The organism is Zhihengliuella halotolerans (genome assembly GCF_004217565.1).
Lineage (GTDB): Bacteria > Actinomycetota > Actinomycetes > Actinomycetales > Micrococcaceae > Zhihengliuella > Zhihengliuella halotolerans.
In genome coordinates this window covers 402756-460426 of the sequence record NZ_SHLA01000001.1, presented here as the reverse complement: position 1 = coordinate 460426, position 57671 = coordinate 402756, and the positions used below count along the sequence as shown (strand labels likewise).

The following is a 57671-nucleotide window of genomic DNA, read 5'->3' as shown; positions in this document are numbered from 1 at the left end:
GGAGTCGGTCCACGCCGCGAGCGTGACTGCCGCACCGATGCCGAGGACCAGTCCCCCGGCCAGTACCGCCCGCTTTTTGGCTTTCATCTGCTCTGTCATGTTGTACCCCCTGCGTTGATCGTGCCGGTGCCGCCGGCTCCGCCCCGATGGTGCTGCGAACGCCTCGTGAAACGGCCCTACTCAGGAGTGTATTGACGCGCAGGGTAGGAATCAGCAGTTGCCGGGCCGGTGACGCCTCCGCGTCACATGGGGGCGTGATTCGCGCCACAAAGAGGAACGATACGCGCCCCCTCTATCCCTCGGGCTGTCCCGTCTTGTAGCTCCAGATGGTGCGCGCCTTGAGCCAGCCGTGGGCGCGTCCGTACTTGGGTGAGGTGTACAGCACCGGGTACCAGCCGTTCTTTGGCGCGCCGGTCACGGAGATCTTCGCCCCCTGTTGCAGCAGCCGCACGCGCGGAGCGTCGATGGAGCCCGACTTACGGATCCAGACCTTGTGCACCGTCCGGTGCGTCGGCTGCGTGACCCACGGGCCGAGCGCGCCGGAGTAGTGCTCGAGCGTCGGGATCTGGTTCTTGTAGATCCGAGCGGCGGCGGTCGTACCGACGTAGCGCAGGTGCCACGGCTCGTACTTATACCCGGTCACCGACTCCCAGGCCTTCGGGTAGCGGACGATGAATCCGTACTTGTGCGCGTTCTTCTTGACCCATGTGCCCGTGGCGGTGTTCTCGAAGCAGTCCTGCAGGCCGCAGCGGCCGCTGGAGTCGCCGACGTCGATCGCGAGCCCCAGCTGGTGCTCGCTCGTACCCGGCAGCGCCGAGATCCGCTTCGCGTAGGCCTCGCCGTAGAGCCGCACGTATCGGTCGTAGAGCGCCTTCTGCGTGTCGTAGGAGCGGTAGGCGCTCGTGACTCGCATCCCCACCCCGTCCTGCTTGGCCCACCACGTCATCTTGCGGTAGGCGGCGGCCGCCTCGGGCGTCGCCCGGTAGCTGGTGTTGTGGATGTAGCTCAGTCGCGGCACGTAACGCGCCGGCTGGATCGGGTACTTCCGCGAGGCCAGCACCAGCGGGCTCGTCGGATCGCGGTTGATCGTCGCGCTGCTCACCGCGTACTGCTCCGCGATCGCGGGATCCTCGACAAGGTACGGCGTCTCGGCCCCTTCGGGCACGTCCTCCTCGGCGGGGATCGATGACGAAGACGCCGCGGCCGGCGCGCGGGCGGCCGCCCCGGCCGCGTCGGCGGGGCCGGCGTCGAGCCCGATCGCCGAGACGGCGACGATGCAGGCGACCGCCAAGGATTGCGCCACGCGGGTCAGGATTCGCGATTCACTCATGGCCCTATCCTGTCCTCGCCCGGCGGCGATGCGCCAGAGTTCGCGCGACTATTTCAGGCGCAGCTGCATGATGACGGCCGAAACGCCGCCGGGATAGTAGTTCCGCCGCACGTGGATCTGCTCGAAACCGTGGCGCGCGTAGAGCTGCTGGGCGCGCGGTTTGTCCTCGCGGACCTCGAGCATCACGTTCTCGGCCCCGCACGTGCGGGCTTCGCCGATCATGGCCTCGAGCAGGGCCGTTCCGATGCCGCGACCCTCGTACTCCGGGACGACGGCGATGGTCTGCACGTCCGCGATCGGCAACACGCACATCATGCCGGCATAGCCGACGACGCCCCCGTCGGCCTCGGCGACCCAGTAGCGGCGGGTGTCGGTCTGGGCGATCTCCGCCTCGAACATGTCGCGCGGCCACGCGTCCGCCGGGAAGAGACGCGTCTCGAGCGGGTACACCACCGCGAGATCTGCAGCCGTCATGTCCCGCAGCACGAAGCCGCTCACCGGGCGCCGCCCTTGGGTGCGAGCATCGCCGCGGGCACCTTCGCGTCGGACTCGCGCAGGTAGAGCGGGGTGGTCGCGAGCAGTTCCCCACCCTCGTTCAAGGTGCGGGCGGCAGAGGCGGCGAGGGCTGAAGCGTCCGGGCGGCGGTCGTCCCAGCCGAGCATCGCTTCCGCGCCGACGGCCCCCAGTTGTTCCGGGTAGAGCCCGGCGCCGGCACCGAAGACCGGGTGCGCGGCGACCTCGGCCGCAGCGGTCACGTGCGGGCCGTCGATCAGGCGCGCGGCGTCGTCGTACACGGCCCAGTAGAGCTCGCGTCGACGCGCGTCGATCGCGGTGACGAATCGACTGGTCGCGGCTCCGCCGGCGGCCACTTCCCAGGCGATCGCGTCGAGGCTGCACGCCCCGCCGACGGGAACGCCCCACGCGAAACCGAGCGCCTGCGCGGTGGCGATGCCCACGCGCAGCCCGGTGAACGGGCCGGGGCCGACGCCGACGACGATCCGGTCGATTTCTCCCCCACTCACGCCGGCCTGCTCGAGCATGCCGGCGATGGCCGGGGCCAGCACCTCGGCGTGCGCGTTCACCTGGTCGGTGGAGAAGGTCTCGAGGACCTCGGTGCGGTCCTCGCGCGTGCGCACGAGGGCGGCGGTGGCGCGGGCGGAAGTGTCGATCGCGAGCAGCAGCATGGTCTCTATTCTAGGATGCGTCAGTTGAAGGGAGGGCGTGTTGTTCGAGGTACGCCGCAAGTCCCCGAGGCCGGTTGATGGCTGCCAGGCGATGCTCTCGCAGACGGTCGACCTCGATACCACTCCACTTGATGGGGTGCCCAGCATTGGCGGAGAGTCGATCGATGAATGCGGTCTGCGACCGCGTGTTCCCGTCGCGGAAGGGATGAATCTGCGTCAAGTATCCCCACATGTCCGCGAGTTCGCCGAAGAAGTCCGCTGCATCCAGACCGACCAGATAATTCTTCTGGTCAAGACCGCCGAAAACCTCGTCTAAACCTTGCCGAATAAACGCTTCGTCCGCATATACGATGCCGGTGCCCCCGGCGCCCATGGGGGGCAGCATTGCTGCGGACTTCGCCCGCCCAGTATCCGACGGTTTCGTCGCCGAGGACGCGTCCGAACAATCGGCGATGAATGTATGAAAGGTAGGCGAAGTCGAGGCGTGCCGGAGTCGGCTCCTGTAGCAATCCGGCCCATTCCAGCGTGGCGTGATCGTTGAGGGCCTCGTCCAACTCAACAGCACTTCGCAGGCCGAGTTGATTGCGTAGAACGCCCCGGCTGCCAGGGAGCGTGTAGCGATCGTGGACGCCCGGTGTCACGTCGTGCGCTCGTAGCCCCACTTGGCGGCGAGCTCATCTCTCGCGTCGTCCATGCTGCTTTCCCCATCCAAGACGCGTTTCGAGCGGTCGAGCGCCTCAAGGGAGGGAAAGTGACCGGCCAGTTGCTGGCCCTTCTCGATCAAGGCGAGAGCTTCCGTGGTGTCAAGCAGATTCAGTCCCAGAACATCAAGTACGCTGAGAACTTTTCCGAGCTCGGCCCGTTCGTGCCCGGCTTCGACTTCGCCGATGAAAACGCGGCTGACCCCGGCGCTCTTCGCGAGCTGGGCCTGCGTGAGCTTCCTACTCTTGCGGGCCGCCCGGACTACCGCGCCGACGCGGTTCACGGCGTGCGGAGTGGGGTGTGTCTGCATGGCTCCATTCTAACGCGAATGACAACGTACGCATGCATTTTCTGCCCGCCGAGTCCCGCACTGCCTGATCGCTAGTTCACCATGCGCAGGTGGTGCGACCGGCCCAGCTGCTCGACCGGCGCCATGTCTTCCGACGCCTTCCGGGCAGCGCGTTCGGCGATGTCGGCCGCTGTGACCGCCTCGACCGGTTGCAGCCAGTGGTAGCCGACGCTGCGCACGGTCCGGATCCAGCGCGGCGAGCGCACCTCCTCGCCGAGCTTGCGGCGCAGGTTCCCGACATGGACTTCGAGCGAACGCAACGCGGACCGGTCCGCGCCCGATCCTCCGACGACGCCGACGAGCTCGGATTTGGTCAGCAGGCGCCCGCTGCCGTCGGGTCGTCCGCGCATCATCGCGACGAGGATCCGAAACTCGGTGCGCGTCAGGCTCAGTTCTTCGTCGTTCAGCCAGCAGATGTGCTGGGTCGTATCGACGGCGAGGCCGTCGGACACGAGCACGTGTTGGGCCGGCAGTTCGGTGGGAGCGGCCGTGGCCGTTGCTCGAGAAGCCCCGCTGGGCGTGGTCACGGAGGAAGAAACCCCGGCGGTCCGCCAGCCGCTCGTCCGCGACGCTGGCGCCGTGCCCCGCGCAGCATCTCTGCCGGCGGCATTCGCCGCACCGCTCTGCTCGCCGGCGCGAACAGGGCGGACGCGTCGGAGAAGTGCACGAAGGCGCATCTGATGCTCGCGCGGGCTGTACCGGCCGTCGACGATCTGGTCGGCCCCGGCTTCGAGCAGTTCGATGCGCTGGTCCTCGGTGGCACCGCGTTCGACGACGACGATGTAGGCGCCGGTCAGTCCACGCAGCCGCCGCACCACTTCGGACCCGGAGAGATCCCGGTACGAATTGGCGATGATGATCATCGACGGGCGGCCGCGCGAGGCGATCTCGACGACGTGCCGACCGGCACCGGCGGCCAGCGCGTGCAGCCCTTCGGCGCCGGCGACGCTCTCGAATACCTCCTGCAGAATCTTGTCCGGCAACGCAACCAGTACGGTAGCTGCCGCTCGCTGCGACGGCACCCCGTGAGCGGGGGTCGTCCTGACGCTCTGATTCGGTTCCTTCTGCTTCATGCCCTTGTAGAGCAGGGCACACGCGATTCGTGACGCGAAAATCTAAAGAAAATTCTGAGGCATCCTTTGCGTTTGCCTCCGGACTCTCCGAGACCTCAGGACCGGCCGCGCCCGTTGACCCGCACGGGGGCGCAACGCTGACTCAAACCCACAATGTCGCAGCTCTTGCAAGCCGGCTTCGGTCGCCTTGAGGTGGCCTTGCAGCGATCCTGCGATTCGACTGACGCGGTCTGCGGGTGGATGTCGCTTAGTGATCCGTCACGGCGACGGCGCAAGCACCCCCGATCCGGTTACGAACCGGGTTCGACGGCCGGAGCGGATTCGCGCACCACCAAGTGCGTCGGCAGGATGATCGGGCTGGGATTCTCACCTTCGATCAAGCGCATCAGCATCAGAGCCATCTCTTGACCCAGGGCCCGGATCGGCTGGCTCACCGTGGTGAGAGTCGGCTCCGTCTGCTGCGCTATGGCCAAGTCGTCGAAACCCGCGACCACGACGTCCTCGGGCACGGAGCGTCCGTGTGCCTTCAAGACTCGAATCGCGGCGGCGGCCATGTTGTCCGAACCGACGAATACGCCGTCGAGGTCGGGGTGCTTCTCCAGCAATGCGGTCATGGCGCGGGCACCACCATCAGGCGTGAAGTCAGCCTCTTCCGTCCAATCAGAAGGCAGACCCACCACGGCCATCGCGTCGGCGAAGCCCTTGTACCGGGCAACGGAGGCTTCCGAGTCCATGGGGCCGACGATGGAGGCGATACGCCGGCGGCCGGCACTGAGCAGATGCTCTGTGGCCAGCCGGGCGCCGCCGCGGTTGTCGGCGTCGACGTACCAGCGGGACTCGCGCCCAAGCGTTCGACCGCAGAAGACCAGAGGCAGATCAGTCGATTCGACGACTTCGTGCAAGGGGTCGTCTTTGCGCATCGCCAACACCATCACGCCGTCCGCGCTGCGGGATCCCAGGAGTCGTTTGAGACGACCGGACCCGTCCCCGGGAGACGCCAGCATGAGCGTCAAGACGAGATCGGACTTCTCCAGAGCAGTGGTGATTCCCACGATGATCTGTGAGAAGAACGGGTCGGCGAAGAAGGCAGGCTCCTCGTTGGACACGACCAGAACCACCGATCCGACCTTGTTCGTGGCAAGGGCGCGCGCGGTCGCGTTGGGGACGTAGCCGAGTTCCTGCGCTGCCCGCAGGACCGCCTCGCGTTTCAGCGGACTGACGTGGGGAGCATTGTTCAGCGCCCGCGAAGCGGCCGAGCGGGACACTCCGGCCCGGAGCGCTACCTCCTCAAGCGAGGGCTTGCTCTGCGGATCGTGAGGCGAACGCAGAGATGCGGGCTGGGAGCCGGATGATTGACGACGACCTGTGGGTGAATCCTGCATGGCTGAAGCCTACTGCCACGCCCGGGCAGGGCCGCGAACTGCCGGCCGAATGCTGCGCCCCTGCGACTTTCAGGACGCAGGGGCGCAGCCGGGGATGCGGGAGGTCTCAGGCGGCGCTCATTCCTGAGAAGTCCGCCGAGCGCGCAGGGCCAGCAAGAGGACGCCGGCGAGAAGCGCGAGCGAGGCCAAGATGACGAGCACCATCCAGTACTCCCCCAGACCCGTTTCCGCGAGTTCCGAATCTCCTGCGCTCCCGTCCTCGGGTGCCTGCGTGGAACCGTCGGCGGGTCGGTCTTCAGGTTCCGCGGGAGGCGTGGCGGGCGCAGACGACGGCGGCGGCGTGGCCGGCGTAGAGGGCGTCGGCGTGGCGACATCGGGTTTGCTGCGTACCGTGAGGACCGCTGCGTCCGTGTAGAACCCGCCGAACGGGTTGGCGAAGTACGCCCGGTACGATCGGCCGTCGTCGGCACGAGCGGCAGTCAGCTTCAGGGTCGCACTTTCCTCGCCCGGGACGTCCTGCCAGGTGCCGTCAACCTGCTGCTGCCATTGCACGGAGGGCGCCGGGGCGCCGGTTGCGGAGGCTGCGAACTGGACAGACTCCCCCTCCACGACCGAGGCGTCAGCCGGGTGCTCGTCCACCCGCACGATACGTCCTGCGGACGATTCGTCGCCGGCCGCCTGATCCGCCGCGAAGGACGCAACCCAGGTCAACGCAGAATTCCAGTTGACCGTTATTTCATTGGTTGACCACGACTGAATGTCATCGACGTAGCAGAACTGCGGTGCGCACGGGCGCTCGTCGTCGTAGAGGGACTTGATGACGGGGTCCCACGTCTCCGTCATGGAGTTGGGTCCGCCGGAAACAGATCCCCTGGGCGGATTGGGCAGGCTCGGCTCGAGCGAATTCGCGAACCAACGGCTGTGCTGGTTCTTCGAATAGTGGTGACCGTACCCGGTGATGTAGGAGTTGTTCAGCGCGTTGCGGCCGAGCAGGTAGTCCATCGACTCCAGCACCCCATCAGCGAACCTCTGGTCACCGGTCAGGTCGAATGCCGTCCCCATGACCACCTGGTTGTTGAGGATCGCGCTGTTCGATCCCCAATCGTACTGGCCGTCAGCCCCGGGGTAAGCGGTGCCGAACGGCTGCTTCTCCTGCCAGGCGAGGTATCGTTCCGCGGCGTCAATCACCGACTGGCGAATCTCCGATCGACCCGGGATGTCAGACTCGACAATCGCGAGGCTGATTCGCCCCAGAGCTGCCGTCTCAAACCAGTTGAAGCCGCCGGCGGTCCAGATATCGGAGGTGTTGTACTCGCTGGCGACAACGTAGTCCCGGAACTCAGGGTCACCCGTGGTCAGGAACATCTCCGCGGCCGCCCAGTAGAACTCGTCCTGGACCTTGTCGTCGTCATACGGACCGCTGCCGGCACTGGGGTTGTCGTTCGGTGCCGGCGCGTACAGCTCCGGTGTTTCATGAGCCGCATCCCAGGCGACGTTGCCCGCCGCCAGCAGTTCTGCTGCAAACGTCGGGTCGTACTTCTCCCACAAACGCGCCCCCTGCGCAGCTACGGCCGCGAAGTTCAGCGTTGCGGCCGTCGACGGCCGGTGCAGATACCGCTCTTGCGGATCATCTGCAGGCATCAGCGGCAGTCCCGTCCAGTTGGCATCCGCCACCTTGTGGTGCACCATGCCTGGATACATGTCCGCTTCGGCAGGGACCTGCATCTTCATCATCCATTCCAGCTGCCATCGCGCCTCATCCAGCACGTCCGGAACAGAGTTGCTGCTCTCATCGCGGGGAATGTTGAGGGTTCCGTCGCCCAGGTCGGCGTCTGCACCAGTGGGCGTGTAGAGCGTCCGCTCATAGGTGCTCAGCAGCTGAGCGACGGAGATACCGCCGTTGACAACGTACTTCCCGTGGTCGCCGGCGTCGTACCAGCCTCCCACCACGTCCGCGGTGTAGTTGCATTCCCAGTCCCCGTACATCCAGTACTCGCCCTCTGTGGCGGGCGTAAGGCACGGAACATCCCGGTCCCCCTGATTGGCGGAGCCATCCCCGGGAGCGCCCACATGTCCGGCTTCGCGCGTGTACTGTTCGGCATCCGGCTGAGCCACCATGACCGAACCATCAATCGCGATTCCGCTGCGTGCCGGATAGAAGTAGTTGATCGCGTCATACCGAAGCTGGTCGTAAAGACCCGGGGCGATCGCAAACTCGTAGCTCTGTTCGTCATCGGCCAGCAAGGTGTACTTTCCAGGTTGCTCGAACGTGCCGAAGTCGACTTCGTGAACATTCAGGCCCGCCGTCTCATCGATGCCTGCCGGGCTGGTCTTTCCCGAAGTCACCGTTGCGCCCTCCGCGTTCACCAGTTCCCAGTCGACGGGCGAGGCGGCGTCAGTGACGAGCGTCGCCTGCTTGGGTCCCTCAGGAAGGTACCCGACCTGGTTCACCCGCACGCGCGGGCCGGTTTCCGGCGTGTACACGCCCGGATCCACTCCGCTGATGAATGAGACGTTGTCCAGGCAGAACGTCCAGGACTCACTCGCCCCTCCCACTTGGAAGGACAGCTCACCGCTGCCGAGATCTTCGCCTGCGGACGCCGTAAAGCCTGATTCGGGCGTGAACGTGTAGCTGTAGCTCTCCATCTCGTCCGAGAGCGTCGGACTCTGCTCGAACAGCACGGTGTGCGGCGGAGCGTCATCTCCAACCACCACGCGGACCGGCCGACCGTTGGAGGAACTCGCATCGAACGAGAGCCCGTATGTCACTCCGGGTTCAAGGACGATTCCGTTGAACCCGATGATCTGGTCCCACCTGTTGGTGGTGCCCCCTTCCAGCCGCGCACACATCACACCGTCTTCGACGCCGGCCGATACACCGGCACCCGAGGCGTAGAACGGGGCGAGCTCACCGTCCTCGAAATCACCTCCGACGACCTGCTCTGGGGATGCCTTCTGCTGCAGGGAGAAGTTGTCGAAGCACAGGGTGTAGGGCTCGTCCTGGCCGCCCAGCTGGAAGCTGATGTCGCCTGTGGTCTCCGTCCACGAGTCCTCCAGAGGTGAATCCGGGTTCGCCGTCGCCGTCGCCCACTCCTTGGGCGCAAAGGTGAATTCAACGTGCTGCGGCTCGGGGGTGCCATCCAATGCTACTGATTGAGCGAACACGGCCGGATAGCCGGCGCCGCCCTGTAGCGGGACGGTCACAGGCGCTGAGGCATGGGCGTCGAACGAAACGACGTACGTCGCTTCCCGGTCGAAAGTGACTCCGTCGAGTTGGGCTGCGATGTCCCAGGCGTTCTCTCCGCCTGTCACCGCTGTACAGAACTCCGACGTGTCCGTGGAAGCTGAGACCGTGCCGGCGTTGGCGTACGCGTGCCATCCGGCGGCGTCGCCGTCGCTGAAATCATGGACAACCTCGACGGCGTCGAGGGGTTGGGCGTGAGCTGACGGTACTGACGCCACCGCGCTCAGCAGCAGAGCCGACGTCGTGAGAGCGCCTATTCGAGCAGCACGCACACGTGCTGTGCGGTCATGGGGAAGCAATTGGTCTCCAAGCTATTTAGGAGCGCTTCCACGATGGGCATGTGGCGCGCGTCACTGGTAATGGATGGCATGAAGCTACCACCGGGATCGGCCGCAGACAAGCCGGGAGCGCTTCCAAAAATTTTGTCGCCAGACGGATGATGATCGGATCTGTAGGGCGAAATTAGCCCTTGACTATGGCGCATTTCACAGCAAAACTGTCCGAAATCACCCCGGGAACAAACTGGCATCGCTCCCAAAAATGGGATGTTCGAGCGCCATCGGGGTGACCCCTCAGAGGGGAACCGGCAGGCTATGGCAGCCCCGGGATTCTAGAGAATGGAACTACGAAATGCGCCTCTTTTCGCGACCATGGATCCGGATCGCAGCAACTTCACTGGCCCTCACGCTGGCCGCCGTCGGCATCTCGCCCGCAGCGTCCGCCGCGAATCCACCCGACCTCACGTCCGGGTTCTACACCGATCCGGATTCAGCCCCGGCCCAGTGGGCTGACGCCAACCCTCAGGACGGTAGATCGGACGCCATCCGAGAGTCGATCGCCGAACAACCCATGGCCCGATGGTTCGGCGGCTGGAGCGGAGCTATCGGCACGGCCACCGGCTCCTACGCCGGAGCGGCCGCCCACCACCGCGAACTCCCGATCATGGTCGCCTACAACATTGCCGGCCGCGACTCATGCGGCGGCCACTCGGGAGGCGGCGCCGGATCGGCGAGCGCCTACAACTCCTGGATCGCCGGCTTCGCGGGAGGAATCGCCGCGCGACCCGCGCTGGTCATCCTCGAACCAGACGCCCTGGGGGACTACGACTGCCTGAGTTCAGCGCAGGTGCGGGAACGGGAGGCCATGCTCCGGAATGCAGTCGCCCAGTTCAACGCCCAGGCACCCAACACCTGGACCTACCTGGACGCCGGGAACCCCGGATGGATCGACGCCTCGACCATGGCCCAGCGTCTCCACTCAGCGGGCCTGCGGGACGCCCACGGCTTTTCGCTGAACATCTCGAACTTCATCGGCACAGCGAGCAACACCGCCTACGGGAACGCGATCAACGCTGAGCTCCGCAGCAGGTTCGGCTATTCGAAGCCCTTCGTGATCGATACGAGTCGAAACGGCGTCGGAGCCGCCAACACGCCGTGGTGCAACCCCGCGGGCCAGAAACTTGGCGCGACCAGCCGGTACGGCGGCGGGGCCGAGATGCTCCTCTGGATCAAGACCCCCGGACAGTCCGACGGCGACTGCGGTGTAGGGCTCGGCTCGACTGCGGGACAATTTCTCCCCGAAGCCGCCTACAAGATGATCTTCGGACACTAGAGCCCGCCTCTCGAGCCGGCCGGCTTCCGGCACGAAGCCTCGCCGTCGAGGAATCCCGCTCGGATCCACAGCACGGGTGCGGCTCGCGAGCCGCACCCGTCGGATCAGGATCGCTCGCCGCGCGATCATATCCGGGAGCGCTTCCAGAAGTTGACTCAATTCACCCCTTGACAGCGCTTCCACACCCGTAGCATTATTGGGGCCAGCTTCATGGAAGCGCTCCCGTTTTCAGTCTCAAGCTGGCCCACAGCACCCAACTTTCTTCCAGGCGGTCCGCGCCTCGGGTGGGGCCCAATCCCTCGACGCCGATCGTTCATCGGCTTCCGGACAAAGGAGTCACATTGCGTACACACGCCCGCAGGAACTGGACAGCCCTCTCTTCGCTTGCCGCAGTTGCCCTGCTCGCATCCGGATGTTCAGGCACCACGGAATCCGCAGAAGGCAGCGGTGTCGGCGAAGACATCACCCTCACCGTCGCCACATTCAACAACTTCGGCTACACCGATGAACTCCTCGCGGAGTACACCGAGGCCAACCCGCATGTCACCATCAAGCAGCAGAAGGCTGCGACGGCGCCGGACGCCCGCACGAACTTGACGACGCGACTGGCCGCCGGAGGCGAGGGCCTCGCGGACATCGAAGCAATCGAGATCGACTGGATGCCGGAACTCTCCCAGCTCCCGGATGCGTTCATGGACTTGGCCGCTCCCGACGTCGAAGGGCGCTGGCTCCCCTGGAAGGAGGCCCAGGGACGGACGCCGGACGGCACGTTGATCGGCTATGGAACCGACATCGGGCCCCAGGCCGTCTGCTACCGCGAGGATCTGGTCGAAGCGGCCGGCCTGCCCTCAGACCCCGATGCCTTCGCCGAATTCCTCGGCGGCGAAGACGCCACGTGGGACGACTACTTCGCGGCCGGCCACGAGTTCGTCGCCGAGTCCGAGACCCCGTGGTTCGACTCCGCCAACGCCACGTTCCACAGCATGGTGAATCAGGTGGAAGCCGCCTACGAGGACAGTGAAAGCGGCGAACCGATGAACCTGGCGGAGAACGCGACCATCAAGACCATGTTCGAGACGGTCCTGACCGAGTCAGCGGACCTCTCGGCCGGGCTCTCGCAGTGGGAGGGCGACTGGGATTCTGCCTTCCAGAACGACGGATTCGCCACCATGCTCTGCCCCGCGTGGATGACGGGCCCGATTGAAGAGCGGGCCGGCGGAGTCGACGGCTGGAACATCGCCGATGTCTACCCGGGCGGCGGCGGCAACTGGGGCGGATCCTTCCTGACCGTCCCGGCGACGGGTGAACACACCGAGGAAGCCCGGAAGCTCGCCGCGTGGCTGACGGATCCGGAGCAGCAGATCAAGGCATTTGAGGCTGCGGGCACCTTCCCGAGCCAGACGGAAGCGCAGGGCTCCCAGGTTCTCGCGGATTCGAAGAACGAGTTCTTCAACGATGCGCCCACCGGGAAGATCTTCTCCGCACGGGCAGTTGCGCTGAACGACGCCCCGGTTGCGTTCCGCGGGGAGAACTACTTCACGATTCACTCGGCAGTGCAGGACGGAATCACACGGGTCGACGTGGACGGTTCGCAGAGTATCGACGACTCGTGGAGTGGCGTTCTGACCGCCTTCTCAGAACTCGGCTTCTGACCCGGAGATCCACGGATCGTCACTGCGATCCAGCGGCCCACGTCGGGCGTCCGGATATTCGGGGCGCCCGACGTGAGCTCATTGACACTCCCCAAACCATTCGAAGGAATCTAAATGTCTGTCCAAGCGCCTATCAAGCCTGCGCCGGTTGCAGAGAGGACACCCCGCCGGATCGCGTTCAGGCAGACGCGAGGTAATTGGGATGTCAAGCTCTCCCCGTACTTGTACATCTCGCCTTTCTTCATCCTCTTCGCCATCACGGGACTCATTCCCCTCGTCTACACGGGATACGTCTCGGTACATGATTGGCATCTCCTGCGCGGTCAAGGCGATTTCGTCGGTTTCCAGAACTTCATCGACGTCTGGAACCAGCCCACCTTCTGGCTGGCCCTTCGCAATACCTTCTCGATCTTCTTGCTCTCGTCGGTTCCACAGGTCGTCACCGCCCTGTTGCTCGCCGCGGTACTCAACGCCAACATCCGCGCCAAGACGTTCTGGCGGATGGGTGTCCTTCTGCCGTACGTTGTCGCACCAGTAGCCGTCGGCTTGATCTTCTCCCGGTTGTTCGGAGACCAGTACGGTCTCATCAACGCCATCCTGGAGATTCTGGGCATGGATCAGATCGCCTGGCACTCCGACGTGATCCCCAGCCACATCGCCATCGCGAGCATGGTGAACTTCCGCTGGACCGGATACAACACCCTCATCTTCCTGGCTGCGATGCAGGCCATCCCCAAGGAGCTCTACGAGGCCGCGATCATCGACGGCGCCGGGCGGGTCCGGCAGTTCATCTCCATCACCGTCCCGCAACTGCGCGCCACCCTCATCTTCATCATCGTGACGGCAACCATCGGCGGGCTTCAGATTTTCGACGAACCACGCGTCTTCGATGCGGCCGGAACCGGCGGCGCGAGCAAGCAGTGGATCACCGTGACGATGTACCTCTACGACCTCGGCTGGGGCAATCAGAAAAACTTCGGCCGCGCCTCCGCCGTCGCCCTGATCCTGTTCTTCATCATCATCGTGATCGGCGTGATCAACTACGCGATCACCCGGAGGATTTCGACAGCCGGGCCCAAGAAGCCCGGCAGAATCGGGAACAAAACCACCTTCACCACCACCCGGAGGACCAAGTGACTTCCCTTCCCGTCATCGCCCAGACCTCGGGAGTGGGCGCAGCACGCTCGGCCGCACGCAAGCGGCGGCGCCTGGCAGCCGGTGCCAACCGCAGGCCGGGATGGGTCACCTACGCGATCCTCGGCGCAGTTCTGCTCATCTCCATCTATCCGCTCTACTACACGTTCCTCCTCGCCTCCTCGGATCAGCTCACGATTTCCAAGACAGCGATTCCGAGCCTGATTCCCGGCCAGCACCTGTTGGAGAACCTCGAACGGATTCTCGCGTCGGATATCCCACTGCTGAAGGGGCTCATCAATTCGACGGTGGTGGCCGTGCTTCAGTCGCTTTCGGTGGTCATCTTCTCCACTCTGGCTGGCTTCTCCTTCGCAAAACTGCGCTTCAGGGGCCGTGGACCGCTCCTGGTGTTCGTCATCGCCACCATGGCCGTGCCGACCCAGCTCGGTGTCATCCCCTTGTTCGTGGTGATGTCCAACATCGGATGGTCCGGCAAGCTCGTGGCGGTGATCGTGCCCGGCATGGTGACCGCGTTCGGGGTGTTCTGGATGACGCAGTACCTCGAGAACGCCCTCCCGTATGAGCTGATCGAGGCCGCGCGCGTCGACGGTGCCTCCATGATCCAGACGTTCTGGAACGTCGCGCTGCCGGCGGGACGCCCTGCGGCTGCGATGCTCGCCCTGTTCACCTTCATCGGGAGCTGGACCAATTTCTTCTGGCCGTCGATCATCCTCACGAATCAGAACCCGACCCTTCCCATGGTTGTCCGTCAACTGCAGGCAGGCTATTTCCAGGATTATTCGCTCATCATGTCGGGCGTAATCCTTTCGACGATCCCGTTGGTCGTTTTGTTCATTTTCGCGGGCAAACAGCTCGTTACCGGAATTATGGCAGGAGCAGTTAAAGGATGAATTCCAACACTACAGACCGCGTGCAGTTTCCAGACGGTTTCCTCTGGGGTGCGGCCACCGCGGCGTTCCAAGTGGAGGGCGCGAGCCGGAGCGACGGGCGAAAAGACTCCGTATGGGACACCTTCGCGCGAGTACCGGGCGCGGTCCTGGGCGGCGACACCGGCGAGATCGCCTGCGATCAGTACAACCGCTATCGCGACGACGTGGCGCTGATGAAGTCCCTCAACCTGGACGCCTACCGGTTCTCCATCTCCTGGGCACGGGTACGCCCCGACGCCGCCAAGGGCCCGGCGGGAGTCAACCAGTTGGGTGTCGACTACTACTCTCGCCTCGTCGATGAACTCCTTGCCAACGACATCCTCCCGTGGGTGACGTTGTTCCACTGGGACCACCCCGCGGCCCTGGAGGAGACCGGGGGCTGGGCCAATCGCGACGCCGCCTACCGCTTCACGGAATACGCACTGACCATGCACGAGGCCCTGGCGGACCGTGTCTCCGTCTGGACGACACTCAATGAGCCATGGTGCTCTTCATTCCTCAGCTACGGTGCTGGAGTTCATGCTCCCGGCAAGCTCTCCTACCCGGACGCCCTGGCCGCGGCGCACCATCAAATGCTCGGGCACGGACTGGTCGTCCAGGAGCTCAGGAAGCGCCAGCCGGAGGCAAACCTCGGCATCACCTTGAACTTCACGGTGGCCGACCCGGTGGATCCGAGCGATCCGCAGGATGTCGACGCCGCACGGCGCATCGACTGCCAGATGAACCGGGTCTTCACTGATCCCCTTCTGCTCGGAGAATACCCGCGGGATCTCTTCCCTGATTTGGCTGAGGCCGGGCTCGGCGGCGTTCTCGAGTCAGTCATCGAGGATGGCGACCTCGGGATCATCTCCACCCCGATCGACACTCTCGGGGTGAACTACTACCACGGGGAGGAAGTTTCGTACCGCGAATACCCTGGTGCGGTCGACGGCAGTGCGCCCGTCGCGCGAACCACTCAGGCCCCGTACCCTGCCGCAGAAGGGGTCAAAGTCCGGAACCGCGGCCTCCCCATGACGGATCAGAACTGGGAGATCCAGCCCGAAGGACTGACCCGCCTCCTCACCCGCCTGCACAACGACTACACGGGCCCGCGCAACGTAGCGCTGTACGTCACGGAAAACGGCTGCGCCTTCGACGACGTTCCCGATGCATCAGGCTACGTCGACGACCAGAACAGGCTCAGCTTTTACGACGCGCACCTGCGGGCGATCAAAGATGCACTCGACGCCGGCGTCGACGTTCGCGGATACTTCGCGTGGTCCCTGCTCGACAACTACGAATGGGCCTGGGGGTACAGCAAACGCTTCGGAATTGTGGGGGTTGATTTCGAGACCCAGCAACGCACGGTCAAAGCCAGCGGTCACTGGTACGGTCAGGTGGCCAAGGACAACGCGGTTCCGGCGCTGCGGGGAACCCTCGCCGAGCCGGCGATGGAAATGAATGGTTAGCTTCGTGAAGAGTTCAGACCGGCATCCGCTCGCGGCGGAATCGCCCCCAACGCTCGACGAGGTCGCGGCGGCAGCCGGGGTCTCCCGGTCGACCGCGTCCCGCGCGCTCAACGGCGGTTTGCGGGTCTCCCCCGCCGCCCAGTCGGCGGTCGACGCGGCGGCGAAGGTCCTGGGTTACAGCCCGAACCGCGCTGCCCGTTCCTTGGTCACCCGCCGCACGGATTCCATCGCCCTGGTGATTCCGGAACCCGACGAGCGCGTCCTCTCCGATCCGTTCATCGGGGCCACACTGCGCGGGATCAGTGCTGCACTCGGCCCGTCCAACAAACAACTGGTCCTGCTCATCGCCCGCCCGGACGAGTCCGGAGCACGGATCGGCACCTACCTGCACAGCGGGCAGGTGGACGGCGCAGTCATCGTCTCCCACCACCGCAGGGACAGACTGGAAGATGCCGTCCTCGGGTCTCGCCTCCCGGCGGTCTTCGTGGGGCGACCGTCCCACGATGAAGACAGCCTGCACTACACCGACGTCGACAGTGTGGCCGGAGGGCGCTTGGGGACTGAGCACTTGATCAGCCTCGGGCGCCGCCGGATCGCCCACATCGCCGGCCCGCAGGACATGACGGCGGGAAAGGACCGTGCCAGCGGGTGGCGCGCCGCCCTCCAAGCCGCCGGTCTTCCGTCGGATCTCTACGGCCAGGGGGACTTCACCACAGCGTCGGGGCAGGAGGCCATGGATCGTCTCCTGCGCATCGAGCCGGAAATCGACGCCGTCTTCGCCGCCTCCGACCTCATGGCCGTGGGTGCGCTCGCCGCCCTGAGGGACCACGGAAAGTCTGTCCCCGGGGACGTCGCCGTGATCGGCTTCGATGATCTGGGCGGCGCGGCCAACGCCTCTCCCCCGCTCAGCACGGTGCGCAACCCGGTGGTCGAGATGGCTTCGTCCGCCGTCGAGCGATTGCTGGGGCTTCTCGACGACGAAGCTGCACTCCCGGAGAAGCCAGCTCCCGTGGTGTTCTTCCCCGAGCTCGTCGAACGCGACAGCACCCGAGTCCGCTGACGCCCCGCGCGGGGCGAGCGTTGACCAGGCCTTGAGGTCCGCCCGCCCCCGCCTACCCCTCCGCGACGACGATCTTCCCCACCACGCGTCCGGTCTCGACGAGCCGGTGCGCCTCCCGCAGCGTGTCGGCGTCGATCGGGGTGAGCGTCTTCGTCAGCGTCGTGCGCAGCACGTCGGCGTCGACGAGTTCGGCGACGCGGTCGAGCAGCCGGTGCTGCGCGATCGGATCGTAGCCGTGCAGGGACCGGGCGAACATCATCTCCCAGTGCCAGGTCAGGGCCTTGCCCTTGAGCGCCATCAGATCGAGGTCGCTCGGATCGTCGATCCCGACGATCTCCCCGAAGGGCCGCGTGACCTCGGCGAAGAGGTCCATGCGGCCGGCGCTCTGCGGCGTGAACACGTAGTCCACCCCTTCGGGAGCGAGCGCGAGGATCTGCGCGGCCAGGTCGTCCGCAGAGTGGTCGACGACGGCGTCCGCGCCCATTGCCTCGACCCAGCCCCGCGACTCGGCACGGGACGCGCTCGCGATGACCCGGACGCCGGTGAGCGCCTTGGCCAGCTGGATGAGGATCGATCCGACGCCGCCGGCGGCCCCGAGGACCAGGAGCGTTCCGGTGGAGGACGCGTCCAGGCGGAGCTTGTCGAAAAGCGACTCCCACGCGGTGATGGCGGTCAAGGGCAGGGCCGCGGCCTCCGCGTGGGTCAGCGAGGCCGGCTTGCGGCCGACGATGCGCTCATCCACGAGCTGCTGCTCCGCGTAGGAGCCGGGTCGAGTGAGGGCCCCGGCGTAGTACACCTCGTCGCCCGGCTCGAAGAGCGTCGCGTCCTCGCCGACGGCCACCACCGTGCCCGAGGCGTCCCAGCCGAGCACGCGCTCGGCGTCGCCGCCGCCGGAGGCGCGGACCTTCACGTCCACGGGATTGACCGATACAGCCGAGATCCGCACGAGCAGGTCTCGCCCCGCGGGCCGCCCGGGTGCGGGGATCACGGAGTCGACGAGGCTGCCAGGCCCATCGATGGATCCTCCGGCGCGGGTGACGACGGCGCTCATGGTTTCGGTGGTGGGATTGATTTGCACGGTCATGGTTGGACACGCTCCTCTTCGCAGGTCGCCGGCACGCCTTCGGCGCCGGACCACCACGAAAGTAACCTACGGGTACTGGTTACCCGCAAGGGAGCCTGCTACCCATTGGATAGTATGACTCGACAAGTCAGGATGCGCCGACGTCGACCCGGTCGGCGTGATCGCGGGCAACCGCGTACTGCGACTCGGCCCAGTCGCGCAGGGCGAACATCGGACCGACGGCGCCGTGCCCGATCTCGGTCAACGAGTACTCGACGTGCAGCGGCACGGCGGGATAGACCTCGCGGTGGACCAGGCCGAATCCCTCCAGCCGGCGTAGCGTGGCCGTCAGGACCTTGGGCGAGACGCCTTCGAGCCGGGCCTGCAGCTCGCCGAAGCGCAGTGCCCCGTCGGCGAGCGCGCCGATGGCCATCGCGGCCCACTTGTTGGCGATCACGCCCAGCAGATCGCGGCAGGGGCACTGCGCGGAGTACACGTTCCCGCGCATGACCTCGGCACCCGCCGTCGTGCCCGTCGCATCATTCGCCGCCATGATCCGTCCTCCATCGCCTTCGCCGTCAAATTACTTCCCTAGGGATAGTACAGTGCGGCGACGCGGAGGCTACAGGCCCCAGCGGTTCGCCGCGGCCATCGCCTCGGACCGCGAGGACACCCCCAGCTTCGCGTAGAGCGAGGACGTCTGAGACTTGACGGTGTTGTCGGAGACGAAGAGCTTCTCGGCCGTCTCCTTCCGCGTCAGCCCGCGCTTCAGACAGTCCAGGATGTCGCGTTCGCGCGGGGTCAACCGCGGCCGCTCGTCCAGCCCGGGAAACGGCCGGAACCCCACGCTGTCGAGCCGGTCCAGATCGATCCTGGGCAGGATGCCCAGCTGGCGCACCTCCTCGCGCCGTTCCGGGACCTGCCACAGCGGCGCCAGCCCGATCAGCGAGTGCGGCGGTGCCGGGTAGTCGGCGACGAACGCGGCGACGTCGTCGTCCTCCTCCTTGCCCGTGGCGGCCAGCAGGCCGCCGGCGATCTTGCGTTCGCGCGGGGGCGGGTCGAGCGCGAGCGCGCGCCGGGCCAGCCCGCGGCCGTCGGCGATGCCGCCGAGACTGATCGTCGCCCACGCCCGGTAGACGAGCCCGTCGACCGTGTCGCCGAGGCGCGTCTCGGCGATCCGGAGGGCCTCGCGGGGCCGCTGCCGGGTCAGCTCGGTCTCCGCGCGCAGCACGGCGGTCAGGCGCACGGCGATGGGGCTGCCGGCGGCGACGGACCGGTCGACGACGGCGCGTTCGAGCATGTGGTCGATGTCGCCCGTGCGCCCCTCGAGGAGGGCGAGCCGGCCCAGGGCCAGGAGGTGCAACGGCCACTTGTCGGAGTTGTCGGGGAATTCGGGCAGCGCGGCCAACTCGCGCCGGGCGCCGTCGAGGTCGAACTGCTCGATCGCGGTCAGAGCCGCGGCGACAGTCAGCGCGCCCTCGGCGCGCGTGTGCCGGCCGTGCGCGGCGACGACCTCGCGGCCGCGCTCGATCCACTCGGTCGCGGCCCGCAGGTCCCCGCGGAGCGCGTGCAGGACCGCCAGCCCGCCGCTGGAGACCTTGAGCGCGTCCCAGTGCGGCACGCGCCGGGCGCGGCTCTGCGACAGCTCGTAGCCCGCGAAGGACTGGGGAATGTCGTCGGCCAGCAGCGATGTCAGCCCGATCTCGAACCCCGCGATCGCGTGCACTGAGGGCCCGACGTCGTTAGAGGCGACCGAGCTGATCCGGAGCGTGTCGGTGGCGGTGGCGTAGGCGTCGTCGTACAGGCCCAGCCGGCGCTCGTAGATCATCAGGCCCGTGGCGGTCGTGAGCGCGAGCGGGCGCTGCCGGCTGCGGGAAGAGCGGTGTTCGGCGCGCAGCTCGGCGATGATCTCGGACTCGTCCGGCTCGCTCGTTACGGGCAGCGCGGTGTTGAGCTCGTGCGGGTCCAGCAGCACCTGCCCGGCGCGCACCACGGGGTACCCGCGGGCCACGTGCCGGGGCACGGAGCGGAAGGCGCGGATCAGCAGGGCCTGGTCGTCGTTGAGCAGCCGCGCCCATCCGGCGAGCAGCAGCGGCACGAGGGTCTCCCACTCGCCCGCGTCCAGCGCCGTGCGGACGCCTTCGGCGTATTCGCCAGCGCCGAAGAGGGCCCGTGCCGTCTCCCGGACGGCCGCCCGCGCCGCGTTCGGGTCGCGCTGGTAGAGGGCGGAGCTGCACGCCCGGCGCACGGCCTGCGGAACCCGGTCGCCCTGGACGATCCCCGCCCGCCGGGCCGCGTCGAGTCCGAGCACGAGCGTTCCCGACTCGGTCTGGGCGAGCGCCTCCTCCGTTGCGAGGGGGAACTGCCCGATCCGCGTCAGCACGTCCGCGGCGGGCTGCGCGGAGATCCACGGCAGCCACGCGTCGTCGACGGCGGACTGCAGGTGCTTGGCCGATTCGGCCGGGTCGCCGCCGCGCGCGAGCAGGATGTCGTAACCGCGCAGCCACCCGCCGACCACGGGCCACGCGGCGGAAAACCACGCCTCGAACTCCATTTCGGCGCCGGCGGGATAGGCACGGCGGGTCGTCTCGCGGGCTTCGTCGCGCGTGAGCAGCAGGTCGCGCGGGCCGGAGACCACGCCGCCGAGTTCCCGGATGACGTCGCCGACGGCGGGATGCGGAGACAGTACGACGGCGATGCTGACGCCGGCTTGCGCCGCGCGCGCGGCGGCGATCGCGCGGCGCAGCGCGTCGGACGCTTCCGCGGGATCGCCGAAGAATTCCGCCGGCCCCAGCGTGACGACCGGGCCGCCGGTCTCGCGGGAGCGCTGGGCTGCCCAGGCGGCAGCGACGTCGCGCCGGCCGATCCCGGAGGGGCCGCGGACGCCGATGAGGCAGGAGGACAGGAGCCGCTCCGCAAGGCGTGGCCACACCGGCAGCTCAGGCCGTGCTGGCAGCTCGCTCACCTCAGACTCCCCAATCCGTTTGTTCCGTCGTCCGTTGGCGCCGTCGTCCCCACAGGGGTCTCCCGCCGGCGGGAGACAAACCACCCTCCATATTCACCAGCGCACCACGATACATCGTTCCAATACTAGAGGTCCGGCCTGAGGGTCCGCCGCGTGAACGCAGGGTGGACGCCCGGGTCAGGAACGTCACGAAGCCCCCGTCGCCTTGGCTTTTCTTGAGCTTCCGGCGGCGGCGCGGAGCCCTCTTCCTCGGCCCCTCCGCCGCCGCACTACCCCTTCAGAACACCCGTGTTCATTGGTATTCTGCGAGTGACGGAGGTGTCTCCGGTGGCTGGTTCACGGGCGGGGCAGCACCCCCGGCGATGGATTGTGCGTAATTTTTCAGGTTCTCACGTCATGATGGGCGTTCGCGCGCAGGCACCAGCTGTTGGCGAGCCCATCACCCCCGGAGAGGTAGAGAATGAAGGTTGCGGAGGAGACCCGCTCGGACGCCGAGCTGATCGCTGCCGTGCGCGAAGGCGACCACCAGGCCTTTGCCGACCTCTATTCCCGCCACCGCGAAGCCGCCGTGAAGACCGCCAAGTGGCGCCTCAGCGCTGCCAGCACGGTGGAGGCTGACGACGTCGTCTCCGATGCCTTCTCCTCGATGTTGCAGACCCTGCGCCGCGGCGGCGGCCCCGACGAGGCGTTCCGCCCGTACCTCATGACCGTGGTTTCGCGCACCGCGATCGCGGCGATGAAGAAGTCCGCCCGGGAGCTCAACACGGATTCGATCGAGCTCTTCGAGGCCGGCGGCGACTACGCGGACCCCGTGATGGACGAGTTCGAGTCCGACGTCCTCGGCCGCGCCTTCCGCTCCCTGCCGGAGCAGTGGCAGGCCGTCCTGTGGCACCTGGAGCTCGAGGGCGCCAAGCCCTCCGACGTCGCGCCGATGCTCGGCGCCTCCCCCAACGCGATCTCCGCCCTGGCCGTCCGCGCCCGCGAGGGCCTGCGCGCCGCGTACCTGCAGGCGCACTTGAGTGCCGAGACCCGTCAGGCGTGTTCGAAGGCAGACCAGTTCCCGAAGTACGTGCGGGGCACCCTCTCGACGCGCCGCCGGCAGCAGTTCCAGAAGCACCTCGAGACGTGCAGGCCGTGCTTCAGCGCGCTCGGGCACCTGGAGGACGTCGGCTCGGCCATGCACGGCGTCATCGCTCCCCTGTTCCTCGGCGCGGGCGCCGCGGCGCTATTCGGCTGGGTCGCGCCGACCGGCGCGGCGGCGGTGGGCACTGCCGGGCTCGCCGGCGCGGCATCGGTGCCGAAGCCACTGTGGCAGACGATGGCGACGACGGCCGGCGGCGTCGTGGCCGCGGCCGCCGTCGTGCTGGGCGCCAGCGCCATCGCGAGCACTCTCATGAACGACGAGCCCACCGCCGCGCAGGCACCCGCCCCGGCGGCGTCCAGCGCGCCCGCGCAGGAAGATCCGGTGGGCGCTGCCTCTACCGCCTCCACCGCGTCCACGTCGAAGGCGTCGCCCGCGCCGGTGAAGGAGTCCGCGGCGCCCGAAACCGAGCCCGCGGAGGCCCCGGTGGAGACGCCGGCCGGAGCCGCCCCGGCACCGGCTCCAGCGCCCGCACCGGTCATCGTCCCGCCAGCTCCCGCACCGGCCCCCGCCCCCGCGCCTTCGTCTGCGCCGGCGAGCGCGGCACCGACGCAGACACCCGAACCGGAAGCGGAAGCGACGCCGTCCCTGGAACCGACGCGGGAACCGAGCCCGACGCCGAAACCTACACCGGAGCCCGAGCCGGAGCCCACGGTCGAACCGAGCCCGGAACCCACCGTCGACCCCACCCCCGAACCGACACCGGAACCCACCGTCGACCCGACCCCTGAACCGACACCGGAACCGACCGTCGACCCCACCCCCGAACCGACCGTCGACCCCACCCCCGAACCGACGCCCGAACCCACCGTCGAGCCCACCCCCGAACCGACACCGGAACCCACCGTCGACCCCACCCCCGAACCGACGCCCGAACCCACCGTCGAGCCGACGCCGGAACCCACGGACACGCCGGACCCCGACCCGTGCCACCCGTGGCCGTGGTGGCCCTGGTGCGACGCGTTCGGCGCGGACCGCGCGGCGAGCAGCGAGGCTGAGCCCGTCGCACTCACGGAAACGGTGACCTGGGAAGCCTTCCCCTTCCTCGTCGACGGCCGACATGAAAGAGCGACGCAGCTCACGCATCTGTAGGATTCGAAGTCACGCGTCGACACGTCGAACCCCGCACGGCGCGATTGAACCTGCGCCGAGATGAGAGGGACCTCCGTGACGCCTGCCGAGACCACGGGCTCCGACGCCGAACTCATCGGCCTGGCCCGCTCCGGCGACGACGCGGCGTATTCCGCCCTCGTCGCCCGGCACCGCGATGCCGCGCGGGACACGGCCGCCCTCCGCACCGGCGGGTTTTCCGACCGCGCGGACGACGTCGTCGCGGCGGCTGTGACCCGAATGCGCGACACGCTGCGCGCGGGCTTCGGCCCCGTCGAGGCGTTCCGCCCCTACCTCCTGGCGCTCGTCTGTCGCCTGGCGCACGCGGCCGATCTGGACGCGGCCCTGGCAGCGGACATCGGCCCGATCCCGCTCTTCGCGCCGGGCACCGAGCACGCCGACACAAGCGTGGAGACCGAGGAATCGCAGGTGTTCGCCGGCGCGTTCCTGCAACTGCCCGAACACTGGCAGGCGCTGCTCTGGCACCGCGCGGTCGACGGGGAGGCCCCTGCCGACATCGCCGCGCTGCTGGGCGGCTCGGCCGAATCGGTGGACGCTCTCGCGTTGTGCGCCCGCGAGGATCTGCGGACGTCCGTCCTCGCCGCTCACGAGTCGCGCACCGAGCTAAAGGACTGCGCCCAGGCGTCGGATCTGGCGGCCTACGTCCGCGGGAGTCTCGGCCGGCGAGCGCTGCACCGCTTCGAGGACCACACGCCGTCGTGCGCGTCCTGCCGGTCGGTCCTCGCGCATCTCGACGACGTCGAGGGTGCCGTCGCGCAGCTGGTCGCACCCCTCTTCCTCGGGGCACCCGCCGCCGCGCCGGTGGCACCGCTGGTCTCCGCGGCGCCGGCCCGTCGTTCGGCGGTGCTCGTCGGGGCCGGGGTCGCCGTCACTGCCGCCCTCGTTCTCGGCTCGGGCGCACTGGCTGCGACGGTGTTCCTCGGCTCCCCCGCTGACAAGCGGATGGCGACGGCGGCCAGCGCATCGGACGCCGAGGCACTGCAGCCTGGTCCGGGTGCCGACACGCAGCCGCGCGCGGGTGGAGACGCCGGCCAGACGGCCTCACCCGAGCGGCAAGACGCAGACGACCCCGGCACGGAGGACTCCGACCACGCGCCGACCGATTCTGACAGTGCCCATCGGGACGACGAGTCTGCCGCAGACTCCCCCGATGCGGAGCGTCACGTCGAGGCCACCGGGAACCGCGACAATGCGCCGGGTCGGTCTTCCGACCGGCCCAGCCAGGGTGCCAGGCCCGACGGCGGAAGGCCCGGGCCCTCTGTGGTCGCCCCTTCCGAGCGTCCCGGCATCGCGCCGAATCCGCGACCGGACCAGCAGCAGGTGCCGTCGTCCCGCCCTGCCGCCCCGCCGGTCGCGCCACGGCCGACGCCGAAGACCTCCTCGGCACCGACCTACAAGCCGGCCCCCAAGCCGTCGCCCTCCCCGACGAAGACGTACAAGCCCGCGCCCTCGCCGACGCCCACCTTCAAGCCGGCCCCGAAGCCGTCGCCCACACCGACGCCGACCTACAAGCCTGCGCCCAAACCCTCGCCAACGCCGACGCGCACACCGACTCCCAAACCATCGCCTACGCAGACGCCGGAGCGGGACTGCATTATCGACCTGCTCGGCATCAAGGTCTGCCTCTAAAACGCGGCGAGATCGCACGGCCCGCGCCAGGGAACGCGCCGTCAGTCCTCGTTCCAGACCCGGCCTGCGGCCAGCAAACACGCGTGATACGCGAAGGTAACCAGAGAGTTCTTCGAACCGCGCCCTCTAAGCACCCCCATCTGAGTCATCGCTTTCGATTGACAGTTTGCAGAATCTTGAGAAAACTCAAAAGAGTGCGCTGAAGTTGCTGTATACTGCTCAACTTTTGACTCAGGGGGCCGGCAATGCCAGAAGAACATTCGTTTCCGATCGGAGCACTGGCCGCGGCGCTGACAGGCGACCTCGACTCCGCCCTCACCGACACACCCCTCACGTTGCGGCTGGCCATCCCGCGCCACAAATTCGTTTCGACCGCCGGCGACCAGAAGGATCCGTCCTCCTCGCCCCACCCGTTCTTCCCCGTCAACCGCGTGCCCGCCGGGAACACTCCCACCGATCTCCAGGTGGAGGGCAGCGGCCCGTTCCGGGCGCAGGTCCCCGCCGAGTCGGTCCTCGGCGACGACTGGGCCCTGGCGGCGCGCTGGCTCTCCTCCGTCGCCTGGGACGACCTGACGCTCGAGATTCCCTATCAGGTGGCCGACGCGAGCCGGCTCGTCCTCGCAAGCGGCCGGCTGGACGCCCTGTTCTACTTCGACCAGATCGCCCGGCCCGGCTCGCCGTCGTCGCACCTGATCCGTCCGGAGGTCGGCGACCCGCAGCTCGATTCGGCGGGCCGCGACACCCTCATGCACGACGCCTCCGCGCGCGCGAACCTCCCCGCGGCGCTGAGCCTATTCCTGATCAACGCCCCGGCCTACCGGGAATTCGCGGCGTCGCACCCCGCGAGCCCCGGCACCTCCGACGGCTATCTGCTGCCGATCATCCGCGACTTGGGCGTCTTCAGTTCCACGAGCAACCGCCCGGAGAACCTCACGGACGATCAGCTCGCCTCCTACGCCGAGGCCCGCAAGCTGAACGTGGACGTCGTCCGCGACGTCGTGCGTGAATGGGACCTGCTGACCAGGTTCCCGGTCGAAGTCCCCGATTCGACACCCATCACGGCCGCGGGCACGTTCGCCCTGCGGCATCCCGACGGCCTCCCGATCAGCCGTTCGGAGCTCGGCCTCCACCGCGTGACGGCCGACGTCCCGGTCACGGGTCTCGACGGCGGGGAGCGCTCCGTCTCCCTGGACGTCGCCTACTCTTCCCTTGAGGATCCAGTCGCCCTGCCCGCGCCCTTCACGCTCCAGCGCAAAGACCCGGTCCTGCGCTCCAGCGCGCGGGGTCCGGTCGCGGTACGCGTGACGGGGTTCGACGGGCGCGTCATGTGGAGCGAACGCTACGAGGTCGACGATCCCGACCTCCAGCAACTGGAGATCTCCCTCGACCTGCGCCTGCCCGACGGTCCGGGCACGGGGCCGTCGGGACCGCGGCCGAGCGCGGACCGGAAGCTGCGCGGCAAGGTCGTCGCGGTGAATTCCGCGCAGCAGGTCTCCGGGCTCACGGTGATCGTGCAGGCCCGCGACGAGGGCGGCGCGGAGGACGCCCCATGGCGCATCATCGCCTCGGCGGAGACCACGGGCGAGGGCTTCTTCTCGCTGCCCTACCCACACGGCCGGTACTCCGCGGCCCAGGCGCTGGTCTCGGTCGGCCCGGACTCCCCCGTCGATCTGCGGATCATCGGCGACGGCGGGCCGGACGCGACGCTGGCCGACGACTTCATCTACATTCTGCTCACGCCCGCCGAGTCCGGCGACAAGGACTGCGGCTGCGAGGGCGGGGCCGGCTGCGGCGGCGGTTCCGGCTGCGGCGGCTGCGCGCACGCCCCCGGCCGCCTGCCCGATCAGGCCGACCTGATCGCCTCGGGCGAGTACTCGCAAGACCTGGGCGGCGGGTGCGTGAACGTCACAACCCCGAACCGCGCCCTGCGCGAGTTCACCTACAACGCGATCGTGCGGACGTCGGACCCCGAGATCGAGCGCTACGCGCTGCGCAAGCGCGCCGGGTCCGGGTTCCGCGCCGACGACCACTACGAGCTCGTCACGGACGCGAACGACGGCGCCCCCGCCCTCCCGGGGTTCATCTGGGGCCGCCCGCTCGTGTACCCGCTGTGGCCCCGCGAGCCGGCCGAGCCCACGAGCTCCATCCGTGAGCGGCACCCCGTGGGTCGCACCAACCCGATCCGCTGGCAGGACTCCCCGGACTCCGGCACGGAGCTGAACTTCTACCAGTCGCTGACCGTCGCCACGGGGCACGTCCTGTTCTACCGTTCGGTCTTCAAAGCAGACGGGTACTCGCTGGGCGACCTCGTCTACTCGCTGCCGCTCGCTCCGGGGCAGAAGAAGCAGATCGTCTCCTACGACATGGCCAACTCCCTCGAGGCCAGCGAGAGCCAGGAGATCGAGCAGAGTGAGCGGCTGGCCGCCGACCTCATGGACGACCGCTTCATCACGGATCAGCTCGGCGGGTCGATCAACGAGGACATCAGCGGCCGCAGCAACGCGAGCACGGCCGGCATCAGCGCGGGCCTCGGGCTCGGCGGGTCCATGGGGCCGATCGGCGGGTCCCTCGGCGTCGCCGGCGGCTACTCGAACTCCAAGTCCTCGGCGAGCCAGTCCGGCGCCCGCAACATCGCCCAGCACTTCGGCGAGAAGCTGCGGCAGTCCCTGACCCAGAACGCGGAGAGCTACCGGCGGCTCAACGCCTCCGTGGTCACGACGGTCAAGGACGGTCAGGAGTACGCCGTCACCACCGAGGTCGTCGCGAACCACAACCACTGCCACTCGATGACCATGATGTACTTCGAGGTCCTGCGGCACTACGCGATCTCCCAGGAGCTCACGGGCGTGCAGGAGTGCCTGTTCATCCCCCTGCAGCTGACCGAGTTCACGCCGGGGAACATCTCGAAGTGGAAGGACGTGCTGGCGCCGAACCTGCTGGCGAAGCCGTCGAACACGTACCTCCCGGTCTTCCGGCTGCTGGGGAGCCGCCGCCACCCGCTAGTCGGAGCGTTCGACGCCGTCGAACGCCGTCGCACCGACTACGGACGGGTGGACTTCCCCGACCGCCGATACGCTGACGACGCGATCGTCTCGGTCACCGGCAGCGCTCGGCTCCGCGTCCAGTTCCCGCGCCCGCGCACCCGCGCGGACCGGATCAAGTCCCTGCCGTTGATCACCGAGACCGTGCGCGAGGGCGGCGTCAACGCGTTCAAGGCCTTCATCGGCGGCATGTTCCTCGGCCCGGCGGGCCACCTGCTCGGCCTCGAGACGCGGGAGCGGGAGGTGGAGGCCCACCTGGACGTCTCCGATCACTTCCTGACTCTGGACGCCAACTTCGAACGGGTCCCGCCCGCCCAGTCGATCCGCGTCACGAACTTCCGGCCGTGGCGCCTGCCGGACACCCCGGCCGACGTCGACCCGCTGGACTTCTTCGGCAACCAGACCGACCGCGAGCGCTGGGAGGCCTACGCCGAGGTCCTCGGCCGGGCGTCCGCAGAGGACCTGCTCGAGGAGTACTTCCAGGACCGCCTGATCGCGGAGTGGGACGAGATCTTCGAGCGGGACATCGCGCCGCAGCTCTACACGAAGCTCACGGAATCGCTGCGGTTCCTGGGCGACTTCTCCGGCAGCGGGCTGCCGGCCCTCGACGTCACCAAGACGGCCGAGTACCACGGCGGGCGCCGGGACATGACGATCCGCCTGCGCACCGGCGCAACGGGCGGCAGTCGCGCGGATCTCGCGGACGAGCTGCGCATGGTCTGCACGGACCCGGACCTGCGCGCGCTGCACAGCTTCGTGACGGTGACCGCCCAGCACCTGGACCTGAGCTACCGGACGGATCACTTCTCCGGCCCGATCATCCGGGCCTCCCTCGGCGACGACCTGCTCGACGGCGTGCGGATCCCGATCCCGCTGAACTCCAACGACAAGCGCAACCCGCGCAAGGAGGATTACTACCTGGCGCAGGAGCTGATCGAGCACCTCAACTCCAACATCGAGTACTACAACCGGGTCCTCTGGCGCGAGCTCGACGAGGGCCGCCGCCACATGCTCCTCGACGGGTTCAACATCGAGACCTTCACCCCGGAAGGCGCCTCCGACGGCGAGCGCAGCCTCGCCTCGGTGGTCAAGAACGAGCTCCTGACGGTCGTCGGCAACTCGATGGTCTTCCCCGTCGCCGACGGCTTCCACGTGGACCGCGGCCTCGCCGTCGCGGCGGAGGGAACGGGCGAGGAGCAGGAGGAGGTCGACTACGCCGAGATCCTGATGAAGCGTTACCAGCCGCTGACCCCGCTGCCGCCGTACCGCCTGAGCGTGCCGACGCGGGGCGTCTACTCGGAGGCGGTCATGGGCGTCTGCGACTCGTGTGAGGACGTCAAGGAGAACTCCTCGCAGGACTGGGACGAGTTCCGCACGGACGAGCCGACGGCAATCAATCCGGTGTCCACGCCGACCCCGGCCCGCGCGGACTGGAAGGCGATCTGGGCGCAGTTCTCCCAGCCGCTCGTCGCGATGCAGACGCCGAGGGACGCCCCGGCGCCGGGTGCCGGGCTCGCCGGGCTCAGCGACGCGCTCACCAACGCCGAGGCCTTCCGCGACATCACGGGCCTGGCCGGCAACCAGGAGAACGCGATCCGCACCTATCTCTCCAACCAGGAGAACGCGCGCGCCTTCGCGGAGATGGCCAAGGGCATGGCGATGCAGGAGACCAACGCGGAGAACAGCCGCGGCATCATGCAGTCCCTCGAGCAGGCGCGCGACGCCGGTGCGCTGCCGGAGAACGACTACCAGCAGCTCGTGCGCGACCACCTCGGGCAGATGATCGACGGCGGCAGCCGCGCCTCGGCCGAGCAGCGCCGGGCCACACGTCAGGACCCGTCGCTGACGAATGCCGCGATCGACGCGGCGGAGGCCGGGCACTCCGTTTCGGCGACGCGGGTGGACCCGTCGGGGACCAACGAAACGCTGGAGGTGCGGCCCTCGGGCACGACGTCGTCGTTCGCTCCCGTGTACTACGACGTCCCGCTCGTGGCGCAGCCGAACAAAACCGCGTGCTGGGCGGCGTCGATGGCGATGCTGGAGAGCTACCGGCGTTCGCAGGCAGAGCAGGCCAGCGTCGTGCTCTCGGCCGCCGCGCTCGCGGACGAGGTGGGCTACAGCCTCGAGCAGTCCTACGGCTGGGACCGCCTGCAGGACGTGGCCGACTACCTCGGCCTGCGGGACATCGCGCTCTCGGGCCAGCAGTACCCGGACGCCGAGCAGTGGCATGCGTGGCTCGTCGCGAACGGGCCGCTGTACGTGACGATCGATGGGACGCCGTCGCACGCGATCATCGTCCGCGGCATCAGCGGCGACGGGACCGCGGACGGCACGCAGCTGGACATCCTCGACCCGTGGGACACCGGCACGACCTTCGACGGCGATCCCACAGTGTTCAACCCGGTGAACACCGGGCTGGCCTCCCAGCTCTCGGTCACGGACCTGAACGCCCAGTTCAACGGCGGCCAGCTGGCCCAACTGGCGCACTACACGCACTGGCGGGTCCTCTACCACCCGCAGAACGCCCCGTCGTCGTCTGTGGCGCCGAGTGGGAGCAGCACCACTCCGCTGCAGATCCGGGTGCGGAACCGCTTCAAGCCGGACGACACGGACCTCTCGGCCGAGGCCAGCGTGGTCAACGCGATCTTCTCGCGGGACGTTTCGCTGACCGGCACGGGCGCGGGATCGCTCGGGCTGCTGGAGTCGGACGGCTCGGGGCGCTGGGGCCTGGTCATCACGCCCGAGCCGACGGAGCCGGTGCCGACCGACTGGGCGAACTTCCCCTCGGCCGCCAACGCTGGCGTCAGCCGGATCTTCCTCGAGGAGCGCGCGACGCTCGTGCGGGACGACGACGGGTCGTTCCGGATCACGGGCAACGACAATGTCACGCTGTCGGGCAACACGATCACCGCGACGCTGCGGCCGCTGTGGATCGAATCGCCGAACGTGAACTCCCGGCCGGCAGGCACGACGCCGGACGTCATCGTGGTGCACCACACGAACGGCACCTCAGACCTGCCCCCGCACTTCGTGAACGCGAACGGGCTCTCGCCGCACTACGTGGTCACGCGCGGGGACCGTCCGACGGCCACGGACCCGGGGCTCGTGATCAAGCTGGCGGACGAGGAGACGCGGGCATGGCACGCGGGAGCGTCGAGCTGGCGCGGCACGGCCGGCGCCAACGACTACTCGATCGGCATCGAGGTCATCCACCAGACGGACCCCTATCTGGACGAGCAGTACGAGGCCCTGATCGACCTGCTGACCTCCATCCGGGCGCGGTACCCCGCGATTCCGCTGCGCAACGTCGTCGGGCACGGCGACGTCGGCACCCACCCCAACGGCCACCTCGGCCGCAAGCTGCTCGATCCGGGGCGGACCTTCGACTGGCCGCGGCTCGAAGCCGCCGGCGTCGCGATGACACCGGCCACCGAGGCTGACGCCCTGCCGGCCGATCCGACGACGATCTATGGCGGTGTGTACGCCGACGCCGGGTTCGTCGTCTCGGCCGCGGGCCCGCAGCCGGCTGGCTACCAGACGGCGGTAGACGAGATCCGGACGGACCTGACCGAGATCGGCTACGCGATCCCGGGCGACGCGACGGGCGACCCGTTCGGCCTGGCGCTCGGCCGGGCGGTCCTGGTCTTCAAGTACCGCTACTTCACGGGCGCACGGGAGGTCGCGGACGCGGCGTTCTACGCGGACGCAGCGACGGGGATGAGCGTCGACTTCCAGACGGCGCGGATGATCAAGCGGGTGCACCACGCAGCGACCATCTGAGTTCGAGCTTGGAGGGCCGCGCTGAGCTTAGGTTTCGACGGACGGACAACAGGGCCAGTCCCGAAGTTCACTCACAGTTGCGGGCCACGGACCTGAGCGACACCCTCAACTGTGATGAACCGCCACAGTACGGCCCTTCCAAAACGCAGACCAGGTGATTCACCGTTAGGTCCGCTGTGCTGCGCTGAAGTGCTGCACCGTGTTCGTGGGACCGGGCGACCGTCGAATCGATTCGGATCACTGCGAGTGCAAGAGGTTCTGGCCAGTCAACAGAGCATGCTCGACATCTGGACGCTTGTTCCTTCGGGCTAGTGCGGCGGCTTCCGCCCACGGATATTCAATCGTCCGGAACTCGACTCTCCAGTTCCCTGTGGCATCGTCAACGAGCGCATAGCGGGCGTGCGGAGTGCCTGCTTCGATCAGATGCGGGAACGGCGCGTCATCGTCGTACGCGGGCCAACCGACACTTCCTGGATTGACAATGAGCTGACCACCACTCAGACGAAGGGATCGCTGAAGGTGCGTGTGACCACACAACAGCAACTCGTAGTCGAGATAGCCGGCCAACCGTTGTGTCACCTCGACCGTTGTAGCCGGGCGCACGCCGCGTGGCGTGACAGTCTCGAGCAGATACTCCAGGTCATTCTTCGGCGTGCCGTGGAAAGCAAGAACACCGGGAGCGACTTCCGCCGTCTCCGGAAGCGCGGCCAGCCATCGGCGATGGTCGTCGCTGATCTCCTCGAGTGCCAGCAGATCTGACTTCCCCATCTGTTCACGAGGCATCTCCAGAACTTGCCGTTCATGGTTGCCCCTGATGGAGACGGCGGGCGTGCGCATCAAGAGATCGGCGGTCGCGCCCGGCGCGACACCACCCGAAAGATGGTCGCCGAGGTTTACGATCAAGTCGACATCATCAACGGCTATCGATTCGAGCACCGCCTGAAGAGCAAACACATTGCCGTGGACATCAGAAATAGCCGCGATACGCACTAGATCAACCTATCAGCTACGCCTACGGCCGGGGACTCCTGTGGATACGATGAATCATGCCAACTCGCTACTTCTTCTCGAATGAACGACACAAAATTGACCGCGCACTCGTGCATCAATGGTTAAGTGAGAGCTCGTACTGGGCGGCCGGGCGGCCTCGATCGGTCCAGGATGCAGCTATCGACGCGTCACTCAATTACGGGGTTTGGCGCGAGGACTCCGGCGAACAAGTCGCCTACGCCCGCGTCGTCACGGACAGCGTGACGTTCGCCTGGCTCTGCGACGTGTTCGTGCTCCCAGAAGTACGAGGCCTCGGCATTGGAAAAACGCTGATAGCTGGTGTCGTCGCCGATCTGGAACCGTTGGGGTTGCGCCGCACGCTCCTTGCGACGGCGGATGCGCACGGGCTCTACGAGCAATACGGATTCGCCGAATTGCCCGTTCCCTCGCAATTCTTGGCTCGAATGCAACCATAGGCGGCACGGCAAAACGGCACACTTTGGTGCCGTTCGCCGAAGTCCGCGAACACAACTCGCTTCGATGGCGGCCAGCGCATACGACTGCAGGCCGGCGTCTCCTCACCTCTCAGAACAGAGCGACGAGTCCTGCTATGGCAACACCGATGCGGTGGCAGGTGGACTCAGCCGAGGTTCACACTCGATGGGTCAGCCCACCGCGGCCCGTAGCCGCTGACGCGCAACACCCGCGGGTCTTCCTCGTCCGTCTCCTCGAAGTCCAGGATGATCTCGTCGCCGGCGTCGTCGCCCGTGGCCCGTTCGAGGTGGATCTCCAACCGCGAGTCGGACAGATGCTCGGCCTTGCCCTGGCCCCACTCGATCACTGTCACGCTGGACGCCATCGTGGACTCCAAGTCGATGTCGTCGACCTCCCCCGGCGATCCCAGCCGGTACGCGTCGACGTGCACCAGGTCCGGCCCGTCGGCGAGCGCCGGGTGCACGCGCGCCAGCACGAACGTCGGCGAGATGATCCCGCCGCGCACCCCGAGCCCCTCGCCGAGCCCCTGGGTGAACGTCGTCTTGCCGGCGCCGAGCTCACCGGACAGCAGGATCAGGTCGCCGGGGCGCAGCGCGGCGGCAATGCGCCCGGCGAGCGCCCGCGTGGTCTCGGCGTCGATCGATTCGATCTCGCGCGTCCAGAGCGGCGTGTCAGTCACCGGCCTCACCCCAGCTGCCCTCCACGTACGCGCGGCCGACGCGGGCACCGACGCGCGTGACGATCTCGTAGTTGATGGTCCCGGCGGCCTCGGCCCACTCGTCCGCGGACGGCCCGCCGTCGCCGAACAGCACAGCCGGCTCCCCCACCAGGCCATCCACAGGCGTCTCCCCCAGATCCACGACAAACTGGTCCATCGCCACCCGCCCGCAGGAGACGTACCGCTTCCCGGCGATCTCGACGGGCCCCTCGACCGCCACACGGGGCACCCCGTCGGCGTACCCGAGCGGGACCAGCGCCAGCGTCGTCGTACTCTCGGTGCGGTAGGTGAGCCCGTAGGAGACGCCGTGGTCCGCGGGCATGCGCTTGGCGTTGGCGATGCGCGCCATGAGGCGCATCGCGGGGCGCAGGCCCAGGTCCTCGGAGCTCTGGTCGCGGAACGGGCTGAGCCCGTACATGCCGATCCCGAGCCGCACCAGGTCGAAGTGCGCGTCCGGGCGGGACAGCGCCGCGGGCGTGTTGGCGGCGTGCCGCAGCTCGAGGTCGAACCCGGCGGCCTCGGCCTGTTCGACGGCGTCGCGGAACGCGGCGAGCTGCTCGTCGGTCTCGGGCCGGTCCGGCTCGTCCGCGACGGCCAGGTGCGTCCACACACCGACCACGCGCAGCAGCCCGTCCTCCTGATAGTGCGCGGCCGTGTCGAGCACGGACTGCCACGCGTCCGCGGACGCGCCGTTGCGCCCCAGCCCGGTGTCGATCTTCAGGTGCACGCGCGCGGGGTGCTGGCCGGCGCGGGCGGCCTCGGCCACCTGCGCGAGCTCCCAGCCGGACGCGCCCAGGTCGATGTCCGCGTCGATCGCGGCGGCGAAGTCCGTTTCCGGCGTGTGCAGCCACGCCAGCACGGGGGCGGTGATGCCGGCGGCGCGCAGCTGAAGCGCCTCCTCGACGTGCGCGACGCCGAGCCACGCGGCCCCGGCCTCGAGCGCGACGCGGGCGACCGGCAGCATGCCGTGCCCGTATGCGTCGGCCTTCACGACCGCCATGACCTTGGCCGGAGCGGCCAGCTCGGCCACCCGCCGCACGTTGTGCCGGATGGCGGAGAGGTCGATCTCGGCCCGCCGCTCCCACCGCGCCGGCGTCTCGTCGTCGGGCACGCCAAGTACGACGTCGTCGCTCGGTTCGTTCACGAAAGTCACCTAGCCATTGTGTCAGGAGGGCGGGTCGTCGGCGCGGGTCCGTGACGCCGGCGCCGGTTCAGTGCCCGGCTGCGGCGTACTTCGCCTCGGTCTCGGCCTTTAGCGGCCGCCACCAGGACTCGTTGTCCCGGTACCAGCGCACCGTCTCCTCCAGGCCCGCCTCGAACTCGGTGAAGACAGGCTTCCAGCCCAGCTCGTTGCGCAGCTTCGTGGAGTCGATCGCGTAGCGCAGATCGTGGCCCGGGCGGTCCGCGACGTGGTCGAAGTCGTCCGCGCTCCGCCCCATGAGCTCCAGGATGGACCGCACCACGGCGAGATTGTTCTTCTCGCCGTTGGCGCCGATCAGGTACGTCTCCCCCGTGCGCCCGGCCTCGAGGATCCGGAGCACGGCCGCGGAGTGGTCGTCGACGTGGATCCAGTCGCGGACGTTCGCTCCCGCGCCATAGAGCCTCGGACGGACACCGTCAATGAGGTTGGTGATCTGCCGCGGGATGAACTTCTCGACGTGCTGGTACGGCCCGTAGTTGTTAGAGCAGTTGCTGATGGTCGCCTGCAGCCCGAACGACCGGACCCACGCGCGCACCAGCAGGTCGCTGCCAGCCTTCGTCGACGAATAGGGGCTGGAGGGGTTGTAGGGCGTCTCCTCCGTGAACCGGGCCGGGTCGTGAAGGTCCAGGTCCCCATAGACCTCGTCCGTGGAGACGTGGTGGAAGCGGACGCCGTGCCGCCGCGCCGCGTCCAGCAGAACGAACGTCCCGACGAGGTTCGTCTGTACGAATACCTCAGGAGAATGCAAGGAGTTGTCGTTGTGCGACTCGGCAGCGAAATGCACGATCGCGTCGGCCTCGGCGACGAGCCCGTCCACGAGCTGTGCGTCAGCGATGTCCCCGCGGACCAACGAGCAACGATTCGCGGGAAGTCCCGCCAAAGATGCCTCGTTTCCGGCGTAGGTCAGCTTGTCGAGCACGACAATTCGGTAGTCGGTGTGCTCGACGAGGTACCGGACGAAGTTCGCCCCGATGAAGCCGGCACCGCCGGTCACTAAGAGTTGATGCATAGAATGAAGCCTACAGGCGTCGAAGTCCGGCAGGCCTGTCAGCTCAAGCGTTGTTTAGGGGGACGTCGCATGCGGATTTTTCATGGCCCGTTTCGTCGAAGGTGTGTAGGTTCCGGGACCGCCGGCGTCGTCTCACGCACGGCTCGTCGTCAGCTGGTCGCCTAGTGCGCGGCATCATCCTCGCCGGAGGCACCGGCTCGCGCCTGCACCCCATCACACTGGGCATCAGCAAGCAGCTCATGCCCGTGTACGACAAGCCGATGATCTACTACCCGCTGTCCACGCTCATGCTGGCGGACATCCGGGACATCGAGATCATCACCACGGCACGCGAACAGGAACAGTTCCGGACGCTGCTGGGTGACGGCAGCCAGTTCGGCGTGAACCTGACCTACCGCGTCCAGCCCTCCCCCGACGGCCTGGCCCAGGCGTTCCTCCTCTGCGAGGACCACATCGGAGACGACTCCGTCGCCCTCGTGCTCGGTGACAACCTGGTGTACGGCCCCGGCCTCGGGCTGGGCCTCGAGGATCAGCAGTCGGTGCACGGCGCGACGATCTTCGGCTACTGGGTCAAGGACCCCTCCGCCTACGGCGTCGTCGAGTTCGACGGCGACTACCGCGCCAAGTCCCTCGAGGAGAAGCCGGCCGCGCCCAAGAGCAACTACGCGATCCCGGGCCTCTACTTCTACGACAACTCCGTCGTCGAACGCGCCCGGCAGCTGCGCCCCTCGGCCCGCGGCGAACTGGAGATCACCGATCTCAACCAGACCTATCTCGACGACGGCGAGCTGACCGTCCGCCTCATGCCGCGCGGCACCGCCTGGCTGGACACAGGCACCTTCGATTCCCTCAACGACGCCTCCAACTTCATCAGGACCCTGGAGCACCGCCAGGGGCTCAAGGTCGGCTGCCCGGAAGAGATCGCGTGGCGGCGCGGCTACCTCGACGACGAGGGGCTGCTGGCACAGGCGCGGCTGCTGCCGAAGAGCGGGTACGGCGCGTATCTGGAAGAGCTCGTCGTCCGCGGTCGGAACGGCTGAGGACGAGGGCGAATCACTTGATCCAGCATTCCAATCCGCTGCGCGTCGCGCACGTCACGGAAGCGATGGGCGGCGGCATCGTCACCGTCATCGCCTCGCTCGCGCTCCGGCAGGTCGAGGCCGGCGCAACCGTCGAGGTCCACTACATGGACCGCCCCGAGACGCCTGCGGCCGACGAGCTCGCGCGGCGCTTCCACCCCGCCGTCCGGCTCGTCTCGTATTCGACGGGACGCCGCGGGCGGGATCTGTTCACCATGGCGCGCACCGTGCGGGCGCGCCTCGTGCGCGACCTGTACGACGCCGTGCACTTGCACTCATCCTTCGCGGGCGCCGCCGTTCGGCTGCTGATGCCGGTCGGCGCGAAGTCACGCCGGCTGTTCTACTCGCCCCACGGCTGGTCTTTCCTTCGCGAGGACCTCCCGGCCCCGGCCCGACGCGTCGCCGCGTTGACGGAGCAGCTCCTCGCCCGGACCCCGGCGACGGTCGTCTCGACGTGCGACAGCGAGCACCAGTTGGCCGTCGCCCGGCTCCGTCCGCGCTCCGCCGCGCAGATCCAGACCGGCATCTCCCCCACCCAGATCGGAGACGTCCGGTCCGAGCCGATCACGAACAAACCCGGCAAGCCGCGCGTCGTCACGGTCGCGCGTGTTTGCTACCAGAAGGCTCCGTGGCGCTTTTCCCGCGTCGCCGACGCGCTGGGCGACGCCGGCGACTTCCGCTGGATCGGCGGCGGCGAACCGGCCGACGAAGCCGAATGGATCAGCGACGGAGTCACGGTGACCGGGTGGATCTCCCCCGACGAACTGGCTCGAGAGCTGGAAGAGGCTGACGTCTTCCTCTTCCCGTCCCTGTGGGAGGGCATGCCCATGGCGCTCATGCAGGCTCAGGCCGCTGGCATCCCATGCGTGGTCTCCGACGTCGTCGGCAACCGCGATGCGGTCCTCGACGGGGTCTCCGGATTCGTCTGCGGCACCGATGCCGAACTGGTGGAGAAGTGCAAGGTCTTGCTGGACGATCCTGCGCTCCGCCGCTCCATGGGTGCCGAAGCAATCGAGCACGCCCGCCGGTCCCTGACGGATGCGGGCCTCGGCCCCGAGACACTCAGCCTGTACCGCGAGCGGACCGCATGAAGAAGGCCATCGTCTTCGGCGGCAACGGCTTCATCGGCTCGCACGTCGTCGACCTCCTCGACAGGCTCGGCTACGACGTCACCGTCTTCGACCGTTTCTCCCGCGAGCCCACCTACTCCGCCCCTGCCCGCGCCATCCAGGGCGACTTCCACGACGCCGCGCAGGTCAGCGCGGCCTTGGCGGGCATGGACGAGGTGTTCCACTTCCTGACCTCGAGCACAGCCGCATCGCGCGGCGTCAATGCGCCCGATGATCTCGCGTCCAACGTCCTTCCGGCCGTCCGGCTCGCCCAATCCGCAGCCGATCACGGCGTGCGCCGGTTCGTCTTCGCCTCCACAGGTGGGGCGATCTACAGTTCGGCCACCCCGGGGCCGTACAAGGAGACGGACGATCTCGCTCCGATCTCCGCTTATGGAACCGGCAAGCTGTGCATCGAAACGTACCTGGACCTGATCTGCTCGCAGTCTTCGATGCAGTCCCTCGTACTCCGCATCGCCAACCCCTACGGGACCCGCCAGCGCCCGGACCGGCTCCAGGGCGTCATTCCGATCGCCTTGCGGCGCGTCCTCGACGGGCAGCCCCTGACCCGCATGGGCGACGGCTCCATGGTGCGCGACTACATCTGGATGGATGACCTCCTGGAGCGGCTGGCCCGCCTGCTCGAGGCTCCGGCACCACGGAACCGCGTCTACAACCTCGGCAGCGGCACGGGAAACACCGTCAACGACGTATTCGAGGGGATTGCGCAGGTGACGGGCATCCGGCCGGTCATCGAAACAGTCCCGCAGCCGGCATCGTACGTGCAGTCGGTGACGCTGGACATGTCACGTTTCGACGACGAATTCGGCACGCTGCCGAACAGCACGAGCCTTGAGGCCGGCATCACCAAGCTCTGGGAGGAGATCAACGATGGCGAGTGAATCCACAGCGCCCACGCGAAAAGTCGTCATCAACGGGCGCTTCCTCGGTCAGCCCGTGACCGGCGTCCAGCGATTCGCAGAGGAGGTGACGGCGGCCCTGTTGGCGATCGCGGACTTCCCGGTCGAGATCCTCGTGCCACAGGGCGTCCGCCCGCGATCCGACGGCCCGCTCGCAGGGCACGACGTCGTAGAGATCGGCCGCACGCAGGGACACCTCTGGGAACAAGTTGACCTCCCCCTGTACTTGAAGCGCCACGGAACACCGCTGCTGATCGGTCTCAGCAGCACGGCACCGGCCTTCTACCGCAACCAGTTCGCTCCGCACCACGACGTGACGTACGTGCGCTTCCCGGAGAGCTTCTCCTGGAAGTTCCGGCTCGTGTACGGGATTCTGGCCCCGCTCTTCCTGAAGAACGCCCGCCGTGTCATCACGGTGAGCGAGTTCTCCAAGTCCGAAATCGCGGATCACTTCGGGCTGCCGAAGGAGAAGATCGTCGTCATCCCCAATGCGCCATCGGCATTCTTCTTCGAGCACAGGACCGAGCCACTGGCTGACCCGGGCGCGGAGAAGCCGTACTTCTTGGCCGTGTCCTCGCCCAACGTGCACAAGAACTTCGAGCGCTTGGAACAGGCCTTCATGGACTTCATCGACGGGTCCGGCAGCGAGGTCGAGCTACGCATCATCGGTCAGCAGGCCAACACGTTCGCGGCTCGGGAATCGAGGAGCACGGCGAATATCAGGTACTTGGGCCGCGTCTCAGATTCGGAACTCGCACAGGCCTACGCCGGAGCGTTGGCGTTCGTCTTCCCGTCCCTCTACGAAGGTTTCGGCATCCCCCCGCTGGAGGCCCAAGCTGCTGGCGCCCCGGTCATCGCGTCGAACGCAGCGTCGATCCCCGAGGTCCTCGGCGACAGCGCCCTCTACTTCGACCCGTTGGATGTCGACGGCATGTCGGAGTTGATGCGCTCGTCCGCAGCGGACGAGTCCCTGCGGAACAAGTTGCGCCTCGACGGCGCCGACAACGCCAGCAAGTACTCGTGGTCCGCTTCAGCACGCAAACTGTCCAAAGCGATTCAAGACGTGCTACCAATCGTTGCCTGATAACAAACGCAGATAAATGACGCGGAACATTACATCTCGACGAGAGATGAGACGTTGACGCGTTGGTCAGTTGGTATGCGCGTCTGAACGACCCGACTTGATTCGATGCTCAACCGGCGCAGTTACTGACGCTGACCTTCCCTCCTTGGAGAGACAAAACATGATCGCCAAGCTGACCCAAATCGGCATGAATGTCCAAGATGACTGCGTACTGATTGATACAAGCACGAATACGCCGAGGGCAAGAATCACAGCCGACTGCCGTCGCAGCCTCCAGACAAGCAACGAAACCAATGCAAGAAATAGAATGGCTGCAACCATGCCGAACTCGGCGCCCACCTGCGCGTACGCGTTTTCCGCAATTGCGCGATAATCATCTTGAAAATACCATGGTGGTGCCTGACTAGATTCTGGCTCACGGTAGAACCACATACCGTAACGACCGGCCCCGACGCCAAGCCAAGGATGATCGAACATCATCCTGGAGGCAATTTCCGTTTTGAGCGATCTTACATCGAGAGAACGACTCGGATCGCCAAGTCCAGCCGCTGATTCCAGGAGGCCAAATTTGGCCAACTGAATCTCAAAATAGTTGCGTACCGCGGGCACAACCGAGCCAACTACAACCGCCGTTATTCCTAAGAAAAGAACGCGAACCCATACCGTCAATTGCGGCCTCACGAGAATCGCTACTGACAAGCCAAGGAGGACCCCAACGAAAGTTGTCGTGGACTGCGAGTAGACTCCAAGAAAAATCGAAATACCTACGACAGTCAGGCTTCTGTGGCGTAGCCCCAGGAGAAAAGCGACACCTGCGTAAAACCCGAGATGCTGCCCCTCCGTAAAGGGCCCGTTCCGGTAGGCACCGTCTCCCGTTCCGTCGAGAGACTCAGCCCTGATTCTCGTCTGATAGTTCAAAATCTCGAGGATCGACGTGTTGTCCAGTGCGTGCGCAACGATCTGAAGCAGAGTCGCAAGGAGGCAAACATATACAGAAATCCTAAAGGCCGCCCAAAGCCATTTAGCCCGCAGGCTCGCAGTCAAGAAAAATAAAAGAACTGTAAGGACAGGATAGAATGTATAGATAGTCAGATCGACTAACGGTGACCGACTATATCCTTGAAATACGCCCAACGGCTGCGGCATAACAGCATGGAACACGTAAGATATTAATACGACAGCTATCAGTGACCAAATTAGGAACTTGACCCGATGATCTCGGAACTTGCGCTTTGGGCCAAGTAGATAGAAGAACGAAGCTGCAATGAGTAAGAGCTCACTCACTTTGAGGGGAAACCCTAATTCAATGGAAAATGCCTGCTGAAGTGGCAGGAATACCACAGCGAAGAACGTCAGCTTCTCATACATAAGAAGGTCCCTGAATGTGGGTACGACTCGCACCCTCTTCGGATTCATCCGCGAGCCAATGACGGCTTGTTCGCTCATCTATGCCTTCCCCAACGCCCCTGCTTGACGCATCCGCGCCGAAACTACCCTTCAGCCTAGTAGTCTAGACGCAGTATCCGAACGCACACAGCGCGGAACGAGATGGGTCGTAGCCCGCTTCCTCAAGGAGTCCCATGAAGAACTTGGCCCTGACGGCCTTGAGCCGCATCCCAAGCCCAGCGCAGCGGAAGATTTTTCAGGTCCGCGAACGGATGATGGCAATCACCGAGTTCTACGCCGATCTCAGGCGCTTCCTCCGCCACAGCGGGCCCTCGGACCGCGTGTACGACTCTTCCGGGTCGAGGGGGCACGAAGCACAGGCCATTAAGGATTACCACCGGATCGAGAAGGGCCTCTCACTTCGGGAACCCAGACAGCCGTTCGGTGCTGAGCCAAGCCAGCGGCTGCGAGGAATCCTTGCGACTCCTGCGGTGATCGCCGCAATTCCTGGCCACGTTGCCGCTGCAGCCGAGGAGGCTTTAGATGGTCTTGAGCAATGGAACAATCACGGCGAGATCGACAGCAACCTAGCACCGTTCGTCGCAGAGCCGGTGGATGGGCCATCAGTCGATTTTTTCCTTAGCCGCAGAAGCGTTAGGAATTTCGACCCTTCCAGGGTCGTCGGTCAGGCTGATATTACGCACGCTGTAGAAATTGCTCAGTCGACGCCTTCTGTCTGCAATCGTCAGGCATCACGCGTTCATATCCTGACCAACCCGACCAAGATTAGAGCAGCCCTTAAACTTCAGTCGGGCAACGCTGGCTTCGGCGACGACATCACAACGTTGGCAATCATAACGGTCGATACACGCCTTTTCACCGGCGTTGGAGAGCGGAATCAAGGCTGGATCGATGGCGGGCTTTTTGCAATGACGTTCGTATGGGGCCTTCACAGTATCGGCGTCGACTCCTGCATGCTCAATTGGTCTAAGTCCAACTCACTCTCCAAGAAACTAAGAGTTCTCTCAGATATCCCTAATAGCGAAGACATAATCTGCACGGTTGCTTTGGGCTACGCGCCGACCAGCAGCGCTCGTGCAGCACGCTCTCCCCGCCGCCCAATCTCCGAGATTCTAACCTTCGACTCACAAAGGAATGGTGCCTAACTGTGGCTAACATAGTCATACAGATAAAGGCTCAGATCAAGAACATGGCTAAGAGGGTCCTTTCAAGTCCGCTCTACGCTCGGTTGCTCCATGACGGCGACATGCTCACAGCGAGACTGGCAAAAAGGCGTACGAAAACAAGTCCAACACTGGACCGTGATTTTACTCTTGTCTTGGCGCCTTCGGGCCATGGCAACCTTGGCGACCAGGCAATGTTCGAATCTTGCCTGGACAACATTTCTGGTCCAAAGACTGCAATATTGGACTCTGCAGACGCACTCTTGATTCCCGAAGGAATGAGAGAAGAGACCACAGTCGTTGTACTTCCACGCGCTATTTCCGGCCTTCCGGTCGCGCGGATACCAGACGTATTGGCGTTCTCGGTCTTGGCCGCCAAAGCGAAGAATGTCGTATTACCTGGGGCCGATACAATGGATGGCGGCGGAAATCCCTCTGCCTCTCATGCCCGCGTATCTTTGATGCGTCTAGCATCCTTTATGGGAGCAAATACTCGAATCCTTGGATTCAGTTGGCCACCTCGAGTCTCACCACCTTTGGCACAGCGACTGGCTAAGACCTCTGAATTCGTGTCAGTCTTTGCAAGAGATCCTGAGTCGCACCGGAGGCTGCTACGAGACGGTGTCCGCGCCTCACTGGTTTCGGATATTGTCTTCACAAGCGTCAACGTATCAAAGCCGCCAGTCGACATCGTGGAATACGTCCACCGCCGCAGCGCCGAGGGTGAGAAGTTTGTTATCCTCAATTGCAGTGGACTAATTGCTCGGCGCAAGGACCTCCGCGAGGAATACAAGAAAATCGTCCGGTACCTGCAGAATGTAGACTATAGAGTTGTTTTTCTACCACACGTTATCCGCGACTGGGATGACGATCTCAGTGTTTGCCGAGAGATTTACAACGAGGTCGGCTCGCAAGATGACCTGCTTGTCTCAGAACGACTCGTCCCATCCCAGGTCCGATGGCTCACCTCAGCGGCACATCTTACTGTCACAGGTAGAATGCACCTCGCAATCCAATCGTTCTCGAAGGGAACGCCTGCAATCACGCTCGCGACGAGCGGTAAAGTCGAGGGCCTCTACGAATTGTTGGGCCTCGAAATCGGTTGCGTTTCACCAGACGCCAGCGTGGCACACGAGGTAGCCGCGACCATGGAAGTTTGGACATCCGAGGCGTCTAACCTAGAAGCCACTTTGCGTGATTCTGTCGCAACGGCTCAATCCATGTCTAAGTTGAACTTCGCCGGGCTGGGCTAGATATTATGTCGGAACGAAAGCTGTTTCTCCGTAAACTAACCAGTTTCGGCGCATCAACTGTTCTCCTAAGTGCGATAACATTCTTATCGATTCCGATTACAATTTCGGTCCTCGGTACGGAACGATGGGCAAGTTTTGCCCTTGGCCAGGCCATTGGTGAAGTTTGCCGTGTCATTGTGACTTGGTCTTGGAACTCGGTAGGGATTACTCGAACCGCAGCCCTCGAAGAATCTGAAAGGTTCGCAGAGTTCACAAAGTCTCTGGCTCCCCGTGCCGTACTTCTTGCCGCTTGCCTTGGCGGTATTCTGATTGTCACATTCAGCTATGATGTCGCTGATTACTTCTTGTTCACTACAGCAGCTGCTGGCGGAGCCATGGTTGGCTTGACGGCGTCTTGGTACTTCATATCAATCGGCGACTCACGCGGCTTCTTCGTCTGGAGTGCGGCACCAAGAGCGTTCGCCCTGCTTTTGGGTTCACTTACACTGCTTATCTGGCCAGAGCCTCAAATCCTCGGTTATGCGATCATCATCGGTGCCATCTTCGCCATTCTAGGCGGAAACACTGTCATTTTCAGGCTTCATCGCCGGTCCGATAATCGGCAAAGTGTTGGATTTCGCAAACGCATAATTGAAGTCCCCAGTCTGTTGAGGCAAGGCTTCGGGGCCTTTTCCATCGGATTCATTGCAGCCGCTAGACTCTCAGTCCCGATCCTCATGGCACCGACAGTCATTTCGTCTTCACTAACACCCCTCCTGGCTCTATCTGACAAAATTGTCCGCTGGTCGAATACTGCAGCCACTCCCTGCCTTCAGGTAATACAGTCTCGACTACCAAAATGGGGTGCCAATGTTGAAAGTCGGGCCCTACGTGGGTCACTGGTGGGGGCGGTTGTGGGTTTCATTGGTAGTTCACTAGTTTTTGTCACGACTCCCCCCTTGGCCAAGTTCTTGACTGGCGGGTCTATAGACGTCGACTACGCCCTCTCAGGGATACTCTCCATTATTGTGTTCTGCTGGTTCTCGAACATGGTCGTTGGGAACTCGGCTCTCGGTCTTCTAGGTCGCACTAAGTCTGTTGCAGGTTATTCACTTCTGTCGCTTTTCGTAGGAATCGCGGCCTTTTTCCCTTTGGTACGGTTCTACGATGTTCATGGCGCTTTCATGTCGTTAGCGATTATGGAAATTGCCTTGAGCATAATTCTTGCATTCATCCTCGGTCGTTCCGTCCGCCGAACGTCGAGGATGCTAGACGACACAGCCTCACCACACCAATGAAACGAAAGCTCAAGATGGTCGTTACGCAGAGGAGAAAACGTTAGAATCCAGTGTCAGACTGTAAGCTTTGCTACACTTTGTAACGAAAAGTCTATGAAGGTGGTTTTATGGTGTCCCTTCCTCACGAGGAGCTGGGTCACCGCTTGGGGGAACCACGTTTCGAGCTCAATACCGGCTGGTCACGTACTCTCAAGCGGCAGCTCGCAATCCTCGATTTCATCCTGATTGCCACGGCAATCATTGCTGCACATGTGCTCAGGTTCGGTACCGAGACCGATGTTCCGGTGTCTGCGCGCTCATTCACAGACGTCGACTACTCGACCCTCGGCGTAGCCATCGGTGCCATCTGGTGGCTTTCCCTCGGCGCGTGGAACACCCGCGACGTACGATTCCTCGGCGCCGGCTTTGACGAGTACAAACGAGTCACAACAGCCTCCCTATCCGTCTTCGGGATGCTGGCCATCGTGTCCTACGCCGTTCAAGCTGAGACAGCACGCGGCTACGTCGGCATCGCGCTGCCCCTCGGCCTCTTCCTACTACTCGTCGGCAGATGGGCCTTCCGCAAGCGGATCCGGACTGCTCGAAGCAGCGGCAAGTACAACCGACGCGTACTTGTCATCGGCGGACTCGACGCCGTTCAGCACCTTGCCAGCCGCCTCGCGGACGACCCAGGTGCAGGATACCTGCCCATAGGTGGCGTCATCCCAAGTGCAGAACTTCGCGACGCTGCAGAGTCTGGGGTCGAAATTATCGGGACGGGCAACTCCTTAGAGTCCATCCTCTGCGCGCTCGAAAGCTCCGGCGCCGATACGGTTGCCATCTCAGCCGGTTCCGCCCTGTCACCCGTCGTCGTCCGCAAACTCGGCTGGGAGCTTCACGCTCGCGGGATCACCATGATCATGGCCCCAGCCCTCACCGACATCGCTGGGCCACGCATCCACACCCAGCCTGTTGCGGGTCTGCCACTCATCCATGTGGCGACTCCTCAACTCGAAGGAATCAAGCGTGTGGCGAAGCGCTGTTCCGACATCGTCTTCGCTTCCATCGGCCTCCTCTTGCTCTCCCCCGTCCTGCTGGTTGTCGCCATCTTGATCAAGATCGACGACCCGGGACCTGTATTCTTCCAGCAACGCCGCATCGGCAAGAACGGCGATCCGTTCCGAATGCACAAGTTCCGCTCGATGGTTGTTGACGCCGAGGCGCGGCTCGCCGAACTAGAACTCCAAAGCGAGGGCAACGGCGTCCTGTTCAAGCTCAAGAACGACCCGCGCATCACCAAGCTTGGCGCCTTCATGCGCCGCTACAGCATTGACGAGCTGCCGCAGCTTTGGAACGTCGTGGTCGGCGAGATGAGCCTTGTCGGTCCACGTCCACCGCTTCCCAGCGAGGTCGAGACCTACGAGGAGCACGTACACCGGCGCCTCATGGTCACTCCCGGGATCACGGGTCTCTGGCAGGTCAGCGGCCGCTCCGATCTCTCCTGGGACGATTCGGTCCGGCTCGACCTCTACTACGTCGAGAACTGGTCGCTCACACAGGACCTGATCATCATGCTCAAGACTGCCAAAGCGGTCTTCGGTAAGAGCGGCGCCTACTAAATTCGTTGAGAAGACGATGAGTGAGGCCCGGCCCCTGCACCGCAGGGGCCGGGCCTCACTCGTCGTCAGGTCTCTGATCAATCCCTCTTCAACTCGACCGGCTTCATCCAGTGATAACCCACACCGTGCACAGTACGAATCCTCCTGGGATCCCTCACGTTCTCGCCAAGCTTTTTCCGTAGGTTTCCCATATGAACTTCGAGGCTGCGGTTCGCCTTGTCATCCATCGCCGAGGCGGTGCGCACTCCGCACGTGGCAGCCAACAACTCTCCCCGCGTGAACAGGTTGCCGGTGCCATCGGGATGCCCGTACATCAAGGTCAACAGCAGGCGATGTTCCGTATTACTCAGTCTCACTTCGACGTCGTTGACCCAACAGCGATGGTTCCTCGCGTCGAGGACGACACCGTCACTGACAAGAATGAGCGGCCCGGCGACGCTGTCGGCACCTTCGTCGTCAAGGTCCGAAGCGGTCGTCGCGGTCCCGTCCTCTTCGTCAACAACGTCCACCGCTGACGGAACCCAGCGCAGGCGCCGCAACATCGACCGCACGCGCGCCCGCAGCTCATGGTGGCCGAGGCGTCCGTCGACGATCTGGTCAGCCCCGGCCCGCAGCAGGGCAATCCGGCCGTCCTCGTCGGCGAAGAAGTCAATGACGACGATGTACGCATTCGTGAACCGTCGTAGCCGCAGAATGGCCTTCTGACCGTGCAAGTCCGGATACGAGCTCGACATGATGATCAATGACGGACGCGTTCTCGACGCAACGTTCACGAGAGTCCGACCGGTCGTCGCTTGAATCTTGCTAAAGTTCTCGCCCTGGACAAGGTCCAGTAGGGCGGTTCGCAGCTCGTCATCAGCAAGCGCGACCAGAATGCGCACTCGCGGTGGCGCACCTACGCCGAAGTGCCCCTCGCCGGCCGCGTCACTGCGACCTAGGAAATATTGCCTCATGCCCTACTAGTAGTTCATTGCCGCGGAACGTGATTCTCTGATTCGAGAATATTGCCGAATCTTTAGCAAGCGGTGGGAATTGCTTTGCATTTCAATTACGGTATCCCAAACTGCTCAGTTCAGTGGACCTTGATCAATACTTTGGAACGCCAGCCGATTTACGTCCGGCTTGACGCTCTTCGCGCCAACAGGTTCCGATGCAGCCTTGCTGACGCCTTTTCTGATCCCTAATGAGGAGAGCGGGAAGAACTCCCGCCCTAGTCACCTCAAGGGGATCATTCCTATGCACAACCACGACGTCTCAAACGAAGGCATCGACCGCCGTACCATCACCAAGGGCGCGGCCTGGAGCCTTCCCGTGCTCGCCGCAGCCGTCGCGGCACCGCACGCCGCCGCGTCCGTCGAGCCGCCCGTTTGCCCCGAGTGCTTCTCCGCCGGCATCGGTGCTGCCTTCACCGCCCAAGCCGTGGTGCTCAACAATAGGGGTGCCCTGGCTATCACGACGGCCCTCAACGTCAGCACGCAGAGCTGTGCGGACCTGAGCCTGTTCCAGCCGGTGTACACGGCGATCATGACCAACGCCACGCTCACCATGACCGACGGGTCCGAGTACACGTCCACGGCCGGTCTCGGCACCGGCGTCGGCACGTTCGGCGCGATCAGCGCGTTCAACTACAACGGCCTCTTCACCGGAGTGAACTACCCGAACGACGCCATCCCGCCTTACGGCCGCAACGCGCCGGCACGTCTGTGTGTGGACTTCACCATGGTCGTCGTCGGCCTCCCCAGCCTGCTGGAACTCCGCTGCCCGGTCACCATCTGCTGGGACGTGACCAATATGGTTTCGCTAGGCACCGTTATTCTCGGTGCGGGCACGGTCAACCACACCGGAATCATGGCCGCCGGCTAAGACTCAACAGGTTCGGTCTCCGAGCTGGAGTGAGCGGCCCGTTGTTCGTTTTCCGCGGGCCGCTCTTTGGCTGACTGGACCATCTTTGGATAAAATAGGGTACTTTCGCGAACGAACCGCGCGGCAGGCCTGTCGTGAGCACATCACTTGCAGCGATTCTCGTTCTTTAGGTGTACGATTCAAGCACCTGACACCTCAAGGTAGAGGTCGCTCAGCTTAAGTGGAATCATTCTCTTCTTAATTTTGGACGCACGGGATTCATCAGTTATTTTTGATTCTTCCCATAACGATACTTACCCGCCGGTAGATCCGAACGCCGGGCGGGTTGCACAGTTCCCGGACAACCTGAATTTGCCCTCCCAGAGTAGGTTCCAATAGTCCGGGACGCAGCGCGTTAATCCTGCAGTCCAGGATGCGTTGCGGGCGGCGATGTTGCCTCAAACTTCTCGCCGCAGTCAGCCTCGCGGACTTAGTCCGCGAGGCTGACCCCCAAAACCTCACTCATGGGCGCACTCGTGGCGCAGCAACACCACCCGAGCCAAGCTCTTTGGCAACTGGTCGCTTCCGGCAGGATCGGACTGCAGTCAGGATTGGTGACAGGTCGTGGTCACGCCGCCACTTCTGCAGCGTCATCGGGTGGACACCGAAGTCTTTCGCGATCTGCTCGATCGTCGCTCCAAGCCCACGATGGCGCGCGACGCCCACGACGTCGTCACGGAACTCGGTGGGACTGGTCTTTGGCACTCTGTATTCTGGGTCCATGTTGACTCAACTTGCGGCCTCTAGGACAGTTTGTGACTACGCCTGACGTGCGCCCTGTCGGCGACCTGCCGAATGAGTTGGGGAAGACCGCACCGCGAGAATTACTGCTGGCCGGCATCGATAGCCTCGCCAAGATCAGTGAGCACTCCGAGAGGGAGCTCCTCGCTGTCCACGGTGTTGGCCCCAAGGCGATCAGGATCCTGCGTGCAGCGCTGGCGGATCGAGGGTTGACCTTTTCGGACGACATCGCAGAAACGGCTCAGGATTCGAGCGTTCACTGAGGTCGTTCAGCGTCTGAATTCGGTTGGTTCTCGTTGCGGACTTGCGTGTGAAAGTAGGAAATGCCGGGGCCAGTCGGCCATGTCCACGGTGATGGGCACATGGGCGACTGCCACCGCCATGGGTGGTGCCGCCGGGTTCGCGCATATGGCCTGGCGATCCGACCGCAGCGGTTCCCGTACGCCACGCCCCCCACTGGTTAGTGCCGATCGTCCGCTTCGCCGACTGAGTCGGCCAGTGCAGACGCCCCGAACCCGTGGGCCGGGAGCTGCCGCGCAGCCGCCGCATGCAGGGCGACGGCGTCCTCCGCTCGCTCCGCGGCCGCCTCCGGCCCGGCTTCCTGGCCCGCCTGCGACAACAGTGCACCGGTCACCCCCGCGAGGACGTCACCGCTGCCTGCGGTCGCGAGCGTGGACGGCGCACCTGTCACCAGCCGGACCGTGCCGTCCGGCGTGGCCACCGCCGTCGTCGGGCCCTTCAGGACTACGACGGAGCTCAGCTCCTCAGCCGCGCGGGACGCCCAGCGGATCGGATCGCCGGAGACGTCCGACGCCGAAACCGGTATCCCCCGCCCCGACAGCAGCGACGCGAGCTCGCCCGCGTGGGGCGTCAGGACCGTCGCGGCCCTTCGCGGCGTCTCGGGCAGATACGGCAGGGCGCTGGCGTCGACGACGACTGGCAGGTCCGAGGACAGCGCGCGTTCGACGCTGCGCCGTTGGTCGGCGTCGTCCCCGATGCCCGGGCCGAGCACCCAGGCGCTTACTCGGTCGAAAACCCCGTCGCCCGGCGCCGCCACGATGGCCTCGGGGCACGCCTCGAGAATCATCCGCCGCATCGTCGGCGCCGATTCCGGGGCGACGACGACCAGCATGCCGATACCGGCGTTCACGGCGGCCCGGGCGGCAAGAACGGCGGCGCCCGGGTACTGCTCCGAGCCGGCGACGAGGCCGACGACCCCGCGCGAATACTTGTGTGCGTTCCAGACCGGCGGATCGAGCCGCGCGGGGCCCTCGCACAGCCACACGGACGGCCCCGGAAGGTGCGGGCCGAGGCCGATGTCCACGACCGTGACGTCCCCGGCGAGCGAGCGCCCTTCCCCCACGGCGAGCCCACGCTTGAGCGCGCCGAAGGTCACGGTCGTGGCGGCGGCGAGCGCTCCGGGCTCGGCGCGACCCGTGTCAGCGTCGACGCCCGAGGGCAGATCGCACGCGACGACATGCACGCCGGCCGGGGGCACCGGGAGATCCAGGGGGCGCGGCGCGGCGCCCACTCGGGTGCCGGTGCCCGTCACGGCGTCGATCAACACGTCGAGGGTGAACAGCAGCCCAGCGGCCGCTGCGCGGTCCACGGCAGGCACGACGCGACCGCCGGCGGCGCGGAAAGCGCGCATTCCGTCGTCGTGCCAGCGGTCGTGGGTCGTGAACGCGATCGCGTCAACGCCCCGGCCGCGCAGCTGCGCCAACGCGAAGAGCGCGTCTCCCCCGTTGTTGCCCGGTCCGACGTACGCGCCCACCCGCGCCCCGTACACGCGCGAGGCCCGGCGTCCGGAAACGGCGACGCCGCCCTGCTGGGAGACCGGTGTGGTTCCCTGCAGGACGGCGATGACGTGCTGTGCGAGGCCGCGGGCCGCGCGCCGCATGAGCTCGGGCCCGCGCCCGGCGTCGAGCAGCGGCTGCTCGGCGGCTCTGACCTCCGAGCCGGAGTAGGCGGGCCTCACGGGAGCCGTTCGGCCACGACCATGGCCGTGGCCAGGTCCCCGTCGTGGCTCATCGAAAGGTGCCAGTACTGCACACCCTTGGCGGCGGCGGCCTCGGCCACCGAGCCGTCGATGAGGATGTGCGGGTCGCCGGCGTCGTCCTTGACGACCTGGCAGTGCTGCCAGTTCATCCCGGCGGGCGCACCGAGCGCCTTGGCGACGGCCTCCTTCGCGGCGAACCGCGCCGCGAGCGAACGCAGCGGCAACTCGCGCTCAGCCGGGACGAACAGCCGCTCGAGCAGCGCCGGCGTGCGCTCGAGCTGCGCCTTGAAGCGCGAGACCTCGACCACGTCGACTCCGACCCCGACGATCATCGGCTGCCCTCGCGCCTACTCGACCGTGACGGACTTGGCGAGGTTGCGCGGCTGGTCCACGTCGAAGCCCTTGGCCGTGGCCAGCTCGCACGCAAAGATCTGCAGCGGGACCGTCGCCAGCAGCGGCATCAGCAGCGTCGGGGTCTCCGGGACGTAGAAGACGAACTCGGCGTAGCGCTGCACGTCCTCATCGCCCTCCTCCGCGATGACCAGGGTCTTGGCGCCGCGGGCGCGGACCTCCTGGATGTTGGAGACGACCTTGGCGTGCAGCGAGTCGCGGCCGCGCGGGGACGGCACGACGACGAAGACGGGCTGGCCGTCGTCGATCAGCGCAATCGGGCCGTGCTTGAGCTCGCCGGCGGCGAAGCCCTCGGCGTGGATGTAGGCGATCTCCTTGAGCTTGAGAGCGCCCTCCATGGCCACCGGGTAGCCGACGTGGCGGCCCAGGAAGAGCACCGACTGCTCCTCGGACATCGAGCGGGCCAGCTCCTTGATCTCGTCCTCGCGGTCCAGGATGTCCTGGATCTTGGCCGGGATCTTGCCGAGGTCGGCGAGGATGTCCTTGATCTGGCCGGTGAAGAGGTTCCCGCGCAGGTGCCCCAGGTAGAGGCCGAGCACGTAGGTGGCCGTGATCTGGGCGAGGAACGCCTTGGTGGAGGCGACGGCGATCTCCGGGCCGGCGTGCGTGTAGAGCACGGCGTCGGACTCGCGCGGGATCGTGGACCCGTTGGTGTTGCAGATCGAGAGCGTCTTGGCGCCCTGCTCCTTGGCGTAGCGGACCGCCATGAGCGTGTCCATGGTCTCGCCCGACTGCGAGATCGAGACGATCAGCGTGTTCTCGTCGACGATCGGCTCGCGGTAGCGGAACTCGTGGGAGAGCTCGACCTCGACAGGGATGCGGCACCAGGACTCGATCGCGTACTTGGCGACGGAGCCGGCGTAGGCCGACGTGCCGCACGCGAGCACGATGATTTTGGAGATGCCCTTGAGCTTCTCCGGATCGATGCGCAGCTCGTCGAGCGTCAGGCGGCCCTCGGCGTCGGCGCGGCCCAGCAGGGTGTCGGCGACGGCGGCGGGCTGGTCGTGGATCTCCTTGGCCATGAAGGAGGCGAAGCCGCCCTTCTCGGCCGCGGCGGCGTCCCAGTCGACGGAGAACTCGCGGCCCTCGGCCGGGTTGCCGAAGAAGTCGGTGATGACGTGGTTCTCGGGGGTGATCGTGACGATCTGGTCCTGGCCAAGCTCGACGGCGCGACGGGTGAAGTCGATGAAGCCGGAGACGTCGGAGCCGAGGAAGTTCTCGTTGTCGCCGAGGCCGACGACGAGTGGGGAATTGCGGCGCGAGGCGACGACGACTCCCGGGTGGTCCTCGTGCACGGCCAGCAGGGTGAACGCGCCCTCGAGCTTCTGGCTCGCGAGCTGCATCGAGACGGTCAGATCGCCTGCGCCTTCGCCGCGGTAGATGTCACCGAGCAGGACGGCGGAAACCTCGGTGTCGGTCTCGGAGAGGAACTCGTAGCCCTTGGCGACGAGGGTCTGCTTGATCTCGGCGAAGTTCTCGATGATGCCGTTGTGGATCAGGGCGAGGCGGCCGCCGTCGGCCAGGTGCGGGTGCGCGTTCTGGTCGGTCGGGCCGCCATGGGTCGCCCAGCGGGTGTGCCCGATGCCCGTCAACGACTCCGCCAGCGGGCTCTCCGCGATCTCGTTCACGAGATTCACGAGCTTGCCGGACTTCTTCCGTGCCTCGACGCCGGAGTCAGTCAGGACGGCCACGCCGGCCGAGTCGTAGCCGCGGTACTCCAGGCGGCGCAGCCCTTCGAGCACGACGTCCAGCGCGCCGTGGTCACCTGTCGTCTTGGTATTACGGCCAACATAGCCAACGATTCCACACATGGGCACTAGGGTATCGCGCAATTAGGCAAATCCGGAGATCAAGAGACCACGGACACGCGTTTAGAGGCTCCCGAAAGCTTTGGCACAATGTCGTGGGTGACTGATACCCGGGTAACCGACAACGGAGTCTCCCCCTTCATCGAGCTCGAGCGCCCGACCTGGGCGCGGCTGGCCCACTCCATCGAGCAGCCGCTGGACATGGACGACCTCGACCGCCTCAGCGGCCTCGGCGAACAGCTGAATCTCGCGGAAATCCGCGAGGTGTATCTGCCTCTCTCCCGGCTCCTCTACCTCTACGTCCAGGGCGCGGGGCACCTGCACCAGGTCACCAACACGTTCCTCGGCGAGGAGACCCAGCGCACGCCGTTCGTGATCGGCGTCGGCGGCTCGGTCGCCGTCGGAAAGTCGACGACGGCGCGCGTCCTCCAGGAGATGCTGCGCCGCTGGCCCGATACTCCCGATGTGCAATTGGTCACCACCGACGGATTCCTGCACCCCAACGAGGAGCTCAAGCGCCGCGGGATTATGCACCGCAAGGGCTTCCCGGAGTCCTACGACCGCCGGGGGCTCCTGCGCTTCGTCTCCGAGGTCAAGTCCGGCGCCGACGAGGTCCGCGCCCCCATGTACTCGCACCTGACCTACAACATCCTTCCGGATGCGGAGGTCGTGGTGCGGCGCCCGGACGTCCTGATCGTCGAGGGTCTGAACGTGCTCGCGCCCGCGCGCATCCGCTCCAACGGCACCGCAGGGCTCGCGCTGAGCGACTTCTTCGACTTCTCCGTCTACGTCGACGCCCGCACGCAGGACATCGAGGACTGGTACGTGAGGCGGTTCATGAAGCTGCGCAGCGGCGCCTTCGCCGACCCGGCCTCCTACTTCCACCGATATTCGACGCTCACCGACGACGAGGCCCGCGAGACCGCCCTGGACATCTGGCACCGCATCAACGAGCCGAACCTGCGCGAGAACGTGCTGCCGACCCGCGGCCGCGCCCAGCTGGTGCTGACCAAGGACGCGGACCACTCCATCCGTCGCATGTTGTTGCGCAAGATTTAATACAGAACTCCCGACAAGCGCCGGCCGACGGCGGTACTCTTTTGTCCATGCTTAGTGGATTCAAAGATTTCGTGATGAAGGGCAACGTCGTCGACCTTGCCGTGGCCGTCGTCCTCGGTGGTGCCTTCGGCGCCGTCGTCACCGCGCTCGTCGAGCGCGTGCTCATGCCGCTGATCTCGGCCCTCGTCGGATCGCCGAACTTCGACGAGTTCCTGCTCGTGACCCTCAACGGCAACGAGATCGCGATCGGCGCCGTGCTGACCGCCATTGTGAACTTCCTGCTCATCGCGGCCGCGATCTACTTCGTCGTCGTCATGCCGATGAACAAGATGATCGACGCCCGCAACAAGCGCCTCGGCATCACCGAGGAGGAGCAAGTCGACCCGCAGATCGTGCTGCTGACCGAGATCCGCGACTCCCTCTCGACCAACCGCTAACCATCACCGGAAGACGGTGGGCCGGTCTGACGGACCCACCGTCTTCAGTCGTTTAAGCGCATTGTGCCGGGGTGGGTATGCTGAACCCTTAGAAGCCGGACAGGATAGGGGGGGATCGGGTGGACTTGCGTCTTGGTGAGGCGATCGAGCTGTCAGCTGCACTCGTCTTCTCCCTCGCGGACAGCCACGGGTTGCGCGCCGTCATCCTGAAGGGGCCCCCGGCGACCGAACTCGGTGTGCGCTCCGCGCGCCCCTCCTCCGATATCGATCTCCTCGTCGACCCGCGCGAGACGGCCCGGCTGCTCGAGGCCCTCGCCCAGCGGGGCTGGCGCGAGCGGCCGACGACGCACGACGGCGAGCACCCGCTGCACTCCGTGACGCTCTACCACCCGAGCTGGCCCGCGGACATCGACGTGCACCACAGCTATCCCGGCCTCGAGGCAGATGCGAACCACGTGTTCGAGGCCCTCTGGGAGCGGCGCCGGGCCACAACGCTCGGCGGGCGTCAGGTGTTCGGGCTCGACCTGACGGCCACGGTCCTCGTCCAGGCGCTGCACGCCCTGCGCGAGGCGCACAAGCCCCGCAACGTCGCCGAACTCGAATACCTGCTCACGCACGCCCCGCTGCCCTCGTGGACGGAGTTCGAGTCGCTCGCCCGCCGCACGGAGTCGCTCGGGCCGCTGCGCGCGTTCATCGAGGCCGCGTTCCCCGAGGCCGACACGCGGCTTCTGCCGGCGGCGGGCGACTCGTGGCGGCTGCGTTCGGAGGTCTCCGAGCCCGGTGTCTTCCGCCTGCTGCACCTGCAGTCCGTGCCGTGGCGCGACCGGCCGCGGTACGTCTACCGGGGTCTCTTCCCGCGGCGCGAACAGCTCGCGGCCCACGACATCACCCTGCTCGAGGCGAGCGCGTCTCGCGTGTGGGCGGCGCGGGTGGAGCGCCTGGCGCGCTTCGCGAAGCGGCTGCCACCGGCCGTCGCCCAGTGGCGCAAGGCCCGCTGAGCCGACGGACCCGAGACGCGGGTCAGACGGACGTCGTCAGCGCGAGCTCCGTCTGCACGATCATCGCGAGGCGGCGGGCCATGTCCTCGGCCACTTCCTGCTCGGTGGCCTCGACCATCACGCGCACGACGGGCTCCGTGCCGGACGGGCGCAGCAGCACGCGGCCGTTGGGGCCGAGCTCCGATTCGACGTCCGAGACCGCGGCCGCGACCGCCGCGTTGGAACCGAAGGCCGTCTTGTCGACGTCCTTGACGTTGATCAGCACCTGCGGCAGGACCTGCATGGTCGCCGCGAGCTCCTTGAGGCTCTTGCCGGTCGCCGCGACGCGGGCCGCGATGTGCAGACCGGTCAGCACGCCGTCGCCGGTCGTGGCGTGGTCGGAGAAGATCACGTGCCCGGACTGCTCGCCGCCCAGGTTGTAGCCCTTGGCGCGCATCGCCTCGAGCACGTAGCGGTCGCCGACGCCGGTCTCCTCGATGCGGATGCCGGCCTCCTCCATCGCGATCTTCAGGCCGAGGTTGCTCATGACCGTCGCGACGAGTGTGTCGTCTTTGAGCCGGCCCTGCTCCTTGAGCGTCGTGGCCATGATGGCCATGATCTCGTCGCCGTTGACGACGTTGCCCTCGTGGTCCACCGCGAGGCAGCGGTCCGCGTCGCCGTCGTGGGCGATGCCGAGGTCCGCGCCGTGCTCGATGACGGCGGCCTGCAGCGGCCCGAGGTGGGTCGAGCCGTAGCCGTCGTTGATGTTGACGCCGTCGGGATCGGCACCGATGACGACGATGTCCGCGCCGGCGTCCTTGAAGACCTGGGGCGAGCAGCCGCTCGCGGCGCCGTGGGCGCAGTCCAGAACGACCTTCAACCCGCTCAGGCGGTTGGGCATGGTGCTCAGCAGGTGCACCACGTAGCGATCCTCGGCGTCGGCGAAGCGCCGGATACGTCCGACGTCGGCGCCCAGCGGGCGCGGCGGCTCCAGCTCGAGCTGCGCCTCGATCGCGTCCTCGAGGGCGTCGTCGAGCTTCTGCCCGCCGCGCGCGAGGAACTTGATGCCGTTGTCGGGCGCCGCGTTGTGCGAGGCCGAGATCATGACACCGAAGTCGGCGTCGAGGTCGGCGACCAGATACGCCGCGGCCGGCGTCGGCAGCGT

At 66.1% G+C, this 57671-nt stretch carries 45 protein-coding genes (2 of these 45 cut by a window edge); 22 read left to right on the top strand and 23 right to left on the bottom strand.

What is annotated here, in order from left to right; translation table 11 throughout:
* The 9 genes from EV380_RS16715 to EV380_RS01960 all read right to left on the bottom strand — a co-directional run.
* Positions 1-99, bottom strand: partial view of a SipW-dependent-type signal peptide-containing protein gene (locus EV380_RS16715; RefSeq protein WP_207219276.1) — the beginning only. 507 nt of this gene lie to the left of the window's left edge; 99 of the gene's 606 nt are visible here — the first part of the coding sequence; its start codon is at positions 97-99; the stop codon falls past the left edge of the window.
* A 193-nt stretch (positions 100-292) separates the two neighbouring features.
* Positions 293-1330, bottom strand: a complete 1038-nt coding sequence (locus EV380_RS02000; protein ID WP_165391868.1) for a M15 family metallopeptidase — start codon at positions 1328-1330, stop codon at positions 293-295.
* 48 nt (positions 1331-1378) lie between these two features.
* Complete coding sequence (gene rimI / locus EV380_RS01990; RefSeq protein WP_130452052.1) at positions 1379-1804, bottom strand: ribosomal protein S18-alanine N-acetyltransferase; 426 nt, start codon at positions 1802-1804, stop codon at positions 1379-1381.
* Between the two features lie 20 nt (positions 1805-1824).
* Positions 1825-2514, bottom strand: a complete 690-nt coding sequence (gene tsaB, locus EV380_RS01985; protein ID WP_130448970.1) for a tRNA (adenosine(37)-N6)-threonylcarbamoyltransferase complex dimerization subunit type 1 TsaB — start codon at positions 2512-2514, stop codon at positions 1825-1827.
* A gap of 10 nt (positions 2515-2524) precedes the next feature.
* Entirely contained in the window at positions 2525-2887 is a 363-nt protein-coding gene (locus EV380_RS01980; RefSeq protein WP_165391867.1) for a Fic family protein, read from the bottom strand.
* Between the two features lie 264 nt (positions 2888-3151).
* Positions 3152-3526 carry a helix-turn-helix transcriptional regulator gene (locus tag EV380_RS16795; protein ID WP_242607467.1) on the bottom strand — a complete coding sequence of 125 codons (375 nt, stop codon included), beginning with the start codon at positions 3524-3526 and terminating at the stop codon, positions 3152-3154.
* Between the two features lie 71 nt (positions 3527-3597).
* Positions 3598-4638 carry a response regulator transcription factor gene (locus EV380_RS01970; RefSeq protein ID WP_130448966.1) on the bottom strand — a complete coding sequence of 347 codons (1041 nt, stop codon included), beginning with the start codon at positions 4636-4638 and terminating at the stop codon, positions 3598-3600.
* A gap of 290 nt (positions 4639-4928) precedes the next feature.
* Positions 4929-6020: a LacI family DNA-binding transcriptional regulator gene (locus tag EV380_RS01965; RefSeq protein ID WP_130448964.1), complete on the bottom strand. Its 1092-nt coding sequence runs from the start codon at positions 6018-6020 to the stop codon at positions 4929-4931.
* 117 nt (positions 6021-6137) lie between these two features.
* Positions 6138-9482, bottom strand: a complete 3345-nt coding sequence (locus EV380_RS01960) for a glycoside hydrolase family 9 protein (RefSeq protein WP_242607466.1) — start codon at positions 9480-9482, stop codon at positions 6138-6140.
* A gap of 412 nt (positions 9483-9894) precedes the next feature.
* Here EV380_RS01960 and EV380_RS01955 point away from each other — a divergent pair, with 412 nt between their 5' ends.
* The 6 genes from EV380_RS01955 to EV380_RS01930 all read left to right on the top strand — a co-directional run bounded on the left by EV380_RS01955 (position 9895) and on the right by EV380_RS01930 (position 17119).
* Positions 9895-10875 carry a glycoside hydrolase family 6 protein gene (locus EV380_RS01955; RefSeq protein ID WP_130448960.1) on the top strand — a complete coding sequence of 327 codons (981 nt, stop codon included), beginning with the start codon at positions 9895-9897 and terminating at the stop codon, positions 10873-10875.
* A 341-nt stretch (positions 10876-11216) separates the two neighbouring features.
* Entirely contained in the window at positions 11217-12527 is a 1311-nt protein-coding gene (locus EV380_RS01950) for an ABC transporter substrate-binding protein (protein WP_130448958.1), read from the top strand.
* A gap of 114 nt (positions 12528-12641) precedes the next feature.
* Positions 12642-13664 carry a carbohydrate ABC transporter permease gene (locus EV380_RS01945; protein ID WP_130448956.1) on the top strand — a complete coding sequence of 341 codons (1023 nt, stop codon included), beginning with the start codon at positions 12642-12644 and terminating at the stop codon, positions 13662-13664.
* A complete protein-coding gene (locus EV380_RS01940; protein ID WP_130448954.1) occupies positions 13661-14572 on the top strand; it encodes a carbohydrate ABC transporter permease in 912 nt (303 codons plus the stop codon). The genes EV380_RS01945 and EV380_RS01940 overlap by 4 nt, the downstream gene beginning before the upstream one ends.
* Positions 14569-16059 (top strand): GH1 family beta-glucosidase, encoded by a 1491-nt coding sequence (locus EV380_RS01935; protein ID WP_130448952.1) that lies wholly within the window; start codon positions 14569-14571, stop codon positions 16057-16059. The genes EV380_RS01940 and EV380_RS01935 overlap by 4 nt, the downstream gene beginning before the upstream one ends.
* Before the next feature lie 4 nt (positions 16060-16063).
* Positions 16064-17119, top strand: coding sequence for a LacI family DNA-binding transcriptional regulator (locus tag EV380_RS01930; RefSeq protein WP_341272753.1), 1056 nt, complete (start codon positions 16064-16066; stop codon positions 17117-17119).
* Positions 17120-17171: 52 nt separating this feature from the next.
* Here EV380_RS01930 and EV380_RS01925 read toward each other — a convergent pair whose 3' ends face one another.
* The 3 genes from EV380_RS01925 to EV380_RS01915 form a co-directional block, all read right to left on the bottom strand.
* Complete coding sequence (locus EV380_RS01925; protein WP_242607465.1) at positions 17172-18203, bottom strand: zinc-binding alcohol dehydrogenase family protein; 1032 nt, start codon at positions 18201-18203, stop codon at positions 17172-17174.
* Between the two features lie 127 nt (positions 18204-18330).
* Complete coding sequence (locus tag EV380_RS01920) at positions 18331-18735, bottom strand: winged helix-turn-helix transcriptional regulator (protein WP_207219275.1); 405 nt, start codon at positions 18733-18735, stop codon at positions 18331-18333.
* Between the two features lie 69 nt (positions 18736-18804).
* Complete coding sequence (locus EV380_RS01915) at positions 18805-21147, bottom strand: helix-turn-helix transcriptional regulator (RefSeq protein WP_130448948.1); 2343 nt, start codon at positions 21145-21147, stop codon at positions 18805-18807.
* A gap of 460 nt (positions 21148-21607) precedes the next feature.
* On the opposite strand from EV380_RS01915, the gene EV380_RS01910 reads away from it, so the two are divergent.
* The 3 genes from EV380_RS01910 to EV380_RS01900 all read left to right on the top strand — a co-directional run bounded on the left by EV380_RS01910 (position 21608) and on the right by EV380_RS01900 (position 31869).
* On the top strand, positions 21608-23380 hold the full coding sequence (locus tag EV380_RS01910) for a sigma-70 family RNA polymerase sigma factor (RefSeq protein WP_130448946.1): 1773 nt from the start codon (positions 21608-21610) through the stop codon (positions 23378-23380).
* 75 nt (positions 23381-23455) lie between these two features.
* Positions 23456-25048: a hypothetical protein gene (locus tag EV380_RS16705; RefSeq protein ID WP_130448944.1), complete on the top strand. Its 1593-nt coding sequence runs from the start codon at positions 23456-23458 to the stop codon at positions 25046-25048.
* Between the two features lie 245 nt (positions 25049-25293).
* Positions 25294-31869 carry an N-acetylmuramoyl-L-alanine amidase gene (locus tag EV380_RS01900; protein ID WP_130448942.1) on the top strand — a complete coding sequence of 2192 codons (6576 nt, stop codon included), beginning with the start codon at positions 25294-25296 and terminating at the stop codon, positions 31867-31869.
* A gap of 237 nt (positions 31870-32106) precedes the next feature.
* Here the strand turns inward: EV380_RS01900 and EV380_RS01895 are convergent, their stop codons facing one another.
* Entirely contained in the window at positions 32107-32859 is a 753-nt protein-coding gene (locus EV380_RS01895; RefSeq protein WP_130448940.1) for a metallophosphoesterase family protein, read from the bottom strand.
* Between the two features lie 56 nt (positions 32860-32915).
* Between EV380_RS01895 and EV380_RS01890 the strand changes: the two genes are divergently transcribed.
* Positions 32916-33335 (top strand): GNAT family N-acetyltransferase, encoded by a 420-nt coding sequence (locus EV380_RS01890; protein WP_130448938.1) that lies wholly within the window; start codon positions 32916-32918, stop codon positions 33333-33335.
* 164 nt (positions 33336-33499) lie between these two features.
* Here the strand turns inward: EV380_RS01890 and tsaE are convergent, their stop codons facing one another.
* The 3 genes from tsaE to rfbB form a co-directional block, all read right to left on the bottom strand.
* On the bottom strand, positions 33500-34033 hold the full coding sequence (tsaE, locus tag EV380_RS01885; RefSeq protein ID WP_423219015.1) for a tRNA (adenosine(37)-N6)-threonylcarbamoyltransferase complex ATPase subunit type 1 TsaE: 534 nt from the start codon (positions 34031-34033) through the stop codon (positions 33500-33502).
* Positions 34026-35216, bottom strand: a complete 1191-nt coding sequence (alr, locus tag EV380_RS16790) for an alanine racemase (protein WP_165391994.1) — start codon at positions 35214-35216, stop codon at positions 34026-34028. Before alr ends, tsaE begins: the two co-directional genes overlap by 8 nt.
* Before the next feature lie 67 nt (positions 35217-35283).
* Positions 35284-36282 carry a dTDP-glucose 4,6-dehydratase gene (gene rfbB / locus EV380_RS01875; protein WP_130448936.1) on the bottom strand — a complete coding sequence of 333 codons (999 nt, stop codon included), beginning with the start codon at positions 36280-36282 and terminating at the stop codon, positions 35284-35286.
* Between the two features lie 164 nt (positions 36283-36446).
* Here rfbB and rfbA point away from each other — a divergent pair, with 164 nt between their 5' ends.
* From rfbA to EV380_RS01855, 4 genes are read left to right on the top strand one after another with little or no spacing between them, the layout of a single operon-like run.
* Positions 36447-37322: a glucose-1-phosphate thymidylyltransferase RfbA gene (gene rfbA, locus EV380_RS01870; protein ID WP_130448934.1), complete on the top strand. Its 876-nt coding sequence runs from the start codon at positions 36447-36449 to the stop codon at positions 37320-37322.
* A 17-nt stretch (positions 37323-37339) separates the two neighbouring features.
* Positions 37340-38452, top strand: a complete 1113-nt coding sequence (locus EV380_RS01865) for a glycosyltransferase (RefSeq protein WP_130448932.1) — start codon at positions 37340-37342, stop codon at positions 38450-38452.
* Entirely contained in the window at positions 38449-39372 is a 924-nt protein-coding gene (locus EV380_RS01860; RefSeq protein WP_130448930.1) for an NAD-dependent epimerase/dehydratase family protein, read from the top strand. Before EV380_RS01865 ends, EV380_RS01860 begins: the two co-directional genes overlap by 4 nt.
* Entirely contained in the window at positions 39362-40474 is a 1113-nt protein-coding gene (locus EV380_RS01855; protein WP_130448928.1) for a glycosyltransferase family 4 protein, read from the top strand. Before EV380_RS01860 ends, EV380_RS01855 begins: the two co-directional genes overlap by 11 nt.
* 66 nt (positions 40475-40540) lie before the next feature.
* Here EV380_RS01855 and EV380_RS01850 read toward each other — a convergent pair whose 3' ends face one another.
* Positions 40541-41920 (bottom strand): O-antigen ligase family protein, encoded by a 1380-nt coding sequence (locus EV380_RS01850; protein WP_130448926.1) that lies wholly within the window; start codon positions 41918-41920, stop codon positions 40541-40543.
* A gap of 134 nt (positions 41921-42054) precedes the next feature.
* Here EV380_RS01850 and EV380_RS01845 point away from each other — a divergent pair, with 134 nt between their 5' ends.
* From EV380_RS01845 to EV380_RS01835, 3 genes are all read left to right on the top strand, one after another.
* Positions 42055-43026, top strand: a complete 972-nt coding sequence (locus tag EV380_RS01845; RefSeq protein WP_130448924.1) for a nitroreductase family protein — start codon at positions 42055-42057, stop codon at positions 43024-43026.
* Between the two features lie 2 nt (positions 43027-43028).
* Positions 43029-44297 (top strand): polysaccharide pyruvyl transferase family protein, encoded by a 1269-nt coding sequence (locus tag EV380_RS01840; protein ID WP_130448922.1) that lies wholly within the window; start codon positions 43029-43031, stop codon positions 44295-44297.
* A gap of 1384 nt (positions 44298-45681) precedes the next feature.
* Positions 45682-47172: a sugar transferase gene (locus EV380_RS01835; RefSeq protein WP_130448920.1), complete on the top strand. Its 1491-nt coding sequence runs from the start codon at positions 45682-45684 to the stop codon at positions 47170-47172.
* 77 nt (positions 47173-47249) lie between these two features.
* Here EV380_RS01835 and EV380_RS01830 read toward each other — a convergent pair whose 3' ends face one another.
* Positions 47250-48053 (bottom strand): winged helix-turn-helix domain-containing protein, encoded by an 804-nt coding sequence (locus tag EV380_RS01830; protein WP_165391866.1) that lies wholly within the window; start codon positions 48051-48053, stop codon positions 47250-47252.
* A 355-nt stretch (positions 48054-48408) separates the two neighbouring features.
* Between EV380_RS01830 and EV380_RS16515 the strand changes: the two genes are divergently transcribed.
* On the top strand, positions 48409-49035 hold the full coding sequence (locus EV380_RS16515; protein ID WP_165391865.1) for a hypothetical protein: 627 nt from the start codon (positions 48409-48411) through the stop codon (positions 49033-49035).
* A gap of 501 nt (positions 49036-49536) precedes the next feature.
* Here the strand turns inward: EV380_RS16515 and EV380_RS17065 are convergent.
* Positions 49537-49797: a transposase gene (locus tag EV380_RS17065; RefSeq protein WP_479729367.1), complete on the bottom strand. Its 261-nt coding sequence runs from the start codon at positions 49795-49797 to the stop codon at positions 49537-49539.
* Between the two features lie 32 nt (positions 49798-49829).
* On the opposite strand from EV380_RS17065, the gene EV380_RS01810 reads away from it, so the two are divergent.
* Positions 49830-50078 carry a helix-hairpin-helix domain-containing protein gene (locus EV380_RS01810; RefSeq protein WP_130448912.1) on the top strand — a complete coding sequence of 83 codons (249 nt, stop codon included), beginning with the start codon at positions 49830-49832 and terminating at the stop codon, positions 50076-50078.
* Positions 50079-50275: 197 nt separating this feature from the next.
* Here the strand turns inward: EV380_RS01810 and EV380_RS01805 are convergent, their stop codons facing one another.
* The 3 genes from EV380_RS01805 to glmS are packed head-to-tail and all read right to left on the bottom strand — an operon-like array spanning position 50276 to position 54036.
* On the bottom strand, positions 50276-51793 hold the full coding sequence (locus EV380_RS01805; protein WP_130448910.1) for an NAD(P)H-hydrate dehydratase: 1518 nt from the start codon (positions 51791-51793) through the stop codon (positions 50276-50278).
* A complete protein-coding gene (locus EV380_RS01800) occupies positions 51790-52146 on the bottom strand; it encodes a holo-ACP synthase (protein ID WP_102159573.1) in 357 nt (118 codons plus the stop codon). Before EV380_RS01800 ends, EV380_RS01805 begins: the two co-directional genes overlap by 4 nt.
* Before the next feature lie 15 nt (positions 52147-52161).
* Positions 52162-54036 (bottom strand): glutamine--fructose-6-phosphate transaminase (isomerizing), encoded by a 1875-nt coding sequence (glmS, locus tag EV380_RS01795; RefSeq protein WP_130448908.1) that lies wholly within the window; start codon positions 54034-54036, stop codon positions 52162-52164.
* 87 nt (positions 54037-54123) lie between these two features.
* On the opposite strand from glmS, the gene coaA reads away from it, so the two are divergent.
* The 3 genes from coaA to EV380_RS01780 all read left to right on the top strand — a co-directional run bounded on the left by coaA (position 54124) and on the right by EV380_RS01780 (position 56527).
* Positions 54124-55092 carry a type I pantothenate kinase gene (coaA, locus tag EV380_RS01790; protein WP_102159571.1) on the top strand — a complete coding sequence of 323 codons (969 nt, stop codon included), beginning with the start codon at positions 54124-54126 and terminating at the stop codon, positions 55090-55092.
* Positions 55093-55139: 47 nt separating this feature from the next.
* Entirely contained in the window at positions 55140-55529 is a 390-nt protein-coding gene (mscL, locus tag EV380_RS01785) for a large conductance mechanosensitive channel protein MscL (RefSeq protein ID WP_102159570.1), read from the top strand.
* Positions 55530-55648: 119 nt separating this feature from the next.
* The gene (locus EV380_RS01780; RefSeq protein ID WP_165391864.1) at positions 55649-56527 is read left to right on the top strand and encodes a nucleotidyltransferase family protein; all 879 of its coding nucleotides are present in this window, start codon (positions 55649-55651) and stop codon (positions 56525-56527) included.
* Between the two features lie 22 nt (positions 56528-56549).
* Here EV380_RS01780 and glmM read toward each other — a convergent pair whose 3' ends face one another.
* A protein-coding gene (gene glmM, locus EV380_RS01775) for a phosphoglucosamine mutase (protein ID WP_130448904.1) crosses the window boundary here: on the bottom strand, positions 56550-57671 show its 3' portion. It continues 237 nt past the right edge of the window; 1122 of the gene's 1359 nt are visible here — the last part of the coding sequence; its start codon lies beyond the right edge, outside the window; the stop codon is at positions 56550-56552.

Excerpts from the sequence above, each read along its gene's own strand:
- EV380_RS01970 (WP_130448966.1), bottom strand. The coding sequence starts at position 4,638 with ATGAAGCAGAAGGAACCGAATCAGAGCGTCAGGACGACCCCCGCTCAC.
- EV380_RS01935 (WP_130448952.1), top strand. The coding sequence starts at position 14,569 with ATGAATTCCAACACTACAGACCGCGTGCAGTTTCCAGACGGTTTCCTC.
- EV380_RS01900 (WP_130448942.1), top strand. The coding sequence starts at position 25,294 with ATGCCAGAAGAACATTCGTTTCCGATCGGAGCACTGGCCGCGGCGCTG.
- EV380_RS01955 (WP_130448960.1), top strand. The coding sequence starts at position 9,895 with ATGCGCCTCTTTTCGCGACCATGGATCCGGATCGCAGCAACTTCACTG.
- EV380_RS01920 (WP_207219275.1), bottom strand. The coding sequence starts at position 18,735 with ATGGCGGCGAATGATGCGACGGGCACGACGGCGGGTGCCGAGGTCATG.
- coaA (WP_102159571.1), top strand. The coding sequence starts at position 54,124 with ATGTCGTGGGTGACTGATACCCGGGTAACCGACAACGGAGTCTCCCCC.
- EV380_RS01860 (WP_130448930.1), top strand. The coding sequence starts at position 38,449 with ATGAAGAAGGCCATCGTCTTCGGCGGCAACGGCTTCATCGGCTCGCAC.
- EV380_RS01800 (WP_102159573.1), bottom strand. The coding sequence starts at position 52,146 with ATGATCGTCGGGGTCGGAGTCGACGTGGTCGAGGTCTCGCGCTTCAAG.
- glmS (WP_130448908.1), bottom strand. The coding sequence starts at position 54,036 with ATGTGTGGAATCGTTGGCTATGTTGGCCGTAATACCAAGACGACAGGT.
- EV380_RS01910 (WP_130448946.1), top strand. The coding sequence starts at position 21,608 with ATGAAGGTTGCGGAGGAGACCCGCTCGGACGCCGAGCTGATCGCTGCC.
- EV380_RS16795 (WP_242607467.1), bottom strand. The coding sequence starts at position 3,526 with ATGCAGACACACCCCACTCCGCACGCCGTGAACCGCGTCGGCGCGGTA.
- EV380_RS01980 (WP_165391867.1), bottom strand. The coding sequence starts at position 2,887 with ATGGGCGCCGGGGGCACCGGCATCGTATATGCGGACGAAGCGTTTATT.
- EV380_RS17065 (WP_479729367.1), bottom strand. The coding sequence starts at position 49,797 with ATGGACCCAGAATACAGAGTGCCAAAGACCAGTCCCACCGAGTTCCGT.
- rfbB (WP_130448936.1), bottom strand. The coding sequence starts at position 36,282 with ATGCATCAACTCTTAGTGACCGGCGGTGCCGGCTTCATCGGGGCGAAC.
- rimI (WP_130452052.1), bottom strand. The coding sequence starts at position 1,804 with ATGACGGCTGCAGATCTCGCGGTGGTGTACCCGCTCGAGACGCGTCTC.
- EV380_RS01925 (WP_242607465.1), bottom strand. The coding sequence starts at position 18,203 with ATGACCGTGCAAATCAATCCCACCACCGAAACCATGAGCGCCGTCGTC.
- EV380_RS01835 (WP_130448920.1), top strand. The coding sequence starts at position 45,682 with ATGGTGTCCCTTCCTCACGAGGAGCTGGGTCACCGCTTGGGGGAACCA.
- EV380_RS01890 (WP_130448938.1), top strand. The coding sequence starts at position 32,916 with ATGCCAACTCGCTACTTCTTCTCGAATGAACGACACAAAATTGACCGC.
- EV380_RS02000 (WP_165391868.1), bottom strand. The coding sequence starts at position 1,330 with ATGAGTGAATCGCGAATCCTGACCCGCGTGGCGCAATCCTTGGCGGTC.
- EV380_RS16515 (WP_165391865.1), top strand. The coding sequence starts at position 48,409 with ATGCACAACCACGACGTCTCAAACGAAGGCATCGACCGCCGTACCATC.
- EV380_RS01845 (WP_130448924.1), top strand. The coding sequence starts at position 42,055 with ATGAAGAACTTGGCCCTGACGGCCTTGAGCCGCATCCCAAGCCCAGCG.
- EV380_RS01965 (WP_130448964.1), bottom strand. The coding sequence starts at position 6,020 with ATGCAGGATTCACCCACAGGTCGTCGTCAATCATCCGGCTCCCAGCCC.
- EV380_RS01850 (WP_130448926.1), bottom strand. The coding sequence starts at position 41,920 with ATGAGCGAACAAGCCGTCATTGGCTCGCGGATGAATCCGAAGAGGGTG.
- EV380_RS01855 (WP_130448928.1), top strand. The coding sequence starts at position 39,362 with ATGGCGAGTGAATCCACAGCGCCCACGCGAAAAGTCGTCATCAACGGG.
- tsaB (WP_130448970.1), bottom strand. The coding sequence starts at position 2,514 with ATGCTGCTGCTCGCGATCGACACTTCCGCCCGCGCCACCGCCGCCCTC.
- mscL (WP_102159570.1), top strand. The coding sequence starts at position 55,140 with ATGCTTAGTGGATTCAAAGATTTCGTGATGAAGGGCAACGTCGTCGAC.
- EV380_RS01945 (WP_130448956.1), top strand. The coding sequence starts at position 12,642 with ATGTCTGTCCAAGCGCCTATCAAGCCTGCGCCGGTTGCAGAGAGGACA.